This is a genomic window from Bradyrhizobium symbiodeficiens, from assembly GCF_002266465.3.
Lineage (GTDB): Bacteria > Pseudomonadota > Alphaproteobacteria > Rhizobiales > Xanthobacteraceae > Bradyrhizobium > Bradyrhizobium symbiodeficiens.
In genome coordinates this window covers 4,948,415-5,005,582 of record NZ_CP029427.2, presented here as the reverse complement: position 1 = coordinate 5,005,582, position 57,168 = coordinate 4,948,415, and the positions used below count along the sequence as shown (strand labels likewise).

50 protein-coding genes (2 of these 50 only partly in view) are annotated in these 57,168 nt (G+C 65.2%); 27 read left to right on the top strand and 23 right to left on the bottom strand.

The annotated features are described in order from the left end of the window. Window positions 1-286: the beginning of an apolipoprotein A-IV repeat region-like domain-containing protein gene (locus CIT39_RS23620; RefSeq protein ID WP_094972383.1), read on the bottom strand. The gene continues 5,489 nt to the left of window position 1, outside the view; the window shows 286 of its 5,775 coding nt (coding positions 1-286); it begins with the start codon at window positions 284-286; its stop codon lies beyond the left edge, outside the window. 397 nt (window positions 287-683) lie between these two features. On the opposite strand from CIT39_RS23620, the gene CIT39_RS23615 reads away from it, so the two are divergent. Continuing rightward, window positions 684-1,058 (top strand): Hpt domain-containing protein, encoded by a 375-nt coding sequence (locus CIT39_RS23615; protein WP_094972382.1) that lies wholly within the window; start codon window positions 684-686, stop codon window positions 1,056-1,058. Between the two features lie 164 nt (window positions 1,059-1,222). After that, entirely contained in the window at window positions 1,223-1,543 is a 321-nt protein-coding gene (locus CIT39_RS23610; RefSeq protein WP_027560383.1) for a 2Fe-2S iron-sulfur cluster-binding protein, read from the top strand. 60 nt (window positions 1,544-1,603) lie between these two features. Here the strand turns inward: CIT39_RS23610 and CIT39_RS23605 are convergent, their stop codons facing one another. Beyond that, window positions 1,604-2,071: an acyl-CoA thioesterase gene (locus CIT39_RS23605; RefSeq protein WP_094972381.1), complete on the bottom strand. Its 468-nt coding sequence runs from the start codon at window positions 2,069-2,071 to the stop codon at window positions 1,604-1,606. A 181-nt stretch (window positions 2,072-2,252) separates the two neighbouring features. Here CIT39_RS23605 and CIT39_RS23600 point away from each other — a divergent pair, with 181 nt between their 5' ends. The 3 genes from CIT39_RS23600 (at window position 2,253) to CIT39_RS23590 (ending at window position 4,659) form a co-directional block, all read left to right on the top strand. After that, window positions 2,253-3,281 carry an NAD(P)/FAD-dependent oxidoreductase gene (locus tag CIT39_RS23600; RefSeq protein ID WP_094972380.1) on the top strand — a complete coding sequence of 343 codons (1,029 nt, stop codon included), beginning with the start codon at window positions 2,253-2,255 and terminating at the stop codon, window positions 3,279-3,281. A 106-nt stretch (window positions 3,282-3,387) separates the two neighbouring features. Then, a complete protein-coding gene (locus CIT39_RS23595) occupies window positions 3,388-3,984 on the top strand; it encodes a DUF2147 domain-containing protein (RefSeq protein ID WP_094972379.1) in 597 nt (198 codons plus the stop codon). A gap of 294 nt (window positions 3,985-4,278) precedes the next feature. After that, window positions 4,279-4,659: a hypothetical protein gene (locus CIT39_RS23590; protein WP_244607440.1), complete on the top strand. Its 381-nt coding sequence runs from the start codon at window positions 4,279-4,281 to the stop codon at window positions 4,657-4,659. 49 nt (window positions 4,660-4,708) lie between these two features. Here the strand turns inward: CIT39_RS23590 and CIT39_RS23585 are convergent, their stop codons facing one another. The 6 genes from CIT39_RS23585 to CIT39_RS23560 form a co-directional block, all read right to left on the bottom strand. Next, the gene (locus CIT39_RS23585) at window positions 4,709-4,978 is read right to left on the bottom strand and encodes a hypothetical protein (protein ID WP_162308639.1); all 270 of its coding nucleotides are present in this window, start codon (window positions 4,976-4,978) and stop codon (window positions 4,709-4,711) included. Between the two features lie 186 nt (window positions 4,979-5,164). After that, window positions 5,165-6,706: a galactarate dehydratase gene (garD, locus tag CIT39_RS23580; RefSeq protein WP_094972376.1), complete on the bottom strand. Its 1,542-nt coding sequence runs from the start codon at window positions 6,704-6,706 to the stop codon at window positions 5,165-5,167. Between the two features lie 126 nt (window positions 6,707-6,832). After that, entirely contained in the window at window positions 6,833-8,281 is a 1,449-nt protein-coding gene (locus CIT39_RS23575) for an aldehyde dehydrogenase family protein (RefSeq protein WP_094972375.1), read from the bottom strand. Between the two features lie 18 nt (window positions 8,282-8,299). Then, entirely contained in the window at window positions 8,300-9,643 is a 1,344-nt protein-coding gene (gudD, locus tag CIT39_RS23570; protein ID WP_094972374.1) for a glucarate dehydratase, read from the bottom strand. A gap of 25 nt (window positions 9,644-9,668) precedes the next feature. Next, window positions 9,669-10,613 (bottom strand): 5-dehydro-4-deoxyglucarate dehydratase, encoded by a 945-nt coding sequence (gene kdgD / locus CIT39_RS23565; RefSeq protein WP_094972540.1) that lies wholly within the window; start codon window positions 10,611-10,613, stop codon window positions 9,669-9,671. 128 nt (window positions 10,614-10,741) lie between these two features. Beyond that, window positions 10,742-11,647: a LysR family transcriptional regulator gene (locus CIT39_RS23560; protein ID WP_094972373.1), complete on the bottom strand. Its 906-nt coding sequence runs from the start codon at window positions 11,645-11,647 to the stop codon at window positions 10,742-10,744. A 413-nt stretch (window positions 11,648-12,060) separates the two neighbouring features. On the opposite strand from CIT39_RS23560, the gene CIT39_RS23555 reads away from it, so the two are divergent. Beyond that, window positions 12,061-12,387, top strand: a complete 327-nt coding sequence (locus CIT39_RS23555) for a hypothetical protein (RefSeq protein ID WP_244637398.1) — start codon at window positions 12,061-12,063, stop codon at window positions 12,385-12,387. Window positions 12,388-12,423: 36 nt separating this feature from the next. Here CIT39_RS23555 and CIT39_RS23550 read toward each other — a convergent pair whose 3' ends face one another. Further along, window positions 12,424-14,376 carry an SGNH/GDSL hydrolase family protein gene (locus CIT39_RS23550; protein ID WP_094972372.1) on the bottom strand — a complete coding sequence of 651 codons (1,953 nt, stop codon included), beginning with the start codon at window positions 14,374-14,376 and terminating at the stop codon, window positions 12,424-12,426. An 86-nt stretch (window positions 14,377-14,462) separates the two neighbouring features. Next, window positions 14,463-15,545: a lysylphosphatidylglycerol synthase transmembrane domain-containing protein gene (locus CIT39_RS23545; protein ID WP_094972371.1), complete on the bottom strand. Its 1,083-nt coding sequence runs from the start codon at window positions 15,543-15,545 to the stop codon at window positions 14,463-14,465. A 426-nt stretch (window positions 15,546-15,971) separates the two neighbouring features. Here CIT39_RS23545 and CIT39_RS23540 point away from each other — a divergent pair, with 426 nt between their 5' ends. Together CIT39_RS23540 and CIT39_RS23535 are read left to right on the top strand one after the other, a co-directional pair. Beyond that, a complete protein-coding gene (locus CIT39_RS23540; protein WP_094972538.1) occupies window positions 15,972-16,478 on the top strand; it encodes a YciE/YciF ferroxidase family protein in 507 nt (168 codons plus the stop codon). 217 nt (window positions 16,479-16,695) lie between these two features. Beyond that, window positions 16,696-19,095 carry a bifunctional diguanylate cyclase/phosphodiesterase gene (locus CIT39_RS23535; RefSeq protein WP_094972370.1) on the top strand — a complete coding sequence of 800 codons (2,400 nt, stop codon included), beginning with the start codon at window positions 16,696-16,698 and terminating at the stop codon, window positions 19,093-19,095. 6 nt (window positions 19,096-19,101) lie between these two features. Here CIT39_RS23535 and CIT39_RS23530 read toward each other — a convergent pair whose 3' ends face one another. Continuing rightward, window positions 19,102-19,536: a hypothetical protein gene (locus CIT39_RS23530; protein WP_094972369.1), complete on the bottom strand. Its 435-nt coding sequence runs from the start codon at window positions 19,534-19,536 to the stop codon at window positions 19,102-19,104. A gap of 77 nt (window positions 19,537-19,613) precedes the next feature. Between CIT39_RS23530 and CIT39_RS23525 the strand changes: the two genes are divergently transcribed. Beyond that, on the top strand, window positions 19,614-20,201 hold the full coding sequence (locus CIT39_RS23525; protein ID WP_094972368.1) for a hypothetical protein: 588 nt from the start codon (window positions 19,614-19,616) through the stop codon (window positions 20,199-20,201). Window positions 20,202-20,222: 21 nt separating this feature from the next. On the opposite strand, the gene CIT39_RS23520 is transcribed toward CIT39_RS23525, so the two are convergent. Next, window positions 20,223-21,566 carry an aminotransferase-like domain-containing protein gene (locus tag CIT39_RS23520; protein WP_094972367.1) on the bottom strand — a complete coding sequence of 448 codons (1,344 nt, stop codon included), beginning with the start codon at window positions 21,564-21,566 and terminating at the stop codon, window positions 20,223-20,225. Between the two features lie 185 nt (window positions 21,567-21,751). Here CIT39_RS23520 and CIT39_RS23515 point away from each other — a divergent pair, with 185 nt between their 5' ends. Beyond that, a complete protein-coding gene (locus CIT39_RS23515; RefSeq protein WP_094972366.1) occupies window positions 21,752-21,988 on the top strand; it encodes a DUF1127 domain-containing protein in 237 nt (78 codons plus the stop codon). A gap of 908 nt (window positions 21,989-22,896) precedes the next feature. Here CIT39_RS23515 and CIT39_RS23510 read toward each other — a convergent pair. The 3 genes from CIT39_RS23510 to CIT39_RS23500 form a co-directional block, all read right to left on the bottom strand. Next, a complete protein-coding gene (locus CIT39_RS23510; protein ID WP_094972365.1) occupies window positions 22,897-23,943 on the bottom strand; it encodes an alpha/beta fold hydrolase in 1,047 nt (348 codons plus the stop codon). Between the two features lie 224 nt (window positions 23,944-24,167). Continuing rightward, window positions 24,168-25,118, bottom strand: a complete 951-nt coding sequence (locus tag CIT39_RS23505; RefSeq protein WP_094972363.1) for a DMT family transporter — start codon at window positions 25,116-25,118, stop codon at window positions 24,168-24,170. Next, entirely contained in the window at window positions 25,115-25,315 is a 201-nt protein-coding gene (locus tag CIT39_RS23500) for a hypothetical protein (protein WP_094972362.1), read from the bottom strand. Before CIT39_RS23500 ends, CIT39_RS23505 begins: the two co-directional genes overlap by 4 nt. 132 nt (window positions 25,316-25,447) lie before the next feature. Between CIT39_RS23500 and CIT39_RS23495 the strand changes: the two genes are divergently transcribed. Then, complete coding sequence (locus CIT39_RS23495) at window positions 25,448-26,362, top strand: LysR family transcriptional regulator (RefSeq protein ID WP_094972361.1); 915 nt, start codon at window positions 25,448-25,450, stop codon at window positions 26,360-26,362. 40 nt (window positions 26,363-26,402) lie between these two features. Here the strand turns inward: CIT39_RS23495 and CIT39_RS23490 are convergent, their stop codons facing one another. Both CIT39_RS23490 and CIT39_RS23485 read right to left on the bottom strand, forming a co-directional pair. Beyond that, window positions 26,403-26,828, bottom strand: coding sequence for a universal stress protein (locus tag CIT39_RS23490; protein WP_094972537.1), 426 nt, complete (start codon window positions 26,826-26,828; stop codon window positions 26,403-26,405). Window positions 26,829-26,915: 87 nt separating this feature from the next. Beyond that, window positions 26,916-27,446, bottom strand: a complete 531-nt coding sequence (locus CIT39_RS23485) for a SixA phosphatase family protein (RefSeq protein ID WP_162308638.1) — start codon at window positions 27,444-27,446, stop codon at window positions 26,916-26,918. A gap of 191 nt (window positions 27,447-27,637) precedes the next feature. On the opposite strand from CIT39_RS23485, the gene CIT39_RS23480 reads away from it, so the two are divergent. From CIT39_RS23480 to CIT39_RS23440, 9 genes are all read left to right on the top strand, one after another. Next, the gene (locus CIT39_RS23480) at window positions 27,638-29,107 is read left to right on the top strand and encodes an NAD(P)/FAD-dependent oxidoreductase (RefSeq protein WP_094972359.1); all 1,470 of its coding nucleotides are present in this window, start codon (window positions 27,638-27,640) and stop codon (window positions 29,105-29,107) included. A gap of 86 nt (window positions 29,108-29,193) precedes the next feature. Then, entirely contained in the window at window positions 29,194-29,706 is a 513-nt protein-coding gene (msrB, locus tag CIT39_RS23475) for a peptide-methionine (R)-S-oxide reductase MsrB (RefSeq protein ID WP_162308637.1), read from the top strand. A 237-nt stretch (window positions 29,707-29,943) separates the two neighbouring features. Next, window positions 29,944-32,196 carry a flagellar hook-basal body complex protein gene (locus tag CIT39_RS23470; protein WP_094972357.1) on the top strand — a complete coding sequence of 751 codons (2,253 nt, stop codon included), beginning with the start codon at window positions 29,944-29,946 and terminating at the stop codon, window positions 32,194-32,196. Between the two features lie 35 nt (window positions 32,197-32,231). Further along, window positions 32,232-34,115: a flagellar hook-associated protein FlgK gene (flgK, locus tag CIT39_RS23465; RefSeq protein ID WP_094972356.1), complete on the top strand. Its 1,884-nt coding sequence runs from the start codon at window positions 32,232-32,234 to the stop codon at window positions 34,113-34,115. 21 nt (window positions 34,116-34,136) lie between these two features. Then, complete coding sequence (locus CIT39_RS23460; protein WP_094972355.1) at window positions 34,137-36,020, top strand: flagellar protein; 1,884 nt, start codon at window positions 34,137-34,139, stop codon at window positions 36,018-36,020. A 71-nt stretch (window positions 36,021-36,091) separates the two neighbouring features. Next, the gene (locus CIT39_RS23455) at window positions 36,092-36,868 is read left to right on the top strand and encodes a hypothetical protein (RefSeq protein WP_094972354.1); all 777 of its coding nucleotides are present in this window, start codon (window positions 36,092-36,094) and stop codon (window positions 36,866-36,868) included. Beyond that, the gene (locus CIT39_RS23450) at window positions 36,858-38,507 is read left to right on the top strand and encodes a hypothetical protein (protein ID WP_162308636.1); all 1,650 of its coding nucleotides are present in this window, start codon (window positions 36,858-36,860) and stop codon (window positions 38,505-38,507) included. Before CIT39_RS23455 ends, CIT39_RS23450 begins: the two co-directional genes overlap by 11 nt. Before the next feature lies 1 nt (window position 38,508). Next, complete coding sequence (locus CIT39_RS23445; protein WP_094972352.1) at window positions 38,509-39,762, top strand: ATP-grasp domain-containing protein; 1,254 nt, start codon at window positions 38,509-38,511, stop codon at window positions 39,760-39,762. After that, the gene (locus CIT39_RS23440; RefSeq protein ID WP_094972351.1) at window positions 39,759-41,258 is read left to right on the top strand and encodes a pyridoxal phosphate-dependent decarboxylase family protein; all 1,500 of its coding nucleotides are present in this window, start codon (window positions 39,759-39,761) and stop codon (window positions 41,256-41,258) included. The genes CIT39_RS23445 and CIT39_RS23440 overlap by 4 nt, the downstream gene beginning before the upstream one ends. A gap of 83 nt (window positions 41,259-41,341) precedes the next feature. On the opposite strand, the gene flbT is transcribed toward CIT39_RS23440, so the two are convergent. Further along, window positions 41,342-41,782, bottom strand: a complete 441-nt coding sequence (gene flbT / locus CIT39_RS23435; protein ID WP_094972350.1) for a flagellar biosynthesis repressor FlbT — start codon at window positions 41,780-41,782, stop codon at window positions 41,342-41,344. Window positions 41,783-42,103: 321 nt separating this feature from the next. Here flbT and CIT39_RS23430 point away from each other — a divergent pair, with 321 nt between their 5' ends. The 5 genes from CIT39_RS23430 (at window position 42,104) to flaF (ending at window position 52,806) form a co-directional block, all read left to right on the top strand. After that, window positions 42,104-44,383, top strand: coding sequence for a DUF1522 domain-containing protein (locus tag CIT39_RS23430; RefSeq protein ID WP_094972349.1), 2,280 nt, complete (start codon window positions 42,104-42,106; stop codon window positions 44,381-44,383). 358 nt (window positions 44,384-44,741) lie between these two features. After that, window positions 44,742-47,021: a DUF1522 domain-containing protein gene (locus CIT39_RS23425; protein WP_094972348.1), complete on the top strand. Its 2,280-nt coding sequence runs from the start codon at window positions 44,742-44,744 to the stop codon at window positions 47,019-47,021. 341 nt (window positions 47,022-47,362) lie between these two features. After that, window positions 47,363-49,642, top strand: a complete 2,280-nt coding sequence (locus tag CIT39_RS23420; RefSeq protein ID WP_094972347.1) for a DUF1522 domain-containing protein — start codon at window positions 47,363-47,365, stop codon at window positions 49,640-49,642. 218 nt (window positions 49,643-49,860) lie between these two features. Then, complete coding sequence (locus tag CIT39_RS23415; RefSeq protein ID WP_094972346.1) at window positions 49,861-52,149, top strand: DUF1522 domain-containing protein; 2,289 nt, start codon at window positions 49,861-49,863, stop codon at window positions 52,147-52,149. A 288-nt stretch (window positions 52,150-52,437) separates the two neighbouring features. Continuing rightward, window positions 52,438-52,806 (top strand): flagellar biosynthesis regulator FlaF, encoded by a 369-nt coding sequence (gene flaF, locus CIT39_RS23410; protein WP_094972345.1) that lies wholly within the window; start codon window positions 52,438-52,440, stop codon window positions 52,804-52,806. A 135-nt stretch (window positions 52,807-52,941) separates the two neighbouring features. Here flaF and CIT39_RS23405 read toward each other — a convergent pair whose 3' ends face one another. The 4 genes from CIT39_RS23405 to CIT39_RS23390 form a co-directional block, all read right to left on the bottom strand. Next, window positions 52,942-53,301: a hypothetical protein gene (locus CIT39_RS23405; protein WP_094972344.1), complete on the bottom strand. Its 360-nt coding sequence runs from the start codon at window positions 53,299-53,301 to the stop codon at window positions 52,942-52,944. A gap of 164 nt (window positions 53,302-53,465) precedes the next feature. Beyond that, on the bottom strand, window positions 53,466-53,960 hold the full coding sequence (locus CIT39_RS23400; protein WP_094972343.1) for a hypothetical protein: 495 nt from the start codon (window positions 53,958-53,960) through the stop codon (window positions 53,466-53,468). 11 nt (window positions 53,961-53,971) lie between these two features. Next, complete coding sequence (flgJ, locus tag CIT39_RS23395; RefSeq protein WP_162308635.1) at window positions 53,972-54,340, bottom strand: flagellar assembly peptidoglycan hydrolase FlgJ; 369 nt, start codon at window positions 54,338-54,340, stop codon at window positions 53,972-53,974. Further along, window positions 54,340-55,464: a flagellar basal body P-ring protein FlgI gene (locus CIT39_RS23390; protein WP_094972341.1), complete on the bottom strand. Its 1,125-nt coding sequence runs from the start codon at window positions 55,462-55,464 to the stop codon at window positions 54,340-54,342. The genes flgJ and CIT39_RS23390 overlap by 1 nt, the downstream gene beginning before the upstream one ends. A 284-nt stretch (window positions 55,465-55,748) precedes the next feature. Between CIT39_RS23390 and CIT39_RS23385 the strand changes: the two genes are divergently transcribed. Then, window positions 55,749-56,162, top strand: a complete 414-nt coding sequence (locus CIT39_RS23385) for a flagellar assembly protein FliX (protein WP_094972340.1) — start codon at window positions 55,749-55,751, stop codon at window positions 56,160-56,162. A gap of 145 nt (window positions 56,163-56,307) precedes the next feature. Here the strand turns inward: CIT39_RS23385 and CIT39_RS23380 are convergent, their stop codons facing one another. Next, complete coding sequence (locus tag CIT39_RS23380; RefSeq protein ID WP_094972339.1) at window positions 56,308-56,679, bottom strand: winged helix-turn-helix transcriptional regulator; 372 nt, start codon at window positions 56,677-56,679, stop codon at window positions 56,308-56,310. A gap of 149 nt (window positions 56,680-56,828) precedes the next feature. On the opposite strand from CIT39_RS23380, the gene CIT39_RS23375 reads away from it, so the two are divergent. Continuing rightward, window positions 56,829-57,168, top strand: the 5' portion of a protein-coding gene (locus CIT39_RS23375) for an NAD(P)-dependent oxidoreductase (RefSeq protein ID WP_094972338.1). The gene runs 272 nt beyond the window's last position; only the first 340 of its 612 coding nucleotides appear in the window; the start codon lies at window positions 56,829-56,831; its stop codon lies off the right edge, out of view.

Here is a 57,168-nt window from a genome sequence, read left to right as displayed (position 1 = left end):
GGAGCAACTGGCCGATGGTCTCGCGGTCGTCATTGGCGGCGCGGCGCGAAGCGCGCGGCTCCTCGACCGGGTCGAACACATTTGCCCGTTCGTTGGCGGCAGGACGCGGCTCGAAGCTCGGCTCGTCGAAGATCGGGGGCGGCGGCGCCATCGAAGGCGCGGTTTCGTTTCGCATCGAGGCGTTGCGGCTGGTGTCGGCAGCCGTGTCGCTGATGTTCAGGGCTTCCTGGATCGCAGAAAGCGCAACTTCTGTGGGGTCTTTGACCTTTTTCGGAGTGTTCGCCATGTTCAGTCCGAGCCCTCGTTACTTGTACGCGTCCCCCCGCGAGCCCTGCGCGCTGCGCAAGCCCACAGACCGGATCATGCCGCTTGCGCGGGTCTCCGAGCCGTCCCCACCCGGACGGCTTGTCCGCCAATTTCCGAAACATCCTATTGGCAGAGCGTCGCGAATGAAATGCCCGCGATTAAGACAATCTTAATCATCGTTAACAGGATCGCGCCGTAACGCCTTAGCAATAAATGCAATTCTCCACCGGACTCGGCCGATTGCGGCAACTTTTCGTCAACAAGCCGGCGGATTTGCGTTTGAGACCCCGAACATTTCGTTAACCATTTCCATGCTTGGGTGAGGCGAACTTGCCGCCGAACCGGCGGAACCGTCGCGCGATGCCGGGGCCTGCGCCATGATGCCTGAACTGCAACGGATGGACTGGATGCCCTCGCCCCCGCTTGCACCCATCGACAGCCCGCTCGACCTCGTCCATCTCTCCCGGATGACGCTCGGCGACGCCGAGCTGGAACAGGAAGTGCTGGCCATGTTTGCCGAGCAGGCAGTCCGCCTGGTCGCGGCGATGGCGGCGCTGCCGGCCGAGGCGGGCGCACTGGCCCACAAGCTCAAGGGCTCGGCCCGCGGGATCGGCGCTTTCGCGGTGGCGGATGCCGCCGCAAGCCTGGAGATCGCGATCCAGTCCGGCCATGACCAGCGCCACGCCTTCGCCGCGTTGAAAGAGGCGGTGACCGAGGCCCGCGCCGCCATCGAGGCGATCCTGAAGGCTTGAGGCCACGCGGCCGAGCCGGACTGTAGTCTCTTGTTTTGACGCGTTTTCTTCCCGCAAAGCGGGATTCACTTCGCCTTAAAACCCTATGGCGCCGGCATGATCGACCCGTTATAGGACAGCCCGGACCCTCCTTCATTCCCAGCACCGCGGCAGCACGAGCACACATGGCCAAGATTCACTTTGTCGACCACAAGGGCGAAACCCGCACGGTAGAAGTCGAGAACGGCGCAACCGTGATGGAAGCCGCGATCCGCAACAGCATTCCCGGCATCGAGGCCGAATGTGGCGGCGCCTGCGCCTGCGCGACCTGCCACGTCTATGTCGACGAAGCCTGGCGCGAGAAGGTCGGCAGCCCGACGCCGATGGAAGAGGACATGCTCGACTTCGGCTTCGACGTACGCCCGAACTCGCGCCTGTCCTGCCAGATCAAGGTCTCCGACGAGCTCGACGGTCTCGTCGTGGCGACGCCGGAACGCCAAGCCTGATCCTTGCAAGCCTGATCCTTGCAAGCCTGATCCTCGCAGGCCTGCCTCTTCTAGACTGAATTAGATGTTCGGCGTCGCGACCTCGATGCCGCGCTTGTGCCAGGGTCTGAGCTTCTCGACGATCTCCGCGCTGAGCGGCGCTGGCCGCCGCGTCGCCTCGTCGAGCATGACGCCGACCGACATCGCCGAGGCGATGCACTTTCCTTGCGAGAATACGACCTGCTCGAAGGTCACCGACGTCCGTCCGAGCTTCACCACGCCGAGGCCGAGCTCGATCGTGTTCGGCCAGTGCAGCTCGGCGCGGAAATGGATGTCGAGCCGCACCATGATCCAGGCGAGCCCTGGCGGCGTCAGCCCGTACTCGGGCAGCTTCATCAGCGTGACGCGGCCGGTCTCGAAATAGGTGGCGTAGACCGCGTTGTTGACGTGCTGGTTGGGATCGAGATCGCCGAAGCGGACGTTGTCGCTGAGGCGGAAGGGATAGTCCTCCAGGCGCGGCGTCGTATCGAGGCGGCTTGGTGCGTTCACCGATTGATCTCCGTCATATCCTGCTCGTTACAGCCCAGTTATCCTGCTCCGGCAAGTGGGTGCGGCAGCGGGGCGCTCCCGCTTTTATGCCTTCCCTGATCCATCCCCGTTGGCTAGACAGGCAGGGTCACTTCTGCCCGCCGGGCGCCGTCCAACAGATAACGACAGCCAAAGAGACGACATGAGCGACGCGATCAAAACAGATGTGCTGATTATTGGCGCCGGCCCCTGCGGTCTGTTCGCCGCTTTCGAGCTCGGCCTTCTCGACATGAAGACGCATTTCGTCGACATCCTCGACAAGGTCGGCGGCCAGTGCGCCGAGCTCTATCCGGAAAAACCGATCTACGACATTCCCGGCATTCCGCAGGTTTCGGGGCAGGGCCTCACCGACGCGCTGATGGAGCAGATCAAGCCGTTCCATCCGACCTTCCATCTCGGCGAGATGGTCGAGACTGTCGAGAAGATCGGCGATCCCCTGTTTCGCTGCACGACTGATGCGGGCAAGGTGTTCGAATGCAAGGTGCTGGTGATCGCGGCCGGCGGCGGCTCGTTCCAGCCCAAGCGTCCGCCGGTGCCGGGCATCGAGGCCTATGAAGGCACCTCGGTCCATTACGCCGTGCGCAAGATGGAGACGTTCCGCGACAAGAACGTGCTGGTCGTCGGCGGCGGCGATTCCGCGCTCGACTGGACGCTCAACCTGCATCCGATTGCGAAGCGCATCACGCTGTTGCACCGGCGCGACGAGTTTCGCGCCGCGCCCCACAGCGTCGAGCAGATGCGCGCGCTGGTTGCCGGCGGCAAGATGGATCTCCGTCTCGGCCAGGTCACCGCGCTCTCCGGCGCCGAAGGCAAGCTCACCGGTGCCACCATCAAGGGCAACGACAACAGCGTGACGGACATGGCCTGCGATACCATGCTGCCGTTCTTCGGGCTGACCATGAAGCTAGGCCCGGTCGCCAACTGGGGCATTGCGCTGGAGAACAATCTGGTGCCGGTCGAGACGTCCGCGTTCGAGACCAATGTTCCCGGCATCTTCGCGATCGGTGACATCAACACCTATCCCGGCAAGATCAAGCTGATCCTGTGCGGCTTCCACGAGGGCGCGCTGATGTCGCAAAAAGCCCATCGCTACGTCTATCCGGAGAAGCGGCTCGTGTTCCAGTACACGACCTCGTCCTCCAGCCTGCAAAAGAAGCTCGGTGTCAACTGACGGCGGCCGGCCGAGAGGGCAACGCCCCATGTTTCTGGTGCTGGAACCGTTCGCGAAATCGCCGTAGTCTGCGGCCATTCCGGTCGTGGAATAACAAGGTGATCTAATGCGGAATTTTTCCAGCTCTCGACTGCTTCCCTTTCTCGCGCTGGCATTGTCGCTCGCGATGGTGACGCCGTCTGCAGCGCAAACCGCCGAGCCCACGGCGGCGGGCCTCTGGCAGAAGGTCGAAGACGGCAAGACGGTCGGATGGTTTCTCTTCGTCGACCACAACGGCATCTTCGAAGGCGTGATCGCAAAGACCTTCCCGCGGCCCGGCGACGATCCGAACGAGATCTGCGCCAAGTGCACCGACGATCGCAAGAACGCGCCGGTGCTCGGCATCTCCTTCGTCCGCAACATGAAGCGCGAGGGATTGAAGTACGAAGGCGGCAACGTTCTCAATCCGCGCGACGGCCAGATCTGGAAGGCCAACATGAAGGTCAGTCCTGATGGCCAGACCCTGACCCTGCGCGGCTATCTCGGCATTGCGCTGCTCGGCAAGGACGAGACCTGGACGCGCCTGCCTGACACCAATATCGCCCAGGTCGATCCCGCCATCGTCGCGAAATATTTGCCCGCGCAGGCTGCGGCCACCAAACCGCCGGCACCCGCGGCCAAGAAGGGCGGCGGCATGATGATGGCGCCGGCGCCGAAGCAGTAAGAGTGTCCGTCGAACGCTTGGCCGCCTGATCGGCGATAGCTCCACACATCGTCGTCATTCCGCGTGCCGGCGGGGAGGGCTGAAATTCAGCGACGGCCATCTCCGCCGAAAGGCGAATGCGCCAGGGCCCCATTCCAGTAGTCGCCCGGAATGCGTACTGGCGCCGGATTTGCATAACTTTCCGCAAAGCTGCTGGGGGAGTGAGTCGCTACCCTTTGCGCCTTTCGCCGAACTGCGAAAGGCGGGCGGCCTCTCTTGTCCCACGCGGCGATCATGTCGACCCGCGGAGACAACATGCCACTTCCGAGATCGCGACTTACTGGATTGCGCGCAGCGCCCTTCCTGACTGCGTTGAGCCTGGTAGCGCTCCTGCCGACGTCAGCGCCGGCACGAGACGACGGGCGCTTCGCCAACTCGCCCTTGAAGCCCTGGTTCGAGAGCCTGCACAGCGAATTCGGCCAATGCTGCAGTGATGCCGACGGTTACGTCATCGCCGACGTCGATTGGGAGTCCGATCATGGCCGCTTTCGCGTCCACATCGACGACGAATGGGTTGTCGTTCCCGACGGTGCCGTCATCACCGAGCCGAACAAGATCGGCCGCACCATGGTGTGGAAGCACTATATCGACGGCCATCCGCGGGTGCGTTGCTTTATGCCGGGCAGTATGACCTGAAAACGCTGACGGCGCCCGCATCAGATGCCGGCGCCGCAAGCTATGAGGCTTAACGCGCTTCGCTTCCCGACCCCGCGCTCGCAAGCCGCTTCACGCGCGGCGACAGCACCGAAACCTGCGCGGGCGAGGCGGGCATTCCGGCGACGATCATCGCGGGCGCGGTCGACTGCTCCTCGACGCCGGCGCCACCGAGCACCTGCACCTGCGTCGCCGAGATCGGCAACGACTGCACTTCGTAAGACGGAAGCTCACTCGCGAAAGCACCGGTCGGGCTCGCAATCACGGCGCTGGCGATGGCAATCATCGTGAGAACACGCATTGGAAAATCTCCGTTGAAGATGTCAATCGGAGGTTTGGTCGTGGCGATGCCGGAACAGGTTCGCGGGTGTGCGAACATTCGTGTGTCCGCCGGCGAACCTATTGATTGCGTGATGCGACAGGGCGAAACGGCGACGAAATTTTCCGCCTCAATGTTTCCGGACGGTTTCGCGAAGGCCGCTGCGCGTTAGGTCACGGGCGCCGGATTGAACAGCGTGAGATCGTTGTGGATGCCCCAGCGGTCCGACCATGGCTTGGTGCGGCCGGAGGCGACATCGAGGATGAGGCGGAACAGATCCCAGCCGGTCTCCTCGATGGTCTTTTCGCCGGTGGCGATGCCGCCCGCGTCGAAGTCGATCAGGTCCTTCCAGCGGCGGGCGAGCTCGGTGCGGGTCGCGACCTTGATCACGGGCGCCGCCGCGAGGCCGTAGGGCGTGCCGCGGCCGGTGGTGAACACCTGCAGCGTCATGCCGGAGGCGAGCTGGAGCGTGCCGCAAATGAAGTCCGAGGCTGGCGTTGCCGCGAACAGCATGCCCTTCTGCGTCGCCTTCTCGCCGGGCGAGAGCACGCCGGTGATGGCGGAGGAGCCGGACTTGACGATCGAGCCCAGCGACTTCTCGACGATGTTGGCGAGGCCGCCCTTCTTGTTGCCGGGCGTGGTGTTGGCGCTGCGGTCGGCACCGCCGCGCGCGAGGTAGGAATCATACCAGGCCATCTCGCGCACCAGCGCGCGGCCGACATCCTGATTGATCGCGCGTCGCGTGAGCAGCTGGATGGCGTCGCGCACCTCGGTCACTTCCGAGAACATCACGGTGGCGCCGGCGCGCACCAGGAGGTCGGCGGCAAAGCCGACGGCGGGATTGGCGGTGACGCCGGAGAAGGCGTCGCTGCCGCCGCATTGCAGGCCGATGACGAGATCGGAAGCCGGGCAGGTCTCGCGGGTGCGCTTGTTGAGGATTTTCAGGCGGGCTTCCGCCTGCGTCATGATCGCATCGACGATGGCGCCAAAGCCGTCGAAGGCTTCGTCCTGCATGCGCACGATGGCGTCGCTGACGCCTTCCGGCACCAGGCGCTCGGGTGCGAGCTTTTCGCATCCGAGGCTGATGACCAGAATCTCGCCGCCGAAATTCGGATTGATCGCGATGTTCTGCAGCGTGCGGATCGGCACGACCGCGTCGGGGGCATTGATGGCGACGCCGCAGCCGTAGGCATGGGTGAGCGGCACCACGTCGTCGACGTTGGGATATTTGGGCAACAGCTCGGCGCGGATGCGCTTCACCGCATATTCCATCGTGCCCTTGACACATTGCACCGAGGAGGAGATGCCCAGAATGTTTTTCGTGCCGACCGATCCGTCAGGATTGCGATAGCCTTCGAAAGTAAAGCCGTCGAGCGGCGGCAGCGGCGCGGGGACCGCGGTCGAGATCTCGAGCTTGTCGAGGTCAGGGGCCTCCGGCATGCGGATGCGGGCCTCGTCGACCCATTCGCCGGCCAGGATCGGGGAGAGCGCGTAGCCGATGATCTCGCCGTAGCGGATGATCGGCTGATCCTGCGCGATGTCGACCAGCGCCGTCTTGTGCCCCTGCGGCACGAAGGCGCGCAGCGTCAGTCCGCTGGCAAAGCGCGAGCCGGCGGGAAGCCCGAAATCATTGACCACGATCGCGACATTGTCGCGCTCGTTGAGCTTGATGTAGCGGGGCTGCTCTTTCGCTGCGACGTCCTGGTCCATCTGCTCTTGCCTCAGAAGCTGAAGTCGTAGGGTGGGCAAAGGCGCAACGCGCCGTGCCCACCATGCTTCACACCGAACGTAAGCGGTGGGCACGCTTCGCTTTGCCCACCCTACGATATCAACCTATCAGCCGGGAAACGTATAGGCCGTCTTCACCGTGGTGTAGAACTCGCGCGCGTAGGAGCCCTGCTCGCGGGCGCCGTAGCTCGAGCCCTTCCGGCCGCCGAACGGCACGTGATAGTCGACGCCGGCGGTCGGCAGATTGACCATCACCATGCCGGACTCGCTGTTGCGCTTGTAGTGCGAGGCGTATTTCAGGCTGGTGGTGCAAATGCCTGAGGCGAGGCCGAACTCGGTGTCGTTGGAGATCGCCAGCGCTTCCTCGTAGTTCTTGGCGCGGATGACGGCGGCGACGGGCCCGAAGATCTCCTCACGCGCGATGCGCATGTTGTTGTTGGCTTCGGTGAACAGCGCCGGCTGCAGGTAATGGCCGGGCGTCTCGCGCTTGAGCAGCTCGCCACCGAAGGCGAGCTTGGCGCCCTCGTCCTGGCCGATCTTGATGTAGCGCAGGTCCTGGTCGAGCTGGCTCTGGTCCACGACAGGGCCGATATGCACGCCGGCCTTGAGCGCGTCGTCGACCGACAGGCCGTTCAGGCGCTCGGCCATGGCCGCGACGAAGCGGTCGTGGATGCCTTCGGTGACGATCAGGCGGGACGAAGCCGTGCAACGCTGGCCGGTCGAGAAATAGGAGCCGTTGACGGCGACCTCGACGGCGGTCTTGAGGTCGGCGTCGTCGAGTACGACCAGCGGATTCTTGCCGCCCATCTCCAGTTGGAACTTCTTCATCGGGTTCGACAGCACGCAGGCCTGCGCGATCTTGCGGCCGGTTTGCACCGAGCCGGTGAAGGAGATCGCGGCCACGTCCGGATGGTCGAGCAGCGTCTGGCCGACCACCGAGCCGGAGCCGACCACGAGGTTGAAGACGCCGGCAGGGATGCCGGACTTGGCGATGATCTCGGAGAGCGCATGCGCGCAGCCCGGCACCAGCTCGGCCGGCTTGAACACGACGGTGTTGCCGTAGCAGAGCGCGGGCGCGATCTTCCAGGCCGGGATCGCGATCGGGAAATTCCAGGGCGTGATCATGCCGACGACGCCCATCGGCTCACGCGTGAGCTCGACGTCAATCCCGGGACGCACGGACGCGCCTTTTTCGCCGATCAGACGCAGCGCCTCGCCGGCGAAGAACGCAAAGATCTGGCCGGCGCGTGCGACCTCGCCGACTCCCTCGGGGAGTGTCTTGCCTTCCTCGCGCGCGAGCAGGCGGCCGAGCTCTTCCTTGCGGGCGAGGATCTCGAGGGAAATCTTGTTCAGCGCGTCATAGCGCGCCTGCGGCGTCGACTGCGCCCAGGCGGGGAAGGCGGCTTTGGCGGCTGCGATCGCTTTTTCGGTCTGCGCTTTGTCGGCCTTGGCGTATTCGCCGACGACGTCGTTGGTGTTGGAGGGGTTGATGTTCCTGGTGACGCCGGAGCCGTCGACCCATTCGCCGCCGATGAAGTTCTTCAGGATCGCAGTCATGTATTCCTCCAGAGTTTCTTAGCGAACGAGGCAGGGACGCTTGTCGTCGAAGGTCCAGCCGGGGATCAGGTCCTGCATGGCAATAGCGTCATCGCGGGCACCGAGTCCATGCTGCTTGTAGAGGTCATGCGCCGCATCGATGGCGGCCCTGTCGATCTCGATACCCAGGCCCGGGCTATCAGGGACGGCAATCTTGCCGCCCTTGATCTGGAGCGGCTCTTTGGTGAGGGCCTGGCCGTCCTGCCAGATCCAGTGGGTGTCGATCGCGGTGACCTTGCCGGGTGCGGCGGCGCCGACATGGGTGAACATGGCCAGCGAAATGTCGAAATGGTTGTTGGAGTGCGAGCCCCAGGTCAGGCCGTTGTCACGGCAGGTCTGGGCCACCCGCACCGAGCCCTGCATGGTCCAGAAATGGGGATCGGCCAGCGGAATGTCCACCGCGCCGAGCCGCAGCGCATGGGAAAGCTGGCGCCAGTCGGTGGCGATCATGTTGGTTGCCGTGGGCAGCCCCGTGGCGCGGCGGAACTCGGCCATGATCTCACGGCCGGAGAAGCCGCCTTCGGCGCCGCAGGGGTCCTCGGCATAGGCGAGGATGCCGTGCATGTCCTTGCAGAGGCTGATCGCCTCGTCGAGCGACCAGGCGCCGTTGGGGTCAAGCGTCACGCGGGCGTCCGGAAAACGCTTTGCGATCGCGGTGACGGCCTCGATCTCCTGCTCGCCGCGAAGCACGCCGCCTTTCAGCTTGAAGTCGGCGAAGCCGTAATGGTCGTGGGTGGCTTCGGCGAGCCGCACCACGGTCTCCGGCGTCATCGCCTCCTGATGGCGAAGGTTGAACCATTCAGGTTTGCCGGTCTCGCCGCTGACGTAGTTGAGCTTGCTCTTGCGCCGGTCGCCGACGAAGAAGAGATAGCCGAGCGTCTCGACGCTGTTGCGCTGCTGGCCCTCGCCGAGCAGCGCGGCAACGGGCAGGTCGAGATGCTGGCCGAGCAAATCGAGCAGAGCGGATTCGATCGCCGTGACCGCGTGGATCATGACGCGAAGATCAAACGTCTGCTTGCCGCGGCCGCCGGCATCGCGGTCGGCGAAGGCGGTGCGGACGTCGGCGAGGATGTTGTTCATCGCGCCGACGGTCTTGCCGATCACGAGATCGCGGGCGTCCTGCAGCGTCTGCCAGATTTTCTGTCCGCCCGGCACCTCGCCGACGCCGGTGTGACCGGCATTGTCGGTGAGAATGACGATGTTGCGGGTGAAGAACGGCGCGTGCGCGCCGCTGAGGTTGAGGAGCATGCTGTCGCGGCCCGCGACCGGGATCACCTGCATCGCCGTGACGACAGGTGCGCCGGAACTCTCGGTCAGGGCCATCGCTTGCTCCTCGCTGTTGTCGTTCTTATTCTGCCGCTTGTTGTGTCGATCGGATGGCGGGCAGATTGTTCACCAGCGCGGTCACTTCGGCGCTCTCCTGCTCGGTGAGCTCGGTGAGGGGCGGGCGGACCGGGCCGGAATCGCGGCCGATCACCTTCATGCCGGCCTTGATGATCGAGACGGCATAGCCCTTCTTGCGATTGCGGATCGCGATCAGCGGCAGGATGAAGTCCTTCAGCCCGGCCTGGATCGTGGCATGGTCGCGCTTGCGCACCGCGGCGTAGAAATTGGTGGCGAATTCCGGAACGAAGTTGAACACGGCCGAGGAATAGGTCGTCACGCCCATGTCGAGATAGGGCAGCGCGAAGGTCTCCGCGGTCGGCAGGCCGCCGATATAGGTCAGGCGATCGCCGAGCTTGGTACGGACGCGGGTCATCAGTTCGATGTCGCCGATGCCGTCCTTGTAGCCGACCAGGTTCGGGCAGCGCTCGGCGAGGCGGGCGAGCGTGTCGGGCTGCAGGATGGCGTTGTCGCGGTTGTAGACGATGACGCCGATCTTCACGGCGGCGCAGACCGCCTCGACATGGGCGGCAAGGCCGTCCTGCTCGGCATGGGTGAGATAGGGCGGCAGCAGCAGCAGGCCGTCGGCGCCGGCCTTCTCGGCACCAACAGCGATCTCGCGGGCGATCGCGGTGCCGTAGCCGGTACCGGCGAGCACGGGCACGCGGCCCTTGGTCTCGTCGACCGCGATCCTGACGACTTCAGGGACCTCGGTCGGCGTCAGCGAGAAGAACTCGCCGGTGCCGCCGGCGGCGAACAGGCCGGCGACATCATAGCCGCACAGCCAGTCCATGTTGGCGCGATAGGTCGCCTCGTCGAAGGAGTAGTCAGCCTTGAAGGGCGTGACGGGGAAGGAGAGGAGGCCCGATCCGATCTTCTGGGCCATTTCCTGCGGGGTCATCTTGCTCACGGGCGCTGCTCCGTCATCGCGTGTTGTGGAGGACGCCACCGACATCTGCGCGTCCATGCGCCGTGGTTTAGGAGACCGTTCGATGCGGGTCCAAGCCAAACCCTATATCGACCGATGCGAAATCAGCATCAATCTTCCGTTGGCTCCGCCGAGGCCAGCTCGCCGGCGATTTTGACGAGCGCCGACAGCAGCGGATTCTCGTCGTCGCGGCGCCAGACCATGAACAGCTCGACGGGGACGCGCGTGCGCAGTTTCAGCGGGCGCAGGCGCACGTCGGAAATCTTCAGGCTCGCCGCCGCCGCCGGCACGATGGCAAGGCCGAGGCCGGCGCGCACCATGGCGAGGATCGAGTGGATCTGGCTGAGATGCTGGACATAGCGCGGCAGCACGTCGGCGCGGGTGAACAGCGCCACCAGGAGATCGTGGAAGTAGCGGCTCTCATAGGGCGAATACATCACGAAGGGCTGGTCGTCGAAATCCTTGATGGTGATGCTGTCGGCATTCGCAAGTGGATGCTTCTTCGGAATCGCGGCGAGCAGGGGCTCGGCGACGACGCGGCGGCTGGTGAGTTCGGGCCGCGCGATCGGCGGCCTGAGCAGGCCGGCGTCGATCTGGCCCGAGGTCAGCGCCTCGAACTGGTCGCCCGACACCATCTCCTTCAGGGAAAAATCCACCTCCGGCAGCCTGGCGCGGCAGGCCGCGACGAGCTCGGGCAGGAAGCCATAAGCCGCGGCCGCGGTGAAGCCGATCTTCAGCGACCCGGTCTTGCCGAGCGCGATGCGGCGGGCGACCTGCGAGGCGCTTTCGGCGAGCTTGAGGATGCGCCGCGCCTCAGGCAGGAAGCTGCGCCCGGCAGGGGTCAGGCGCACCGAGCGGCTGGTGCGCTCCAGCAGCGGCGCATCGATGATGTGCTCGAGCACCTGGATCTGCCGGGACAGTGGCGGCTGGGTCATGTTCAGCCGCGTCGCGGCGCGGCCGAAATGCAATTCCTCCGCTACCGTGACGAAGCAGCGGAGTTGGTTGAGGTCGAACATCGATACATGCCTTAGATGGATAAGGCGTTTCCCCGGCACTTCTAGCATCGATCACCCCTAAAACAAAGACGGCGGCTTTTTGGGCCGCCGTTGAGTTGCCTGTCCTGCTCCGATCACTCCGGAACGCTCAGGAGGAACGTTTGAGCACCACCCGCTCGATCTTGCCGACCACCACGAGATAAGCGAATGCGGCCACCAGCGCGTTGGCCCCGGGTGCTGATCGAGGAGAGGTTGCCGAACTCGAATGTCTTCTCCCGACGACTCCTAGAGTCGCGCGCGGCAAAGTGTCCAAGTTCAAGAGAGTATCGATTGATGCCGTTTTTGGATCGATCGGGCAGAGCGCTAGGTGCTTTGTGGTGCGGCGGTGCCACCGCTGTCTGGGCCGCATTTCGTCGCGTCGCGGCGGTCGCTGGATGGTGACGGCGGCCAGCTTTGCCGCGCTTGGGAACATCTCTGCGCCCGGCGGATTACCTCAAGTCGAAACAGCTACGGTGATTGAAATGCCCGCTCGTCTTCAAATCTCGGCCATGGTGTTCATGATGGCGCAGGCTGTGCTGTTCGGTGCAGGCATGCTGGGGATCCTGCTCAGTCCCCTTCGTGATGAGGCCTCGTTTTACATCCCGGTCATGATCGTCCTGAGCGCAATTGCCTCAGTTGCGATCGCTTGGGAAATCGCGCCGCGGCTGCAGATGCGTTACTGGCACGGCCGGGGCGTCGACCACGATTTCATTTCTGGCTGAACTCCCCAGCCGTCGCGCCGAAGCAAAGGCGCCCGACTACTGTTGCGCGCCCGGCAACAGCTGCGGCAGAAACCCGCGCGTCACATTTGGCGGCGCAGCGTCCAGCCCGAGCACGGTGCTCGCGGCCGGCAGCGCCGCATCCGCCATCGCCGCATGCCCTTCCGCGCTCGGATGTACCGCGCCGCCATAGACGGCCGAGAGCACGCCCCAGGTGGCGTCGTGGATGTCGGTTGGCTGGCTCGCCGCCGGCAATCCTTGCGGATAAGTCATCGCGGCGAAATAGCTGTCATTGGCGTCGCGGATCCAGCGCGCGCGGGGCAAATAGGCGCGATATTCCGAGGCGCCGCGGCCGCACAGCATCGGCTGACTCGCCGCGCTCACGATGTCAGGATTGAAGCTCTGGCCGTTCTCGGCAAAGCAGCTGCGGTCGAATTCGGGGTCGTTGCCCGAATGGGCGCAGAAGCCGTGATCGGCGAATGCTGCCTGGTGCGCGTCGACGAAGGTCATGCGGTCGGCTTCGGGATCGCGGCACAGCGCGCCGCGGGTGCAGGTGGCGAGCCCCTTCAGCTGCGGAAGGAACTCGGTGTCGACGAAGGTCGATACGCGCGCCAGGCGCTGCGGATCGGCATTGAAGGCCGGATGGATGTCGAAGCCGGCCTTGCCGCCGCGGCATGGCACGCCGCCCTCGGCGAGCGCCGGGTTGGCGTAGGAGACATAGACGACGTGCGAGAGATCGCCGCCGACCAGCGGCTTCAGCGCCTCGCGCAGCTTGACGAAATTCTGCGGCAGTTCGCGCGCTAGCGCGTCGCGGGAATCGTCGACGGTCGCCATCACGCCGGAGCGGCGGAACAGCGCCCGCTCGGTCGCGGTCTCGACGATCACGTCGGCGACGAGACCGGAGAAATAGATGTCGTTGGCGCCGACCGACAGCAGCACGAGATCGAGCGTGCGGTCGGGCTGGCGCTTCTTCGCCGCGGTGAGCGCCTCGCGCAACTCGGCGACTTGGGCGTTCACGCTGGTGTTGCAGACACCGGTCTTGCCGGGCGGGCATTCGCGGGCACGCTGCGAGCCGAGCAGCCCGTCGCTGATGCTGGCGCCGGTGCAGGCGAGCGGAAGATAAGTCACGGCGATGTGGGTGTAGCGCACCGCGAGCGCCAGCGCGGTGCGGGTCTGGTAGCTGTAGAGCGAGCGGTGGCACGGCGAGTTGAACCAGAGCGCGCTGTAGCGCTGCCAGTTGGCGAGCGTATCCGGCGCCTCGCAGGCCCGGCCGCCCTTGAAGCCGTGGCGGCTCGGCCGGTAGTACTGCGCGCCGGCGGTGCCCAGATAGGAGCGGAAGCAAAAGCCTTCGTCCGACAGCGCCAGCGGCCGGTCCGGATTGCCTTCGCCGGAGGCGATGCTGTCCCCGAGGCCGGCGATGAAGATGTCGCGGACCTGGATCTCGGTCTGGACGCGCTGGGTCGGATCGGAGCCGGAGGAGACGTCGACGGTCGCGACCGTTTGCTTGCCGTAGCGGACGCGCAGATTGATCGGCTCGGCGCAGTCGAAGGTCGATTGCTGAGGCCCGTCGCCGTCGTCGAACGACCAGGCGCAGGTGGCGCCGACCGGCACCGCGCCGACGAGGCGCACGGTGACGGGATGGTCGATCGGGGTCAGGTAGTTTTCCTTGGTATTGTCGCGAGTGCAGGGCTGGTTGACCCGGCCCTGCAGGTCGATGCAGAGCCGATTGACCATGTTGCGGGCCCAGCCGCGGCCCTCGCTCTGGAGCTCCAGCGATTGCTCGGCGGCGAGGATGCTGCGGTTGCGGGCGTTCTCGACATGGAGCAGGAAGTCGCGCTCCTCGCGGAACAGCCGGAAGCGGTTGCGCACCTCCCAATTGATCTGCAGGGCGCCGGAATCCTGAGCGCTGGCGCGCTCCGGTGGCATGGCAATCAGAATCCCGGCAAGCAACAGGGCGCCTGCGGAGAGGGTGCGAAGGAATGAAGGGATCATGGCCCGCGTCTTCAACGGCAAAGTTGAGGCGGAAATAAGAGAGCATTGCTCTGCCGCCTGCAACCCCTCCGGGGCGAGATCGTGGCCTACCGCTTGCTGGCCTGCCGCAGCGTCCGCTCGCGCTCCATTGCTGCCACCTGCTTTGGCAGATTGGCCTGCGCGCAGGCCTCCGCCAACCGCCGCCGCTCCTGCCAGGGCTCGACCACGTTCATCCAGAGCTCGCGCGCGCCCATGATGGAGATGGCGAGGCCGAACGGGATCACGAAATAGAGGATGCGGAACACCAGCAGCGTCGCCAGCAGCTGCTCGCGGCCGAATTCGGGCAGCGCCAGCAGCATGGCGGCATCGAACACGCCGATCGAGCCGGGGGCGTGGCTGGCGAAGCCGAGCAGCGTCGCCAGGATGAACACCACGGCCAGCGACATGAAGTCGATTGGCGGGTTGGCCGGCATCAGCAGGTACATCGCCGTGGCGCAGAAGCCGAGATCGACCACCCCGATCAGGATCTGGACCAGCGTCAGCGGTGCCGACGGCAGCACCACCTTCCAGCCCTTCTGGCCAAGCTCGCGCCGCTTCTCGCCCATCACGAGCCAGACCAGGTAGGCGCCGATCGAGGCAAGCCCGCCAAGCGCGATCAGCCGGTTGATCGAGGAGGGGAGCTGATCCATCGAGGACGCCGCATCGGGATGGATCGCCATGCCGATCGACAGCACGAAGATGTTACCGAGCCAGAAGGTCAGGCCCGACAGGAAACAGATCTTGGCGACGTCGATCGCGTTCAGCCCATAGTCCGAATAGATCCGGAAGCGGATCGCGCCCCCGGTGAAGACCGTGGCGCCGATGTTGTGGCCGATCGAATAGGACGTGAAGCTGGAGAGCGCCGCAATGCGGTACGGCACGTGCTTCTTGCCGATCGTTCGCAGTGCAAAAAAGTCGTAGAAGGTCAGCGTACAGAACGCGAAGAACACGCAGATCGCCGCCAGCCCGATGCTCCCGCGGGGAATCTCGGTTAACGCGGTCAGGATGACCCCGGTATCGATGCCCTTGAGGGTCCGCACCAGCGAGGTGATCGCGAAGGCGATGATGAAGATGCTCGCGGCAACTCCAAGGCGTCGCCAGCCGATCCATCTCTTGAACCCGCGCTTCAGCGCTGGCAGCAGTCCGTGCATTCATCCTCCCGGCGGGGGCAAAGACCGTCCGGGCCAGACATTGGCCGGTCGGGTGCGATCATGGCCAAAGGCAGGCATCGATCGCTAGGCATGATCCAGATCATTTAAGGCATAATCAGCGGCTTGTGCAGCCCTTGACAACAATAGGTTCTGCGCCGGACCGGCCCCTTTGTCATACGCGGTTCACATCGCTGGCGCGTTAAGCATATGAGTCGTGAGCCCGGTCCGGCTCACGCATGTCGTATGTCGACACGATCTTCGATCCCGACGCCGGCCGCATTGTTCCAGCGCAAGCCATATGGGTCTTTTTGGAACGCCGATGCCGCGCGCTCGTTGGGCCCCATCAGCAACCGGACACGGCGGAACAAGCGGCTTTCTGGCAAAGCCGCTGACTTCGTGTTCCAGAAATCGGAAGAGGACGGAACGATGGGACTGTTCACAAAAGACATCAAGACCATGAACGACCTGTTCGTGCACCAGCTCCAGGACATCTATTACGCCGAGCAGCAGCTGACCAAGGCGCTGCCGAAGATGGCCAGCAAGGCCACCGATCCGCAGTTGAAACAGGGCTTTTTGACGCATCTCGAGGAAACGAAACAGCACGTCGCGCGGCTGGAGGAGGTCTTCAAGATGCACGGCGTCGCCGCAAAGGCAGTCGACTGTCCGGCGATCGACGGCATCATCGAGGAAGCCGAGGAGACCGCCGGCGAAGTCGCCGACAAGGCGGTGCTCGACGCCGCCCTGATCAACGCGGCGCAGGCCGCCGAACATTACGAGATCGTGCGCTATGGGAGCCTGATCGCCTGGGCCAAGCAACTCGGCCGCAACGACTGCGCCAGTGTGCTCGCCAAGACGCTTGAGGAGGAGAAGGCAACCGACCAGAAGCTGACAGCACTGGCCGAGAGCAAGGTGAACCTGCGCGCGGCAAGCTAATGTAAGGTGTCGTGATCGAAGCGCCGCGCGGTCATCCGCGCGGCGCTTCCCTGACCACGGGAGCCGTCCATCATGATCGGTCCCGGTGTTCGCGGGCGGGATGAACAATCCGAGTGAATGGACACAGCTTCCGTTCACCATTGCCGAAGCTGGCGCGTAGCCAGTTACCACCTGTCCATTATTGTCAGGCCATGTGCGGGTCCATCAGAGGCCCGCAATGCATCAAGTTCTCTACTGTCTCACCGACGAGCACGATTGGCGGCTCGTTGTGCTCGCCGGCGCGGTGTGTCTGCTTGCCAGCGCGGCCGCGATCAGCCTGTTCCACCGGGCGCGGGCGACTCAGGGCGTCGGACGCCTGACCTGGCTCGGCCTCGACGCGGCCGTCAGCGGCTGCGGCATCTGGGCGACGCATTTCATCGCGATGCTCGCCTACGGACCGGGCGGCGCCGGTGCCTACAACATTCCAGTGACGATCCTGTCGTTGATCTTTGCGATCTCCGTGACCTTCGTGGGGCTGAGCATCGCCGTGGCGTCCTCGCGCGCGGTGTGGATCGTCCTCGGCGGCGCCATCGTCGGCGGCGGTGTCGCGGCGATGCATTACACCGGCATGGCGGCGCTGGAGATGCCGGCGCGGGTGCACTGGATCGGAAGCACGGTCGCCGTCTCGGTGCTGTCGGGTATCGTCTTTGCGGCGCTTGCATTGCTCGTGGCCGTGCGGCGCGACGACCTCTTCCATGCACTGACGGCGATGGTCCTGCTGACGGTCGCCATCGTCGCGCATCATTTCACCGCCATGGGCGCGGTGGTGCTGACGCCGGATCCGACGCTCGCGATCGGTGGCCTCTCGATTCCGCCGGCCTCGCTGTCCTTCCTCACCGCCAGCGCCGCGGTTGCGATCATCGCGATCGCGCTCGTGGCCGCGCTGCTCGACCGCCGCGCGAGGGGCGAACTGGGCGCCCAGCAGATGGTGCTGGATACGGCGCTCGAGAACATGTCGCAGGGTCTTTGCATGTTCGATGCCGACGGCAAGATCATGCTGTTCAACGAGCGCTACGCAGCCATGCTTCGTCGCACCGACGTCGCGCTGACCGGCCGCCTGCTGGTCGACGTGCTCAGGGAGGAGCAGGCCAAGGGCGAGTGGCAGGGCGACGCCGATGAATTCTTCGCCCGCCTCGTCGCCGACGCGCGCGAGGGCCGCACCACGACGGACGTCGTCAACCGGTTCGGCCGTTCCATTCGGGTGGTCAACCAGCCGATGCAGAGCGGCGGCTGGGTCGCGACCTTCGAGGACATCACCGAATGGCTGGAGGCGCAGGCCAAGATCTCGCACATGGCGCGCCATGACGCGCTGACAAGCCTGCCGAACCGCGTGCTGTTCCACGAGCAGCTCGAGCAGGGACTGCGCCGGACCAGGTCGGGCGATCAGCTCGCGGTGCTTTGTCTCGATCTCGATCACTTCAAGGACATCAACGATTCGCTCGGCCATCCCATCGGCGATGCGCTGCTGAAGGAGGTCGGCCGCAGGCTGACGGCCGCCGTCGGCGAGAACGACACCGTGGCCCGACTGGGTGGCGACGAGTTCGCCGTGGTCCAGATCGGTCGTTCCGAGGAGACCGCTGCGAGATCGCTTGCCGGCCGGCTCGTCGAGGCGATCTCGGCGCCCTACGAGATCGACGACCATCAGATCGTGATCGGCGTCTCGATCGGCATCTCACTGTCGCCGCAGGACGGCAGCAATCCGGACGAGCTGTTGAAAAACGCCGACCTCGCGCTCTACCGCGCCAAGGCGGACGGCCGCGGCACCTATCGCTTCTTCGAGACCGGCATGGATGCGCGCGCGCAGGCGCGGCGCCTCCTGGAAATGGACCTGCGCGCGGCGCTGCAGCGCGACGAGTTCGAGGCCTATTATCAGCCGATCCGCGATGTCGCCAGCGGCCGCGTCGTCGCCTTCGAGGCGCTGCTGCGCTGGAACCATCCGCAGCGCGGCCTGATCGCACCCATCGATTTCATTCCGCTGGCCGAGGAGACCGGACTGATCCTCCAGCTCGGCGAATTCGTGCTGCGCTCGGCCTGCACGGATGCCGCCACCTGGCCGGACGATGTCGATCTCGCCGTCAATTTGTCGCCGGTGCAGTTCAAGAATCCGAACCTGATCGCCTCCGTGATCGCAGCGCTCGCCGCCTCGGGACTGGACGCGCGCCGTCTCGAGCTCGAGATCACCGAATCCGTGCTGCTGCAGAACAGCGAGGCGACGCTGGCCACGCTGCATGAGCTGCGCGCCATGGGCGTGCGCATCTCGCTGGACGATTTCGGCACCGGCTATTCGTCGCTGAGCTATCTGCGCAGCTTCCCGTTCGACAAGATCAAGATCGACCGCTCCTTCGTGTCGGAGTTGGCGACGCGCGAGGATTCCATGGCGATCATCCGCGCCGTGACCGGTCTCGGCCGCAGCCTCGGCATCGTCACCACCGCGGAAGGCGTCGAGAACGACGCGCAGCTCGAGCTGCTCAGGCGCGAGGGCTGCACCCAGGCGCAGGGCTATCTGTTCAGCAAGCCGCGGCCCGCCTCCGACGTGGCAGTGATGTTGAACCGCCCGCGGCTGCTGGCCTCAGCCTAAGGTTTTTTACCCGCGGCGCAGGGCGAAATGGGCGCCGCAGAATGCCATGACCGCGCCGAGGCACAGCGCGGCGAGCCCGGCCAGCACGCCCGAGACGGTCGGGACCGGGCTCGGCGCCGAGGCCACCTGGCCCGCACCCGCAAGCAGCAGCACGCCGACCGCGATCAGGAACTGCCGCATCCGTTGCGGGATCTGGCCGGAGACCGCGCTCTGCATCAGCGTCGCCGTGAAATAGCCGCCGGAGAAGCCGACCGTCGCGATCAGCCACCACGCGATCGCAGCGCCCGCGGGGATGAACTCGGCCGTGTCGGAGCGCCAGAGACCGCCGAGGTCGAGCCCATAGCGCGCGCCCAGCATGTGCACCGCAAGCGCGAGCAGCACGCCTGATATCATTGCGGCGCCGAGAATCAGGCGGCGCGGAAAAAAGGTCGTCTCAGCCATGGCCCGCTTGTAGGATGGGCGAGGGCGATCGCGCAAGCGGATCGCAGGCGGGATGGCGGACGGGGTCGATTGTCGGGATGCAGGGTTCGGAAGCTGAGACCGGGTCGGTCACGAGCTACGCCTACAGGGCGTCGCTGATCGGCTCGGCACATCGCTTCGAGCTGACCGAGCAGGGGCTGTCCTGGCACATCGGCGGCCGATCCGGCCTGTGGCCTTACGACGAGATCAGCGCGATCCGGCTGTCGTTCCGCCCGGTGTCGATGCAGCAGCACCGCTTTCGCGCCGATGTCACACACGCCAGCGGCCGCCGCATCGCGATCCTGTCGACGAGCTGGCAGACCGCAGCGCTGATGGCGCCGCAGGACAACGGTTTTCGCGCGTTCATCGTCGCGCTGCACGCACGGATGGCGAAAGCGGGTAGCCACGCAACGCTGACCGCCGGGCTCGGCCGCACAGCCTATGCGGCGGTGCTGGCATCGCTGGCGGTGCTGACGGTGGCGATGGCGGGCCTCTTGATCCGGGCGCTTGTCATCGGCGAGTTCGCCGGCGCGCTGTTCATCATCGGCTTTGCCGCATTGTTCGCCTGGCAGGTCGGCGGCTTCGTCCGGCGCAACCAACCGCAGAGCTACAGCTTTGATCAGGTGCCGAAGGCGTTGCTGCCCTAGACCGATCGCTACGGCCAATCGCTACTCGGTCGAGTCGAAATCCTCTTCCTTGGTGCCGAGCAGCGAGACGATCGTGCGCAGGCCCGAGTCGAGCTGCTCGAAGGTGGGCGGGGCGAGGGCGAGGCGCACCGCGTTCGGTGCATGGCCGTGGGCGATCGCGAAGGTGGAGGACGGCGTCAGCGCGATGCCGCGCCGCGCGGCGGCGGCGACGAAGGTTTGCGAGCGCCAGTGTGGCGGCAGGGTCAGCCAGAGATGATACGAGCGGGTGTCGGCGGCGATCTGGTAGCCGGCGAGCAGCCTTGCCGCGGTCTGCTGCCGCCGCGAGGCGTCGATGCGTTTCAGCCGCGTCAGCTCGGCGACGGTGCCGTCGGCCATCAGCCGTTGTCCGGAGGCGAGCGCGTGGCCCGAGGCGATCCAGCCGCCGGTGCGGACCGCGCTCATCACGCTCTCGCGCAAGCGAGGCGGCGCCACGAGGATGCCGAGCGCGAGGCCCGGCGCGACCTTCTTGGACAGGCTGTCGATCACGATGCAGCGGTCCGGCCCGAGCGCAGCCAGCGGCGTGTCGTCGGCGAGGAAGCCGTAGACGGCGTCTTCGATGATGGTGAGGTCGAGCTTCTCGGCGACCCGCATGATGTCGGCGCGCCGCGTCGCGTTCATGGTGACGCCGAGCGGGTTCTGGATGATGGGCTGCAGATACAGCGCCGACAGATGCGCCTCGCGATGCGCTTTCTGGATCGCATCGGGACGTGCGCCGAATTCGTCCATGGGAATCGGGACGAGCGTGATGCCGAGCCGCGCCGCGATGCTCTTGACGTAAGGGTAGGTCAGCGCCTCGACGCCGCAACGGCCGCCGGTGGGGACGAGTGCCGCGAGCGCGGCGGCGAGCGATTGCTTGCCGTTGGCGGTGAAGACGATCTGCTCGGCCTGCGGCACGAAATCCTTGCGCGCGAGATAGGCGGCAGCCGCGTTGCGCGCGCTCTTGGTGCCGGTGCTGGTCGAAACGCGCAGCGCGGATTCCAGCGCGTCGACGCGCTCCAGCCCCGCGAGGCTCTTGGCGATCATCGCCCATTGCTGCGGCAATAGCGGATAATTGACCTCGAAATCGATCCGCGCATCGCGCGGCTCGCTCAATGCTTCGACCTCGCGCCTGATGTCGCCGGAGATGAAGGTGCCGCGGCCGACCTCGCCGACGACGAGCCCGCGGCGGAGCAATTCCGTATAAACCCGGCTCGCGGTCGAGACCGCGATGCCGCGGTCATAGGCAAAATTGCGCTGCGGCGGCAGCCGATCGCCAGGTCTTAACGTGCCATTAGAGATATCCGAGGCAATGGCATCGGCAAGCTTCACGTACTCGAACTTGGACATTATTGCACCGAGAGCAATGTTTCACTTGCTCCGAGTAGTGTACTGGAGCATTTAAGTTCCATCAAGGTCCGCGATTGAGCCGAGGAGAGCGAGAGCAATCCGACGGCAAATGAGGTGCAAGCGCTTACGCGTCTGCGCCAACGGCATTCGCTTCGCCGCGCGGACCACCAGGCCGGAGAAGAAACATGACCACGATCTCACAAACTGCCGGGCGGAATTTACGCCCTTCCTCGACGGGCGGATTTTTCAGCATCCTCGCCCAGGGCGCCTATGCGCTCTTCAACAGCCTCGAGCGCCGCTCGGCCGTCAAGACATTGAGCGACCTCGACGACCGCGCCCTGCGCGACATCGGGATCACGCGCAGCCAGATCGAGGACGCCGTCTACGGGCAGGTCAAGGCCGAGCTGACGCGGTATCTGTGAGGCGCTTCTGACGCGCTCGCTCCCTCCGTGTCCCGGACGCGCCGCAACGTTCTTACGCTGCTGCGCAGAGCCGGGACCCGGGAAGCCGCGCACTCGCTGATGCATGGGCCCCGGCTTTGCAGCGCACCGTCGAAGAGAGGCTGCGCAGCGTCCGGGGCACGAGAGCTTTGTCGAATGACTGACATGGGATCGCATCCTCGCGGCGCATTTCGCCCGAGCTTTGTTGATCGCTTCACCCTCGAATGAAAGAGGGCGCAGGGAAGGCCGGGCGCCTGCTGGCACCCGCGGTCCACTGTGCGAATTCTGCGTAACAAAAAGCTGCACAGCGGCATACAGGTGTAGCCAGGACAGCCCGGCCTTCCCTGCGCAGTGGCTTTACGGCTTATGTCGCGCTCTCCCCGGGGAGCGTTGCACTATTGCCCCCGTCGCCTTGCGGATGACTGATGCGCTTGCCCGGTTGAGCAATACACATCACCACAAGACTTGGCGCACAGACCCCGGGCGCCAGGACCACACGATTTTGCCGTACGCCGATCACACCGGTCGTGTGCGCGAGGCGCCTTGCTCACGGTTGCCCGCCCTGCAAAACCCTTCGCGCCGATGCCATCAGCGTCCACCGCCGCCCGGCCCGCGTTCGTGACGATCGCGATACGCCCCTCTTCCTTGGGCCGGGTTGAGGCGACACATACGTCATTTCCGAATTTCGGTAAAGTGGAATGTTTTCGCTGCCGCGCGTTGACCCACTGGTCGCGTGTTTTGCCCGCCGGCAGTGCAAGGTCTTGTGTCAGGACCATACTATAATTGGCTCACGGGGATACGGTTGGTCGACCTCAAAACAGCGAGGAGAGCGGCTGATCCAGCGTGGGCGACCGCCCCGCAGGAAGGATTCCACTTCTCTCGTGGTGCCATCAGAGCTTTTTGTTCCGGAGCCAGGTGCGGATCGCCTCGATGTGTTCTGCCTTGCGTTCCAGCGGCAGCCAATGCCCGGCGGGTATACTCGTCACGGTAAGGTCCGGGCAGGCCGCGCTCATCGGATCGCCTTGGCGATTTCCAATGATGGTGCAGATCTGATCAAAGTCGCCGTTGACGAACAGCACCGGCTGCGCGATGCGGCCGCCGTTGGGCGCCTTGCGCGCGTAGGCGATGTTGGCGTCGTCGTTCAGGTACCACGCGCAGGATGGACGGAAGCCGTGAGTCTTGAATGCCTGCACCAGCACGTCGAAGTCGGCTGGCGGCCAGAGAGCCGGATCAGGCTCAGTCGGCGGGGCACGGTGCGCGGCGCCAAAGCGCCCTCCGTTGCGTGTGACCATCGCATTCGGCGAAACCTTGTTGATGCCGGCGGCGCTGCCTGGCCGAAAGATCGACGCCAACGATGCTGCCAGGTCAGCATCGAGGTCGGCAACTGCGGCCTCGAAGTGCGTCGTGTAGTAGCGGTAGTAGTCCCATTGGCCATCCGGATATTGGTCAGCCGGATAGATCGTTCGGTCGACCAGCGGGACGACTGTGTGCAGGGCGTGCCCGGCGGGTTGATACGCGAGCGAGGTCAGCACGACACCACGGCTGCGCTTGGGCTGATGCGCGACCAATTCACCGACCACAACACAGCCCCAGTCGTGACCGACCCAGATCGCAGGCCGGCCGCCAAGGTGGTCATGGAGTTCCGCCATGTCCGCCACGACTTCCTCGATGGTGTAGGCCTCGTTGGCCGCGGGCGCGGAAGAACTGCCGAAGCCGCGCAGATCAGGAGCGACGCAGTGCCAACCATCGGCGGCGAACGCGTCCATCTGAGCGCGCCACATCAAACTGATGCTCGGCCAGCCATGGAGGAAGATCATCAACGGTGCGTCGGCTTGCCCGCACTCGATGTAGTGCGTGGTCTGACGAGGCGAACTGAAAGTGCGTTGGTGGAGCGTTGGTCCGGCCCCAGAACTGATCGGTTGCAGTGGATCTGTCATGGTCGAATACTTCGGTTGAGTTCAGACGTTCCGGAACGTGAAGCGCTCACCGAGCGCTGACGCTGTTTGGGTGCTGGGGAATGCCCGGACATCGGCGAGCGGCGCGCCTGCGACCAGTCCCGGACCGTATCGGCCTTGGGTGAACGCGTCCGCGTCACATGCTCGCAGATCGTCCAGTTCGCGCTCGAGCAAGGCGATCGGCGCCGGTGTGATTAGGCCGTCCTTCATGTGTTTGCTGGACGGCCGGGTTGGCGCGCGCCGGGCGCCTTGCGATCGATCATCAAGGCGACGCCCCCCAATGCGATCCCGCCTGCCAAAAGCTTCTCGACCGTGAGGGGCTCGTGCAACAGCAGCGCGGAGAGACACAGGGCGATGACTGGCGCGGCGTAATTGAAAGTGTTGGCGAGCGTCGGTGAGACCTTGGCGTTGAGCGTCAGGAAGACGGCATACCCGACCAGCGTGCTTGCCACGACCAGGAAAGCCAGCGCACCCCAAGCTGCCGGGGGCATGCGCGATAGGTCAGTCCTGATGGTTATCCCCGATACCGTGACGATCGCTCCGAGCACCAGGCCGGCGGCCGCCAGCTGCGTCGTGAGGCCGATCACGGGATCGCGCGGCAGCGTCAGCCGCGGCGCGAGTAAGGACCCTGCCGCCCAGGCCGCGGCCGCTGTGAGCGTGAGCACCGCGCCGAGCGGTCGGAACTCGGCTCCGGTGGCGGACGTCCAGCCCATCAGCACAAGGCCGAGGAAACCAATGGCGACGCCGGCGACCTGACGGCGCGTCAGCGGCTGATGGAACAGGCCCCAGGCGAACAGCGCCAGGAAGAGCGGTGCCGCGGACCCAAACACCGCGGCCACTCCGGCTGGCAGAAAGTGCGTCCCCCAGATCGCCAGCGCCTGACTGGCGACGAGCATGATGACGCCGATGAGCGCGGCGCCGCCCAACTCGCGCGCCGAGGGCGGCGATCTTTGCCAACGGACCAACGCGAATGGGAGCAGAAGCAGCGCCGCAATCGAAAAGCGCAGCGTTGCCACCATCAGCGGATGCAGGACGTTCCCGGCGACCTTGAAAGCCAGGAAGTTGGCTCCGTTATAGAACCACTGGTAACCGACTGCGAGGGCGACCAGCCCGCGATACCTGCTCCAGCCGGTGTCCGTCATGGTTGTCGCGGTCATGTGCTGACCGCCAGCCGGTGGACGAAGCTCTCGATTTCGGTCGCCACCCGACCAGGCTGTTCGTGACGGGGGAGATCGCCGGCGTCCGGCAATGGCGAGCAATCGCGATCGGTGAGTGGAGGTCCCTTGACCACGCAGACAACGCGAAACGACGCGTCGCTTGCTTTCATCGCCATGTGTTTGATTTTGAGGCCCATGCGGCCAGTCGCTCCGGTCAGTTCAAGAGATAATGGTGCAGATAACAATTCGGTCGCGTGCCGACTGATGATTCGGTAGCATCATCGACCTCGGCAATCGCATCACCGATGTGTCAGCCCGGAGAGGCGTAAATGGAACTCAAGGATCTCCGCTGCTTCGTCGCCATTGCGGAAACCGGCGGTTTCCGGAGTGCGTCTCGGCGGCTCGGGATGGAGCAGTCGATCGTCAGCCGGCGGCTCGCGAGCCTGGAGGACGGCCTTGGCGTCTCTCTGGTCGAGCGCGGTCGCAATGGCGTTCGGCTGACCGCGGCGGGCGGACGCTTTCTCGAACAGGTTCGCACCTCGCTGTCGCAACTGGACGTGGCGGTCTCGCATGCGCAGGCCGCGGGTGAAGCGGTGGCCGGACGCGTCAGGATCGGCATCACCTCATCCATCGCCTCCGGCTTCGTGCGCGAACTGCTAGCGGCATGGCGCACGGACCACCCACGCGTGGCGATCGATCTCGTCGAGGGCGGGCCGAACGAGCACGTGGCCGCGGTCCTCGCCCATAAACTGGATCTGACGTTTCAACTGAGTTCAGTCCCCCACCAGGGGCTCGATGCCGAGCAGCTCTGGATCGACCGCGTATTCGCCGCGACCGCGAGCGGTAGCCCTTATGCGGCGCACGGCCGTTGCAGGATGGCTCAGCTCGCAGACGCTGAATTCATCGTCAGCACGCGAAACTCTGGACCCGACATCCGGGACTTCCTGACCACCCGACTCTATCAGCTCGGCAATAGCCCCTCGATCCGGATGATCGATATCGGACGCGAAGCCCTGATGCATTGCGTCGGGCTGGGCATGGGCGTGACGGTCACCACCAGCGCCGACGCTACAATCGGCTACCCCGACGTCACGTTCGTCGAGATTCTCGACGAGCGACTGCCCTTCAGCGCAATCTGGTCGCCTCACAACGACAACCCGGCATTGCGACGCTTCCTCAGTGGGGCACGGATCAGGGCACGCAAAAGCGCGCGTCCGCACAGAGAAGCGCCTGCCAATGACTGAAGGACGCGCGTATGCTGGGTGATACGAGAGCGCTCCGAACTCAGTGCCTCACCACCAGCACCGAGCACTTCGCGTAGCGCACCACGTGGCCGGCGTTGGAGCCGAGGAAGTAGGTGCGCATCGCCGGCCGGTGCGAGGTCATCACGATCAGATCGGCCTTCATGTGCACGGCTTCCTCCAGGATCTCGTGGTAGATGCCGCCCTGGCGGACCACGCTGGAGATGCGGCTCGGATCGATGCCGGATTCGCGCGCGACGATGGCAAGTGCTTCTTCCGACGTTTGGCGCTGCTGTTCGTCGAAATCGGCCGGCACATATTCGGCCAGCATCACCGGCGTCATCGGCAGCACGTTGAGTAGCCGCACCGTGCCGCTCCAGGTCTGCGACAGCGTGGCCGCGGTCGCGATCGCCGGCTTGGCGAGGTCGGTGTCGGCGAGGTCGATGGGCACGAGGATGGACTTGAACATCTGCGCCTCCAAATCTTCATTCCCCCGGATCGAACTGGATCAACCGGTCGAGACGGCGCCCGCTCGTCTCATCCCGATCGTAGCAGCTTATCGTAGCAGCTTGGGGCTGGTGAACAGCACCAGTCTGCCGCGGCGGTAGGCCACGTCAGCCCAATCCTTGACGTCAAAGTCGAAGATCGCAAGCCCCGCGGTGGGCAGATTGTCGGCGAGCGCCCTGGCGCCGTCCGGATCGCCGCCGCCCATCAGCATCAGGGCCGCTTCGTGCATGCCGGGATTATGGGCCACCAGCAGCAATTGCTTCGGGTCGGCCGGCGCGGTTGCGGTGCGAATGGAGTCCAGGATCTGCGCGGGATCGGCGCCGTAGAGTTCCGGCAGGATCTCGACCTGCGGTGTCGGGACGCGGTCCTTCATCGCCTCCCAGGCGGTGTCCCAGGTCTGCCGGGCCCGCACGGCGTGCGACACCAGCACGGTATCGGGGAAGGGAGGATGGGTGGCGATCCAATCGCCGATCCGGGCGGCATCCTTATGGCCGCGGTCGTCGAGGCGGCGATCCTGGTCACGGCCGCTCGGCGCGTCGGTCTCGGTCTTGGCGTGACGCAGCAACATCAAACGGCGCATGGCATTCTCGAATCGTTCCACGTCCAGAATAATCTACAGGCGCCGGTCGAGGACAAGGTGACGGGCGCCCGGTTGGCATTAAGCGCGATCAGACTAGAACGAATCGTCATCGCGCTTAAGGTTGTTATTTCGAGCATGATCTTTTCGGAAAACCGCTGCACACTTTTCCGGATCATGCTCTAAGAAACGACATGAGCGAGACTTTCACAAGCGTGTCCCAGGAAGAAGCCGGCCTTCGCGACCGTGTCCGGCTGTCGTTCGATCTCGACGTGGACATCTGCGTCATCGGGGCCGGGCTTGCCGGGCTCTCCATCGCGCTGGAGGCGGCCCGGCTCGGGGCCAGTGTCGCGGTGCTCGAGGGCCGTCATATCGGCTGGAACGCCTCCGGCAACCAGCTCGGCACAGTGATGCCGGGCTTTGCGCTGCCGCTCACCGACCTGATCGAGCGCATCGGCTTCGAGGACGCGCGTGAATTGTGGACACTGTCGAAGGAGGGCGCCGAGCTCGTCCGGGCCAACGCCACGGAAGCGAACATGCCGGGGATCGCTCCTGATAACGGCGTGCTGGAGGTCTCCAACGTCGATGCCGGCGACCGCCTGATCAGCCGGTTGCAGATGCTGAACGAGGATTTCGACACCGAGGTCGAGGGCTGGCAGGTCGATCGCGTCCGCGAGGTGCTCAGGACCGATCGCTATTTCCACGGCGTGTATTATCCTAGGGCGTTCCAGGTCGACGGCCGCAAATACGTGCACGGCCTTGCCGCGCTGGCGCGGCGGGCCGGCGCCCGCATCTTCGAGGACACGCCGGTCGTCAGCATCGATCATTCCGGCATCCGCAAGCGCATCGTCACGCCCTCGGCACGGCTGCGTGCCAGCCACATCGTGCTCGCGGGCAACATCCATCTCGGCGCGCCGTTGCGGCGGCTGTCGGAGACGCTGCTGCCAGTCTGGCGCTATGCCGGCATCACCGCGCCGCTCGGCGAACGCGTGCACGAGATCATCGCCTTCAAGGGATCGGTGATGGATTCCGACGGTGTCGACCATTTCCGCATCGTCGACGGCGACCGGCTGATGTGGGAGAGCCCGGAGACCACCTGGGCCGCGCGTCCGCAGCGCTTTGCGGGCAGCGTCAGGCGCCGGATCCGCACGATCTTTCCCGACCTCGGCAATGTCGAGGTCACCGAGACGTTCGGCGGCGCCACCGGCCAGACAGTGCACGGCATGCCGCAGATCGGCCAGTTGCGCAAAGGCCTGTGGGTGGCGAGCGGGTTCGGCCGTCAGGGCATGAACACCTCGGCCATGGCCGGGCAGATGATCGCGCGCAGCATCCTGTGGGGCGACGAACGCTGGAAGCTGTTCTCGCCGTTCGAACTGGTCTGGGCCGGCGGCGCCACCGGGCGGGTCGCGGGCCAATTGGTCGGGATCTGGGGCAGGGCGAGCTCCGCCGCCGCCGGCTCGCTCGCCCGCTACCGGGAACGCGCCAAGGTCAAGGACCGCCAGCGCGAGGCGCGCCTCGCCGAAGCCAATCGGGCCGCCGGCACCGGTCCGCGCCGCCCACTGGCCGGCGTCAGGCCGCGACCGGCCGCGCCCCCGAAGCCCGCAGCCCAAGGGGGACAACATCGCGCGGAACCGGCGCCGCATGATGGCGCCGCCTCCCAATAAGTTGATAGAAATTCCGCCTGATCATGTAACGTCAGTCGTTAAAGCCCGTATCTCAGGGCGTGGATTGCCCGCGCACGGAGAATGAGATGTTTGACCGCCGCATTCTGTTGACGACTGCCGCCGGCCTGTTCGGCCTTGGAGCCTTCCGCTGGCTGAGAGGGACGCCTGCCGAGGCTGGCGAGAAAGCCGCGGAAAAGTTCGAGATCACGAAGACCGAGGCCGAATGGCGCGCCCAGCTCACGCCGCAGCAATATGAGATCCTGCGCAACCACGGCACCGAGCGGCCGGGCTCCAGCCCGCTGCTGAAAGAGCACCGCAAGGGCACCTTCGCCTGCGCCGGCTGCGACCTGCCGCTGTTCGCCTCCGAGACCAAATTCGAGAGCGGCACCGGCTGGCCGAGCTTCTACCAGCCGATCGAGGGCAATGTCGGCAAGACCGAGGACCGTGCCTACGGCATGCTCCGCACCGAGGTGCATTGCCGGCGTTGCGGAGGCCATCTCGGCCACGTCTTCGACGACGGTCCGAAGCCGACGGGATTGCGCTATTGCATCGACGGTTTCGGGCTGGTGTTCCGCCCGGCGGCGGCGTCCGCGACGTAGGTTCTTCGGTTGACGCGTTTTCTTCACGCGAACCGGCGGCCACTTCGCTCGAAAACGCTATGGGATCCCGGCAATTGTTGCCGGCCCCGGCAATTGTGCCCCGGTCATCGGACCGGGGCTTTTCCATTAAGTGATTGATTTTCCGAGAATACCCGCATTGGCATAGCCTTTGCGACTGTCTCCTCCGACTGCGGCCCTGGTCGACCGGCCGCCGAGATCGGATTTGGAGACAAAGTTATGGGTATCTTCGATGCAATGAACACCTCGGTGGGTGGCCTGCAGGCGCAGTCCTACGCGCTGCAGAACATTTCCGGCAACATCGCGAACTCATCCACCACCGGCTACAAGGGCATCGGCACCAGCTTCGTCGACCTCATCCCCGACTCCTCGGTTCCGAGCAAGCAGGTCGCGGGCGGCGTGACGGCCAACGCCAAGGCCACCATCACCACACAGGGCACGATCTCGGGCTCCACCGTCGCCACCAACATGGCGATCACCGGCGACGGCTTCTTCTCGATCCAGAAGGCGAGCGGCGTCGTCGACAACGTGCCTGTCTTCACCGGGGTCACCTATTACACGCGGCGCGGCGACTTCCAGCTCAATGCCAACGGCAATTTGGTCAACGGCGCCGGCTACTATTTGATGGGCGTCACGGTCGACCCGAAGACCGGCAATCCGACCGGCAGCGTGGCGAACGTCCTGCAATTCCAGAACAACTTCATTCCGGCGCAGGCGACCACCTCGATCCAGTACGCAGCGAACCTGCCGACCCAGCCGAACACGGTGGCGAAAACGACCGCGTCGACCGGCACGCTGCTGGCGGCCGGCGGGCTGAACCCGTCCGATTTCTCCGCCAACCCGTTGCCGGTCGGTACCCCGCCGGCGCCCTATGCCAACGCACTGGTCTCGGGCGCGGCTGCAACCGGCAACATCCGCTCGCCCTATTCATCGACGACGGCCTCGGGCACGGTCGCACTGCAGAACAATTCGTCGGCGGTGGCCTCGACCACCACGTCGCTCGACAACGCGGTCGGCACGCATCTCGCCTCCAGCATCCTCACCGCGCTGAGCGGGCAGACGCTGACCATCAACGGCAACACGATCACGTTCAACGGCGGCACGACGGTCTCGACCGTCGGCAACAACACCACGATCGGGCTCGGCGCGGGCACGACGGCGACTGTGGCGGACATCCTGAACGGAATCCAGACCGCCGGCGGCGCCGGCGTCACGGCCTCGCTCTCCGCCAGCGGCAACATCGTGATCTCCAGCGGCACCGGCACCGACGTAGCTGTCGGCAGCGGCACGGCCGCCACCGCGCTCGGCATCAGCAGCGTGACCCGCGGCGGCAACGTGCTGTCCTCACCTGCGATCTCGGGTGCAACGGTGCTGAGCGGCAGCGCGACGGCCGGCGGCGCCCAGGTGCTCTCGTCCGGCTTCGCCGCCGGCGATACCATCACGGTCGACGGTCAGACGCTGACCTTCATGGCCTCGGGTGCCTCGGGTGCCAACCAGATCAACATCACCGACAACATCACGACCCTGCTCGGCAAGATCGACGCTCTCGCAGGCGCCTCGGGGTCGTCAGTCAGCAGCGGCGGCGTCATCACGCTGAACACCGGCACCGTCTCCAATCTGTCGGTGTCCAGCTCCAACAGTGCGGCCTTCGCCGCGCTCGGCTTCACCTCGACCATCACCAAGAACCGCGACGGCGGCGGCACCGCCGGCACCGGCGGCGTGGTCGGCAACGACATCTCGACCTTCACCAAGGAATCGATCAGCGGCGGTGCGGTGACTGCCTACAACGCCGCGGGCACGCCGGTGAACCTGCAATTGCGCTGGGCCAAGACCGACAGCGCCTCGCTCGGCGCGGGCCACTCCGATAGCTGGAACCTGTTCTACCAGACCGATCCGAACGCGACCGGCACGACCGTCGGCTGGGTCAATACCGGCCAGACCTTCACCTTTGCCGCCGACGGCTCGCTGACCTCGCCGAGCGGCTCGGGCATCACCATCAACAATGTCAGCGTCAGCGGTCAGTCGCTCGGCTCGGTCGCCTTCAACATCTCCACGGGCGGACTGACGCAATATGCCAGCACCAGCGGCGCGGTGACCATCAACACGATCACCCAGAACGGCTATGCCGCCGGTCAGCTCCGCTCGGTCGCCGTCAACAACAGCGGCATCGTGGTCGGCACCTTCTCGAACGGCCAGAACCTCAATCTCGCTCAGGTTCAGCTGTCGCATTTCAACGGCACCAACTATCTGAAGGCGCTCGATGGCGGTGCCTATGCCGCAACCGAACAGTCGGGACCTGCCATCGATGGCGCTTCGGGCACCATCAGCGGCTCGTCGCTGGAAGGCTCGAACACCGACATCGCCGACGAATTCACCAAGCTGATCGTGACCCAGCAGGCCTACTCGGCCAACACCAAGGTGATCACGACCGCGAATTCGATGGTGCAGGACCTCTTGAACGTGTTGCGCTGATCGGCGCGTAACGTAACCAAAGGCGGCTAGTCAACATGGGTTTGAGTTCAGCCCTCGCCAGTGCGATGAGCGGTCTGCGTGCCAACCAGGCCGCGCTCTCGATCGTCTCCTCGAACGTCGCGAATTCGCAGACGCCGGGTTACGTCGTCCAGACCCCGAACCAGATCGAGGTCACCACCGGCGATTTCGGCGCGACGGCGATGACGACCGGCGTCAGCCGGGAGCTCGACACCTATGTATTGAACCAGCTGCGCACCGAGACCGGCGGCAGTGGCTACGCCGACCAGATGGCCAGCATCCTGAAGCAGCTTCAGAATGTCTATGGCACGCCCGGCAACAGCGGCACGCTCGAAACCGCGCTGAACAAGTTCACCACGGCGCTGCAGGCGCTGTCGACCAGCTCGGGCGCCTCGTCGGCGCAAACCGTTGCGCTCGGCGCGGCGCAGGCGCTGGCGACCCAGCTCAACGTCACCACCAAGGGCATCCAGTCGCTGCGCTCCAACGTCGAGCAGGATCTCGGCAATTCGGCGCAAGCGGCCAACGTCGCCATGCAGCAGGTCGCCGACATCAACACCAGGCTGCAGGGCCTGTCGGCCAACGACCCCTCGGCCGCGACGCTGATGGACCAGCGCGACCAGGCCATCAACACGCTGTCGAAATATGTCGACGTCCGCGTCACCACCGACGGTTCGAACCAGGCCAACATCTACACCACGACGGGCATCCAGCTCGTCGGCGCCGGGCTCGCCTCGCAATTCACCTTTGCCTCGGCCGGCGCGCTGTCGGCGACCTCGCTCTACAACATCGATCCGGCCAAGTCCGGCGTCGGCGCGTTCAACATCGTGCTGCCGAACGGCTCGAAGGTCGACGTCGTCGCCAACAGCGTGGTCTCCTCGGGCCAGATCGCGGCCGATCTGAAGTTGCGCGACCAGACGCTGGTGCAGGCGCAGGAGCAGATCGATCAGCTCGCCGCCACGATGTCGAGCGCGCTGTCGGACAAGACGACCGCCGGCACCACGGTGACGGGTCCGCCGGCCGGATTCGACATCGACCTTGCCGGTGCGCAGCCGGGCAACACCGCCACGTTCACCTACACCGACACGGCAACCAATACCCAGCGCCAGGTCACGCTGGTCAACGTCACCGATCCGGCGGCGCTTCCGCTGCAGAATGCGACCAACGCCAACCCGATGCAGATCGGCGTGAACTTCTCCGGCGGCATGGGCGCGATCGCCTCGGCCCTCAACACGGCGCTCTCCACGTCGCACCTGACATTCTCCGCCGCCCCGTCGCCGGCGACCGCCACGACGCTGCGGATCACCGACGACAACAGCGGCCTCGCCAAGGTCAATTCGGCCTCGACCAGCAAGACGATCTCGTCGCTGACCTCGGGCAATCCGCAGCTGCCGCTGTTCACCGACGGCGGACAGGCGCTCTACACCGGCGCGATCACCGCCTCGGGCTCGCAGATGACGGGCCTGGCCGGACGCATCGCCGTGAACACGCAGCTGGTCTCCGATCCGACCCGGATGTCGGTGTACAACACCTCGCCGGTGACGCCCGCAGGTGACACCGCGCGTTCGGACTATCTCTATTCGCAGCTCACCTCGGCGGTGTTCTCCTATTCGCCATCGAGCGGCCTCGGCTCGCCGAGCCAACCCTTCACCGGCAGCGTCTCGAACTATCTGCAGCAATTCCTCAGCGTCCAGGCCAATTCCGCGACCCAGGCCACCCAGCTCCAGCAGGGCCAGAGCGTCGTGGTCTCGACGCTGCAGGCCAAGTTCAACTCGACCTCCAGCGTCAACCTGGACTCGGAGATGTCGAACCTTATCCAGCTCCAGAATGCCTATGCCGCCAACGCCCACGTCATGTCGGTGGTGCAGAGCATGATGAATACGTTGCTCCAGGCTCAAGTGTAACAAGTAACAGGGCTCTGAAACATGTCGATCAGCAGCATCAACTACTCTTCGTCGATTCTCGGCTCGCAGATCCGCAATATCAATCAGCAGCTCACGGACCTGTCGACGCAGCTCTCGACCGGCAAGCTGTCGCAGAACTATTCCGGGATGGGCACCAACGAGGGCTTTGCGATCGCCGGGCGCGCGCAGCTCTCCAACATCGCCGCCTATACCGACACGATCACCAACGTCAACGTCAGCATCAACCTCGCCAACACCGCGCTGCAGTCGCTGACCAAGATCCGCAGCACGGTGCAGACGGGTGCGGCCAACACCGCGCAGGATCTCAACGTCAACGGCCAGACCATCGCGCAGAACACCGCCGCCGCCCAGTTCGGCTCGATGATCGGCGTGCTCAACACGCAGACCGGCAACCGTTATCTGTTCTCCGGAACGGCCATCGGCACGCAGTCGGTTGCGAATGCCGGCGACATCATCAACGGCACCACGACGCAGGCGGGGTTCAAGACCGTGATGGCGGAGCGCCAGGCCGCCGATCTCGGCGCCAACGGCATGGGTCGCCTAGTGCAGACGCAGCCGACGCCGAGCTCGGTCCAGGTGTCGGAAGACGCCGCCGGATCGCCGTTCGGACTCAAGCTCAAGGCGGTGTCCTCGACCCTGACGGGGGCGACCATCACCGGCCCGAGTGGCTCGCCGGTGTCGTTTTCGGTCGATCTCAACGGCGTCAATCCGAACAATGGCGACAAGCTGAGCGTGCAGTTCACGCTGCCGGACGGCTCGATCGAGCAGATCGACCTGACCGCGTCGACGGCCACGCCGACGCCGCTCGGCAGCTTCGCCATCGACGCCAGCACCCCCGTCAATCCGACCAACACCGCCAACAACCTCAACACCGCGCTGAACACCGCGATCACGAAACTCGCAAACACCTCGCTGGTCGCGGCATCCGCCATCGTCGCCGGCGACAATTTCTTCAACACCGCCAGCTCTGCGATCGGCACGGCCGTCAACAACCAGGCGGCGCCGCCCGCACCGATCAGCGGTGCAACGGCGCTGTCGGGCGCGAGCCCCTCGGACTCGATCTCGCCGGGCTTCGTTGCGGGCGACACCATCACGGTCAACGGCACCACGCTGACATTCGTGGCGTCGGGCGCGACCGGCAACCAGCTCAACGTCACCGACAGCATCCAGGATCTGCTCGGCAAGATCGACCAGATCACGGGGACGTCGAAGCCCTCGACGGTCCACGGCGGCTCGATCACGATCAACACAGACGATGCGGCGAGTTTGAACATCACGAGCTCGAATACCGGGGCGCTCGGTTCGCTCGGCTTCAGCGCGACGCCCGTGACCGCCACCCAGCCGCCGCTGCGCGTCGGCTCCTCGCCCGCGAGCTCGGCGACGACGCTGGTCAACGGCTCGGCCACCACGGTGAAATGGTACCTTGGCAATGACGGGCCCGGCTCGCCGCGTTCGACTGCGATGGCGCGGGTCGACGATTCCGTCTCGGTCCAATACGGCGCCCAGGCGAACGAGGACGCGATCCGCCAGCTGTTGCAGGCGACCGCGGTGTTCGGGACCTTCTCGACTTCGCCGACCGGGCAGTATTCGGGCGGGCAGGTCGCCGCGCTGAGCCTGCGCACCACCCAGGCGCTGACCCAGCAGCCCGGCCAGCAGCGCATCGAGGACATCCAGACCGACATCGCGATGGCCCAGAATACGATGAAGGATGCGAGCACGCGCCAGACCCAGGCCAAGGCGCAGCTCCAGACCATCATCGACCAGGCGGAATCGGCCTCGCCCGACCAGGTCGCGAGCCAGCTGCTGGCGCTCCAGAACGCGCTCCAGGCGTCCTACCAGGTGACCTCGAACCTCGCGCAGCTCTCGCTCGTCAAGTTCCTGTAAGGACGCGTTAAGGCGCCGTTAACCATGCCTCTTTACCTCTTGGTGAGGATTGGAGCGGGGCGGAGCTGTCGATGTCGGACAAGATGCATTTGGTGGTGGCAACGCCGTGCTTCGGCGGGCAGGTGTCGAGCATCTATGCGAGCTCGATCTTCGCGCTGCAGCGGGCCGTGCACGGAATGTCCAACCTCGAGCTCAAGGTGCTGCTGCGCGACGGCGACGCGCTGATCACCCGCGCGCGGGCCAATTTGGTCGCGATGTTTCTGGACGATCCCAGGGCGACGCATTTCCTGTTCATCGACGCCGATATCGGCTTCAAGCCGGAGCAGGTGTTCCGGCTGATCGAATGCGGGGCGGACGTCGTCGCCGGCTGCTATCCGATCAAGCGGATCAACTGGGACAAGGCCGCGCGGGCGATCCAGTCCGGCCGCGCCGATGTGCCGGCCGCGTCGCTCGACTACGTGCTTGAGATCGAGGATCCCGACCGCATCGTCGTGGTCAACGGCTTCACCCGCGTGCGCTATGCCGGCACCGGCTTCCTGATGATCCGGCGCCAGGCGCTGGAGGCGATGTGCCGCCATCCGGACCATGCGGCCCTTCAGTTCTTCCGCGAGCATTCGCACGACACCCTTGCCGCGAGCCAGAACCGGTTCGCGCTGTTCGAATGCATGATCGACCCGGCAACCGGCACCTATCTTTCCGAGGACTTCGCCTTCTGCAAGCGCTGGACCGGTATCGGCGGCGAGATCTGGGCCGACATCCAGAGCTCGCTCGATCACGTCGGGCCGTCGGTGTTCCACGGCGACATCGCATCGCAATTCGCAGCCGCGCCTGCGGCCGATGCGGCGTGAGCCTTCCGGGATGAGCGCCGGCGCATCCCGTCTGTCTGGTCAGGAGCCCGTCCCCGACGGCGGCTCGCGTTATCGCCTGCGCGATCTCTTCACACCATTGGACACGCTGCTCGTCTCCGGCGGCGATCCGCGGCTGGCGCTCGACGCCAGGGATCGCGTCAACGGCTATGGCTGTGCGGCTTCGCCGGAGCCGGAGATGTGGAATTTCGCCTCCTCGACCGCATCGACGATCTCGCAAGCGGCTTACGACCGCGCCGCGCTGGCGCGCGAAGAGCTGATGCACAAATGCCTGTTCGACGAGGTCGAGATCGCCTTCGACGCGCGCTGCGAGGACATGCGGGACGAGCTGCGCGGTCATCTCCAGCTCTCTGCGCTCGTCGACATCGTGTTCTCGCCCTCCGGCACGGACTCCCAGCTCCACGCCTTATTCCTGGCGCGTGTGTTGCTCGGGGCGCCGCCGGTGACGATCGTGGTCGGCGCCGACCAGACCGGAAGCGGTACGATCCATACCGCCCGCGGGCACCATTTCAGCTCGATGACAGCGAGCGGCCTTGCGGTTCGCAAGGACGGTGCGGTCGCAGGGCTTGCCGGCGCCAGTGTTACGTTGCCGCTGCTCGGGACCGCGCCCGGGATTGCGATGCGCGCGGACATCGATGCCGCGGTGCTGGATGCGATCGAGGCCACGATCGCGCAAGGCGCGCCCGTGCTGCTCCAGATCATGGATGCATCGAAGCTAGGCTGGCGCGCACCGAGCGAGGCCTGTCTCGACGAGATCGCGCGGCGCTGGCCGCGCAAGGTCCAGATCGTCGTCGACGCCTGCCAGGCCCGGCTCGGCCGCCGCCGGCTGCGCTCCTATCTCGACCGCGGCTATATGGTGCTGATGTCAGGCTCGAAATTCTTCGGTGGACCTGCCTTCAGCGGTGCGGTGCTGGTGCCGAAGGGCCTTTCGCGGTCGCTCGACCGGGCCGAGGGGATTGCGCCTGGTATCTTCGATTATGCCGGCCGTTGCGATTGGCCGGTGGCCTGGACGGCGCTGCGTTCGCGCTTCGAACGCCGTCCGAACTTCGGTCAATGGCTGCGCTGGGAAGCGGCGCTGGCCGAGATCGGCCGCTACTACGCCGTACCCGGGGCTTTCCGTGCCGACGTGCTCGCCGGGCTTGCGGCCGGCATCGACAGCATGATCGCGCTGTCGCCATCGTTTCGCGTCGTCCGATCCGCGATCGGGACCGCCGGCGCGGATGATGAGGAATTTGCACAAGCCACCATCTTTCCGTTCATCCTGCTGCGCGACGGCAAGCCGGTCTCCATCGCCGAGACCGGGGCCGTGCATCGGGCGCTGGCGCGCGACATGAACGAGGCGATCGGCGGCAGCGCTGCGGACCGGCAGGTTGCCGTGCAGCGCTGCCTGGTCGGCCAGCCGGTCCGGCTGGAGCGGCAGGACGAGGCGCCGCAGGCCGTGCTGCGCCTCTGCGTCGGCGCACGGCTCGTGACCGAGGCATGGTCGCCCGACAGCGCGCAGGCGCAACGCAACGTGCAGGACATTCTCGATCGCATCGCCCATGTGCTGGTAAAGATCGAGCTGCTGCTCGACCGTGGCACGGTCGCGGCCGTGCCGGTAAACTCCGCTTTCGAGGTGTGAGATGCAGCATCCGGTTTCCGCGCAGCTTCGCATGACCGCGGCGAACTATGCCGATCGCATCGGCTTCGCGCAGTTGACGCGCCAGGCCTTCGAAGGTGGCGACCTGCATCCGTTGCGCGACCAGCTGGTGGCGCGGATCGCGGCGGGGACGGCGCTGGCGGGCGAAGGGCTGGATCTGTCGTTGATCACGCAGCTGCTCGGCGACAAGGATCAGGGGCTTGCGATCCAGTCGGAGGTGCTGGCCTTCCACCAATTGTTTCGCACGCCGAGCGCTGCTCCGAAGCCGGGCTTGCGCGTGCTCGCGCTTGCAGCCGACATCGACATGGGCGGCAACACGCCTATCGATTTCCTGCTCGAAGGCTCCGACATCGAGCTGTTGACGCTCTACGTGGTCAAGGGCGTCGGTCTGCCAAAGGATTTGCCCGAGCACGACGTCGCCATCGTGGTCGCATCCGATTCCGAGGAATGCCGCGAGGCGCTTGCTTCGATCGAGAGGGTCGCGCCGCGTTGGCCGCGGCCACTGCTCAATCGTCCCGATCGCATCGGCAACCTCGATCGCGACAAGCTGCACCGGCTGCTGGCCGGCGTGCCGGGTCTCGACATTCCCGCGACGATTCACGCAACGCGCGCGCAATTGTCCGATCTTTCACGAGGGCAGATCGCCTGCCGGGACATCGCGGGCGAATTGCGCTTTCCGATGATCGCGCGGCCGCGCGGCTCGCATGCCGGCGTCGGACTCGCGAAGCTCGACGATGCCGCGGCGATCGCAGCCTATCTTGCCGAGCGTGACGAGCAGGATTTCTTCGTCGCGCGCTTCGTCGACTATTCGAGCGCCGACGGGCTCTACCGCAAATATCGTCTCGCGATGGTCGACGGCAAACCCTACGCCTGCCACATGGCGATCGCCGACCGCTGGGACATCTGGTATCTCAACGCCTACATGGCCTTCAGCGAGGAGAAGCGTGCGGAAGAGGCGATCTTCATGCGCGACTTCGATCGCGCCTTCGCGGCGCGCCACGGAAACGCGCTCGACGAGATGAGCCGGCGCGTCGGCCTCGATTATTTCATCGTCGATTGCGCCGAGAACCAGAGCAACGAGCTGCTGGTTTTCGAAGCCGACAACACCGCCGTCGTGCACAACATGGATTCGCCGGACGTGTTTCCGTACAAGCCGCCGCAGATGCGCAAGATCTTCGCAGCGTTCTCGGCGATGCTGTCGCGGCATGCAGGAGCAGGCGAGGGGAGTGCAACATGAACGAGATCATCCGCAACGCGCAGAGCTCCGTTGTCCGCACCTCGCTCGATCCGCAGGAATGGAGCGAATTTCGCGCGCTCGCCCATCGCATGCTCGACGATGCGATCGACGGCATCGCCAACGTTCGGGCGCGCCCGGTCTGGCAGCCGATTCCCGATGCGACCCGCACGGCCTTCAAGGCGGACGTGCCGCACGAGGCGAGCGAGCTCGCCGAGGTCTATCGCGAGTTCGTCGAGCATGTCGCGCCCTATGCCACCGGCAACGTCCATCCGGGCTTCATGGGCTGGGTGCATGGTGGCGGCACCGCGGTCGGCATGATCGCGGAGATGCTCGCTGCCGGTCTCAACGCCAATCTCGGCGGACGCGACCACATGCCGATCGAGGTCGAGCGTCAGATCGTCGACTGGATGCGCCGCCTGTTCGCGTTTCCGGACAGCGCGAGCGGCATCTTCGTCACGGGCACGTCGATGGCCAATCTGATGGCGGTGCTGGTGGCGCGCAACGCTGCGCTCGGAACGCTGGCGCGGCAGCACGGCATCGGCAATGACGGCGCGGTGCTGACGGCCTATACGTCGCAGGCCGCGCATGGCTGCGTCTCCAGGGCGATGGACATTGCCGGGCTGGGCACCGACGCGCTGCGCAAGATCGGCGTCGATGCCGATCATCGCATCGACGTAGCCGCGCTGCGTGCGCAGATCACTGTCGATCGCGAGGTCGGTTTCAAGCCGTTCCTGGTCGTCGCGTCCGCCGGTACGGTGGACATTGGTGCGATCGACGACCTCGAGGCGATCGCGGAGCTGTGCCGCGAGGAGGGCATCTGGTTTCACGTCGACGGTGCTTTCGGCGCGCTCGCGATCTTCTCGCCTGAGCTCGCGCCGCTGCTCGGCGGCATCGAGCTCGCGGATTCCATTGCGCTCGACTTCCACAAATGGGGACAGGTGCCCTACGACGCCGGCTTCCTGCTTGTGCGCGACGGCGAGCAGCATCGGCACGCCTTTGCGCAGCCCGCGGCCTATCTGCGCCGCGAGGCGAGGGGGCTCGCGGCGGGCGCGGTCTGGCCCTGCGATCTCGGCCCCGATCTGTCGCGCGGCTTTCGTGCGCTGAAGACATGGTTCACGCTGAAGACATTCGGCATCGACCGGCTCGGTGCGACGATCACGCGAAGCTGCGCGCTGGCGAAATATCTGGAGGCCCGCGTCCTGGCCGAACCACGGCTGGAATTGCTGGCGCCGGTCAACCTCAACATCGTCTGCTTCCGCTACCGGGCCGATGATGCGGTCAATCGCGAGATCGTCGCCGACATCCAGGAGTCCGGAATGGCGGCGCCCTCGAGCACGACGCTGGGCGGCAGGTTTGCGATCCGCGCCGCGATCGTCAATCACCGCACCGAGGAGGCGGACGTCGAGGCGCTGGTCGGAGCCGTGCTGGAGTTCGGCGGCCGGCGGTGCGGCGACGGAATGATCGAGGTCGAGGCACCGCCGCTCGCAGCGCAATAGCCGGGTGCATGGCTGAGACGACAACGGCCCCGGAGGCGATCCGGGGCCGTTGTCGTTTCGCGGGGCGCGCGCGAATGCGCGCGTCAGGCGGCGGAGCTCACGTCGTCCTTGGCCGCTTCCGTCAGGGGATGGGTGGCCTCGAATTGGCTGCGCAGCTTCTCTTCATAGGCGATCAGCTTGCGGGCGTCCTTCAGCGCCCGGTAGAGGTCGCCGTTCAGGATGTTGTTGTTGATGCCCTCGATGATCGGCCAGGCGCTCGGCACCGCGGTGACGATATCGCGCACCAGGTTGAAATAGGTGCCGTGCTGGCTCTGCGGATCCGGCGAGATGTACATGAGCTGGACCGCCAGATAGACGAGCTTCGCAGGCGAATCCGCGGTCTCCGGCGTGAGGATGTCGCGCTCGCGCAGGATCGGCACGTTGTCGCCGTCGATCAGGAGGCGAGCGCGCTGGTCCGTATTGGTAATCACGCAGTTACCGACGATGATGCGTTCGTGCGGTCTGAGCTCGACCTTGAGAGCCATTGCCTGTTCTCCATCAACGCTTTCGTAACCGAGCGTTCGTTGCGGCCTTTGAAGTGGTGATTCTCGCTCGCAACTAGTTAACGAGCTGTAAATTCCTGATCTTCGTTCGGAAAAGCTCAATGCTTTCAAGGGGTCGTCGCTGCGGCGGCGCAGCGATATGCGCGCCGTCGGGGGCCGAATCACGCGCACGGCGGCGAAAGCGCGAGTTTCATTTCATGTTTCGTTAGAGGTCTCGGCGCCACGGTCCGCCGGTCGCTGGGTCACTCTCGATCCAAGCAGACGAGTAAAAGTAGCGTCGTTTACCAGAAAGGTAACAGAGTTATGTCAGGCATCGTCCTCTCCGCATCGGTTCGTCAGAACCTGCTCTCCCTCCAGTCCACCGCTGATCTTCTCGCCACCACGCAGAACCGTCTGTCGACCGGCAAGAGCGTCAACTCGGCCCTGGACAATCCCACCAACTTCTTCACCGCGCAGTCGCTCGACAACCGCGCCAGCGACATCAACAATCTGCTCGATGGTATCGCCAACGGCGTGCAGGTGCTGCAGGCCGCCAACACCGGCATCACCTCGCTGCAGAAGCTGATCGACAGCGCCAAGTCGATCGCCAACCAGGCGCTGCAGACCACGGTCGGCTACTCCACCAAGTCCAACGTCTCCGCGACCATCTCGGGTGCGACGGCGGCCGACCTGCGCGGCACGACCTCGTACGCCAGTGCGACTGCGAACAGCAACGTCGTTTATAGCGGCGCGGCCGGCGGCACCACTGCTGCGAGCGGCACCACGACCCTCGGCGCGACCATCGGCTCCTTCACGGGCACCGCGGGAACGGCCGGCGACGGCACCACGGCCCTGACCGGCACCATCACCCTGATCGCCACCAACGGCACGACGGCAACTGGCCTCGCCAGCAACGCCCAGCCCGCCGACGGCGACACGTTGACGGTGAACGGCAAGACCATCACCTTCCGCTCGGGCGCAGCTCCGGCGTCGACTGCGGTTCCGTCCGGTTCGGGCGTCAGCGGCAATCTCGTCACCGACGGCAGCGGCAACACCACGGTCTATCTCGGCACTGCCGGTACCCCGACTGCGACCGTCGCCGATCTCTTGACCGCGGTCGATCTGGCCAGCGGCGTGAAGACGGTATCCATCAGCGCGGGTGCTGCGACGATCGCGACGAGCGTCAACCAGACCGCTTCGAGCGTTGGTGGCGGCGCCATCACGCTGAAGAGCTCGACGGGTGCGGATCTGAGCGTCACCGGCAAGGCCGACCTGCTCAAGTCTCTCGGCCTGACCACGTCGGTGGGCGGCGGCAACGCCACCGTGAGCGTCAACCGGACCACGAGCTCTGCCTCGCTCGGTGCGACGATTGCGGACGGCTCGACGCTGAACGTCGACGGTCACGTCATCACCTTCAAGAACGCGCCGATCCCGGGTTCGACCGGTGCTCCCAGCGTTCCGAGCGGGTTCGGTGCGAGCGGCAACGTCCTCACCGACGGCGCCGGTAACTCGACGGTCTATCTGCAGGGTGGCACGGTCAACGACGTGCTGAAGGCGATCGACCTTGCCACCGGCGTGCAGACCGCGACGGTCAACGCCAACGGCACCGCGACGCTTGCGACCGCCACCGGCCAGACCAACTCGTCGATCAACGCCTCGGGCCAGCTCAAGCTCTCGACCGGCGTCAACGCCGATCTGTCGGTCACCGGCACCGGCAATGCGCTGAATGCGCTTGGCCTCGCCGGCAACACTGGGACCTCGACCGCCTTCACCGCGGCGCGCACCTCGGGCGTCGGCGGCATCAGCGGCAAGACCTTGACCTTCTCCTCCTTCAATGGCGGCACGGCGGTCAATGTCACCTTCGGTGACGGCACCAACGGCACGGTCAAGACGCTCGACCAGCTCAACTCGGCGCTTCAGGCCAACAACCTGTCCGCGACGATCGACGCCAACGGGCTGCTGACGGTCTCGACCACCAACGACTACGCGTCCTCGACGATCGGGTCGACCGCCGCGGGTGGTGCGATCGGCGGCACGCTGACCACGTCGCTGACGTTCTCGACGGCTTCCAGCCCCGTCCAGGATACGGTTGCCCAGACCTCGCGTGCCAATCTGGTGTCTCAGTACAACAACATCCTGAACCAGATCGACACGACCTCGCAGGACTCCTCGTTCAACGGCGTCAACCTGCTGAACGGCGACCAGCTCAAGCTGGTGTTCGACGAGACCGGCAAGTCGAACCTGAGCATCACCGGCGTGACCTACAACTCCAAGGGTCTCGGCCTTGCCTCGCTGACCAGCGGTGTCGACTTCATCGACAACTCCGCGACCAACAAGGTGCTGTCGAACCTGAACGCCGCGTCGAGCACGCTGCGCTCGGAAGCTTCGAGCCTCGGCTCGAACCTCTCGGTGGTGCAGGTTCGTCAGGATTTCAACAAGAGCCTGATCAACGTGCTGCAGACCGGTTCGTCCAACCTGACCTTGGCCGACACCAACACCGAAGCGGCGAACAGCCAGGCGCTGTCGACCCGCCAGTCCATCGCGGTCTCCGCGCTGTCGCTGGCCAACCAGTCGCAGCAGAGCGTGCTGCAGCTGCTCCGCTAATAAGCGGACCACATCGCAAGCAAGATCCGGCGGCGGGGCTTCGGCCCCGCCGCTTTCTTTTTGCGGCGGCATCAGAGTGCCGCTCGGCGAGTGGAGGCCAGGCCTCCAGATGCAGCCAATTGCTCACTCTGAGTTATGGTTGACAAGTCGCAAACGCCTCGCCGGTGCACCAAAAAGCATCATTCTATCATGACGATATAAGCGAGCACGACTCGACTACGAACGCGCGTATGGTGAATCCGAGCAAGGACTGGCGCGACACGCTTCATGCTTTGTTAGCCCACAACGTTCACCGTCCCGGCCATCGATTAATCCTAATCGAAGTTTGTTGCGTTGCGTACCAGAAGGGTAACACTCAATGTCCGGTATTGTTCTCTCCTCGTCGGTTCGTCAGAACCTGCTCTCCCTCCAGTCCACCGCCGATCTTCTCGCCACCACCCAAAGCCGTCTGTCGACCGGCAAGAGCGTCAACTCGGCCCTGGACAATCCCACCAACTTCTTCACCGCACAGTCGCTCGACAACCGCGCCAGCGACATCAACAACCTGCTCGACGGCATCGCCAACGGCGTGCAGGTGCTGCAGGCCGCCAACACCGGCATCACCTCGCTGCAGAAGCTGATCGACTCTGCGAAGTCGATCGCGAACCAGGCGCTGCAGACCACGGTCGGCTACTCCACCAAGTCCAACGTCTCGACCACGATCTCCGGTGCGACGGCGGCCGACCTGCGCGGCACGACGAGCTTCGCCAGCGCGACCGCGAGCAGCAACGTGCTGTATAGTGGCGCCGCCGGCGGCACCACTGCGGCGAACGGCACCACGACCCTCGGCGCCACCATCGGCACCTTCACGGGCACTGCGGGAACGGCCGGCGACGGCACCACGGCCCTGACCGGCACCATCACCCTGATCGCCACCAACGGCACGACCGCGACTGGCCTGGCCAGCAACGCCCAGCCGGCCGACGGCGACACGTTGACGGTGAACGGCAAGACCATCACCTTCCGCTCGGGTTCTGCTCCGGCGTCGACTGCGGTTGCGTCCGGTTCGGGCGTCAGCGGCAACCTCGTCACCGACGGCAGCGGTAACACCACGGTCTATCTCGGCACTGCCGGTACCCCGGCTGCGACCGTCAGCGATCTGTTGACCGCGGTCGATCTGGCCAGCGGCGTCAAGACGGCCTCCATCACCGCGGGTGCTGCGACGCTCGCCACCAGCGTCAACCAAACCGCTTCGAGCGTTGGTGCGGGCGCCGTCACGCTGAAGAGCTCGACGGGTGCGGATCTGAGCGTCACCGGCAAGGCCGACCTGCTCAAATCTCTCGGCCTGACCACGTCGGTGGGCGGCGGCAACGCCACCGTGAGCGTCAACCGGACCACGAGCTCGGGCTCGCTCGGTGCGACGATCGCGGATGGTTCGACGCTGAACGTCGACGGTCACGTCATCACCTTCAAGAACGCGCCGATCCCGGGTTCGACCGGTGCTCCCAGCGTTCCGAGCGGCTTCGGTGCGAACGGTAACGTTCTCACCGACGGCGCCGGCAACTCGACGGTCTATCTGCAGGGCGGCTCGATCAACGACGTGCTGAAGGCGATCGACCTTGCCACCGGCGTGCAGACCGCGACGGTCAATGCCAACGGCACCGCGACGCTTGCGACCGCCACCGGCCAGACCAACTCGTCGATCAACGCCTCCGGCCAGCTCAAGCTGTCGACCGGCGTCAATGCCGATCTGTCGGTCACCGGCACCGGCAACGCCCTGAATGCGCTCGGCCTTGCCGGCAACACCGGGACGGCGACCGCGTTCACCGCAGCCCGCACCTCGGGCGTCGGCGGCATCAGCGGCAAGACCTTGACCTTCTCGTCCTTCAACGGCGGCACGGCGGTCACCGCCACCTTCGGCGACGGCACCAACGGCACGGTCAAGACGCTCGATCAGCTCAACACCAAGCTTCAGGCCAACAACCTGACGGCGACGATCGACGCCAACGGCCTGCTGACGGTCTCGACCACCAACGACTACGCGTCCTCGACCATCGGTTCGAGCGCCGCGGGTGGTGCGATCGGCGGTACGCTGACCTCGTCCCTGACGTTCTCGACGGCTTCCAGCCCCGTCCAGGATACGGTTGCCCAGACCTCGCGTGCCAACCTGGTCAACCAGTACAACAACATCCTCCAGCAGATCGACTCGACGGCTCAGGACTCTTCGTTCAACGGTGTCAACCTCTTGAACGGCGACCAGCTCAAGCTGGTGTTCGACGAGACAGCCAAGTCGAGCCTGAGCATCACGGGCGTGACCTACAACTCCAAGGGTCTGGGCCTTGCTGCGCTGACCAGCGGTGTCGACTTCATCGACAACGCTGCCACCAACAAGGTGCTGACCAACCTGAATTCGGCCTCGAGCACGCTGCGCTCGGAAGCTTCGGCTCTCGGCTCGAACCTGACCATCGTGCAGGTCCGTCAGGACTTCAACAAGAACCTGATCAACGTGCTGCAGACCGGTTCGGCCAACCTGACCCTGGCCGACACCAACGTCGAGGCGGCCAACAGCCAGGCGCTGTCGACCCGCCAGTCGATCGCGGTCTCCGCGCTGTCGCTGGCCAACCAGTCGCAGCAGAGCGTGCTGCAGCTGCTCCGTTAAGTCACGGACCACATCGCAAGCAAGATCCGGCGGCGGGGCTTCGGTCCCGCCGCTTTCTTTTTGGCTGCGCGAGATTGCGCGACGGGCAGGGGGCGCTCGGAAAAAGTAACCATCAAAAGTAACCAGCGGTTATGGTTAATGGAGCGTAAGCGCCGGGAATTTCCAATGATTTCAGAGGCATTGTGAATCGTGCCGGCGCCTTCTGCTCCGTTATGGTGAACCGGCGCTTATGCGAGCCCCACGCGCTTCACCCTTTGTTAGCCATGTCGCGGCACGCTGGCCCCGTCACTCGATCCAGAAGCGATCGAACGAAGACGCGTAAGCCAGAAGGGTAAAGAGTCATGTCCGGTATTGTTCTCTCTGCGTCGGTTCGCCAGAACCTGCTCTCTCTCCAGTCCACCGCCGATCTTCTCGCCACCACACAGAACCGTTTGTCGACCGGCAGAAGCGTCAACTCGGCCCTGGACAATCCCACCAACTTCTTCACCGCCCAGTCGCTCGACAACCGCGCCAGCGACATCAACAACCTGCTCGACGGTATCGCCAACGGCGTGCAGGTGCTGCAGGCCGCCAACACGGGCCTGACCTCGCTGCAGAAGCTGATCGACAGCGCCAAGTCGATCGCCAACCAGGCGCTGCAGACCACGGTCGGTTACTCCACCAAGTCCAACGTCTCCACCACGATCGCAGGCGCAACCGCGGCCGATCTGCGCGGCACGACGAGCTTCGCCAGCGCGACCGCGAGCAGCAACGTGCTGTATAACGGCACGGCCGGCGGCACCACGGCGGCGAACGGCACCACGACCCTCGGCGCCACCATCGGCACCTTCACGGGCACCGCGGGAACGGCCGGCGACGGCACCACCGCTCTGACCGGCACCATCACCCTGATCGCCACCAACGGCACGACCGCGACTGGCCTGGCCAGCAACGCCCAGCCGGCCGACGGCGACACGCTGACCGTGAACGGCAAGACCATCACGTTCCGCAGCGGCACTGCGCCGGCGTCGACGGCGGTTGCGTCCGGTTCGGGCGTCAGCGGCAATCTCGTCACCGACGGCAACGGCAACACCACCGTCTATCTCGGCACCGCCGGTACCCCGGCTGCGACCGTCGCCGATCTCTTGACCGCGGTCGATCTGGCCAGCGGCGTGAAGACGGTATCCATCAGCGCGGGTGCTGCGACGATCGCGACGAGCGTCAACCAGACCGCTTCAAGCGTTGGTGCGGGCGCCGTCACGCTGAAGAGCTCGACGGGTGCGGATCTGGACCTCACCGGCAAGGCCGACCTGCTCAAGGCTCTCGGCTTGACGACGTCTACGGGTGCAGGCAATGCCGCCATCAACGTCGAACGGACCACGAGCGCGGGCTCGCTGGGTGCGACGATCACGGACGGTTCGACGCTGAACGTCGACGGTCACGTCATCACCTTCAAGAACGCGCCGACCCCGGGCACGACCGGTGCTCCGAGCGTTCCGAGCGGTTATGGTGCGAGCGGTGCGGTCGTCACCGACGGCAACGGCAACTCGACGGTCTATCTGCAGGGCGGCACGGTCAACGACGTGCTGAAGGCGATCGACCTTGCCACCGGCGTGCAGACCGCGACGGTCAACGCCAACGGCACCGCGACGCTTGCGACCGCGACCGGCCAGTCGAACTCGACGATCAATACGTCCGGTCAGCTCAAACTCTCGACCGGCGTCAATGCCGACCTGTCGATCACCGGCACCGGCAATGCGTTGAATGTGTTCGGCCTCGCCGGCAACACCGGCAACGCGACCGCGTTCACCGCGGCCCGCACTTCGGGCATCGGCGGCATCGCCGGCAAGACCTTGACCTTCTCCTCCTTCAACGGCGGCACGGCGGTCAACGTCACCTTCGGCGACGGCACCAATGGCACGGTCAAGACGCTCGATCAGCTCAACACCAAGCTTCAGGCCAATAACCTGGCAGCCACGATCGACGCCAACGGCCTGCTGACCATTACGGCCTCCAACGACTACGCGTCCTCGACTCTCGGCTCGACGACCGCCGGTGGTGCGATCGGCGGCACGCTCACTTCGGCGCTGACCTTCTCGACGGCTTCCAACCCCGTCCAGGATGGCGTTGCGCAGACGGCCCGTGCCAATCTGGTGGCTCAGTACAACAACATCCTGAACCAGATCGACACGACCTCGCAGGACTCCTCGTTCAACGGTGTCAACCTCTTGAACGGCGATCAGCTCAAGCTGGTGTTCGACGAGACCGGCAAGTCGAGCCTGAACATCACCGGCGTGACCTACAACTCCAAGGGTCTGGGCCTCGCTGCGCTGACCGTCGGTGTCGACTTCATTGACAACGCCGCCGCCAACAGGGTGCTCACCAACCTGAACGCCGCGTCGAGCACGCTGCGCTCGGAAGCCTCCAGCCTCGGCTCGAACCTCTCGGTGGTGCAGATCCGCCAGGACTTCAACAAGAACCTGATCAACGTGCTGCAGACCGGCTCGTCCAACCTGACGCTGGCCGACACCAATGTCGAGGCGGCCAACAGCCAGGCGCTGTCGACCCGCCAGTCGATCGCGGTCTCCGCGCTGTCGCTGGCCAACACCTCGCAGCAGAGCGTGCTCCAGCTGCTCCGTTAATAAGCGGCTGAAATCACTAAATAAAACCGGGCGGCGGGGCCATTTCCCTGCCGCTCTTTTTTGCGTCCCGAGCTGGGCGAAGGCGTTCACCGGCCATTAACCGTGTCTCTTAAACCGGCGTTAACCATACTTTAAAGGACACCCCCTAAAACTGGACAAAAGCCCGCTTTCGAGACCGCGCGGCCGATTCGTATCCGGTTCAAGAGGAAGACTCGCCAATGTCCAACATCGTTCTCTCGGCGTCCGTTCGCCAGAACCTGTTGTCGCTGCAGTCGACGGCCGACTTGCTGGCCACGACGCAGGAGCGGCTGTCGACCGGCAAGAAGGTCAATACCGCGCTCGACAATCCCACCAACTTCTTCACGGCGCAGGGGCTGGACAATAGGGCGAGCGACATCAGCAACCTGCTCGACGGCATCAATAACGGCGTCCAGGTGCTGCAGGCCGCCAACACCGGCATCACCTCGCTGCAAAAATTGATCGACAGCGCGAAGTCGATTGCCAACCAGGCGCTGCAGACCACGGTCGGCTACTCCACCAAATCCAACGTTTCGACCACGATTCCCGGCGCGACCCCGGCCGATTTGCGCGGCACGACCTCCTATGCGAGCGCGACCGCCAAGAGCAACGTGCTCTATACCGGTGCAGCCGGGGGCGTGACCCCGGTCACCGGGACTGCCGCGCTCGGCGCCTCGCTGGGTTCGACCGCCGGCACCTTTACCGGCACGGCAGCGCTCGCGGCCGACGGCACCACCGCGCTGTCCGGCACCGCCACGCTGGTCGGCACCACCGCGTCCACCACATTCGGTAGTGCACCCGCCGATGGCGACACCATCACGGTGAACGGCAAGACCATCACCTTCCGCACCGGCGTCGCGCCGAGCACGCAGCCGACCGGCTGGGGCCTCGACGCCAGCGGGCACATCGCTACAGACGGCAACGGCAATTCGATCGTCTATGAAGGAACGGCGGCTGCTCCCGGGGCAACCATCAATGATGTCCTCAGTGCGATCGACCTCGCCAGCGGCGTCAAGACCGCGACGATCAGTGCGGGGGCGGCGACCATCGCGGTCAGCGGTGCGGCCGGTCCCGTCGGCACGCTGCAGGTGGCATCCTCCATCACGGCGGGCGCGACTACGCTGAAGAGCTCGACCGGCGCCGATCTGAGCGTGACCGGAAAGGCCGATTTCCTCAAGGCGCTTGGTCTGACCGCCGCGACCGGCGCCGGCAATGCCAATGTCACCGCGGCCCGCTCGACGACCGCGGGTTCGCTCGGCTCTCTCGTTCAGGACGGCTCCACGCTGAACATCGATGGCCACACCATCACGTTCAAGAACGCGCAGACGCCGCAATCGGCGCTGAGCGTGACCTCCGGCGGCGTCAACGGCAATGTCGTCACCGACGGCAACGGCAACTCGACTGTCTATATCCAGAGCGCGACCCTGACCGACCTGCTCAACGCGGTCGACCTCGCCACCGGCGTCAAGACGGCGAGTATCTTCAACGGCGCGGCGACACTGTCGACCACCGCGGGCCAGATCCCGTCCTCGGTCAACAGCAGCGGCCAGCTTGCGCTCTCCACCGGCATCAATGCCGACCTGTCGATCACCGGCACCGGCAATGCCCTCAGCGCCTTCGGCCTCAGCGGCAACACGGGAACGGCGACCGCCTTCACCGCGGCACGCACCTCGGGCGTCGGCGGCGTCAGCGGCAAGACGCTGACTTTCTCGTCCTTCAACGGCGGTACGCCGGTGAGCGTCACCTTCGGCGACGGCACCAACGGCACCGTCAAGACGCTTGATCAGCTCAACGTGCAGCTGCAGGCGAACCATCTGACGGCGACGATCGATGCCAACGGCGTGCTGACGGTCACCACCGTCAACGAGTACGCGTCCTCGACCCTCGGTTCGACGGCCGCGGGCGGCGCGGTCGGCGGTACGCTCACCGGCGTGCTCGCCTTCACCACCGCGCAGCCTCCGATTCAGGATCCCGTCGCGCAGACCGCGCGATCGAGCCTGGTCAGCCAGTTCAACAACATCCTGGCGCAGATCGACACGACCTCGCAGGATTCGTCCTTCAACGGCATCAACCTGCTCAACGGCGACACGCTGAAGCTGGTCTTCAACGAGACCGGCAGCTCCACGCTCGGCATCAACGGCGTCGTGTTCAACGCGGCCGGCCTCGGCCTCAGCAATCTCGTTCCCGGCACGGACTTCATCGACAACGGCGCCACCAACAAGGTGCTGGCCAGCCTGAATGCCGCCTCGAGCAGGCTGCGCTCGGAAGGATCATCGCTCGGTTCGAACCTCTCGATCGTGCAGGTGCGTCAGGACTTCTCCAAGAACCTGATCAACGTGCTGCAGACCGGCTCGTCCAACCTGACGCTGGCCGATACCAACGAGGAAGCAGCCAACAGCCAGGCACTGTCGACCCGCCAGTCGATCGCGGTCTCCGCGCTGTCGCTCGCCAACCAGTCGCAGCAGAGCGTGCTGCAGCTGCTGCGCTAATTTCGCAGCGCAAGATCGCTAAGACGTCACGGCGGGGCTAATGCTCCGCCGTTGTTTTGAGGGAGATCGCTAAGGCAGGATTAGCTGAGATCGACATGCATCACGCGAAGCAAGTTTACAGCGTGCGTGTGTGCATCTAGCGTTGCGCTGAGAAGAGCTCCGTGCCCCGTAATTATCCGGAGTACCTTCCAAGCACACACGTAAGCAAATCTTAAGCGGTGCTGCCTAGGGTTGGGAAAGAAATCCTTAGCGCGTTCAACGGGCTAGGTAACCTCCAGGGTGTGATTGATGTCGAATTCCGCTGCCTCGGCTTATGCGCGTGTTGCAACGACCACCGCATCTCCTCGCGACATCGAGGCGCAGACCCTGCTCAAGGCCGCGAACAAGCTCCAGGATGCGGTGAACAACGCCGATCCGCTCAGCGAGCAGACCATGCAGGCCCTGATGTTCAACCGCAAGCTCTGGACCATCTTCCTGAGCGAGGCGATGCGCGAGAACAATCCGCAGCCGATCGACGTCCGGCAGAAGATCGCCAACATCAGCGTGTTCGTGCTGAGCCAGACCGCCGCGCTGCAGATGAGCCCGCAGTTCGATCACTTCCGTCCGCTGATCGAGATCAACCGCAACATCGCTGCGGGCCTGTCCGGGCGGCCGTGACGGCTGCTCGTGATGCTTGGCATCACCAGCAGCTTGGATCTCCGTCTTTCTGCAACACGAATTTCGCGCTGACCGGTGCCGGTCAGACGCAGCAGAACATCGCTACAGATCGCGCCACGCTGAAATAGCTGATCGTCAGGCGCTGACGTCGGTGCTGAGAGGACGCGAGGGTTCGGACTTCATATCCATTGCATGGAAATAGGCTCGCCGGCGCAGCATCGCCTCGTCGGGGAACTGGTTGACCACCGCGTCGGTCCTGTCGTTGACGACCTGAAAGACGAAGGATGCGGCCGCCTGATCGAACACGACCTGGCGCGAGACGTTCTCGTGGTTCGGCAGATCGTTGCGCACGGGCGCGCCCGTATCCGCCGCGGCGACCGTCTGGTTCACCGGAAGATCGGTTTGCACAGCCTCGTTCGCCGCCGCATTGGACGTCGTTACGATCTGCACGGGGGCCGGGATCCCCACCGGCCTGATGCTGAAATCTGTACTCATGGCAGCCTCCTGGTTGCCTAACGTGAGTCAAATCCCAACCCCTCTCGTAACGCAACCATGGAACGCCAGGACTGAAGACCCGGTAAGGAAACGTGCCTAACCGCGCGACGATTTCGCCGCGCGGTTTTTCATAAAATTGTCGCTTGTTCTCGTGCGCGCTCGACTCAGAGCGAGCGGCTGACCGCGAGCGGCGTGATGTGACGCGGACCGGGAGCTGCGCGGCGACCTGCGGCCGTGTAGGTGTTCGGCACGTTGCGCTTCTGGATCTCGGCGTTGACGCCGCGCACGACGCTTTCGGAGACCGCGTGCGCGGTCGCGAGTACGGTGAGATTGACCTGGAGCATCGCGCGAAACGCATCGTGGTGGCGGTGCAGCGTCGAGAGCAGCTCCGGTGCGGATTTCGCGAGCTGCGCCTGGTTCGCCTTCAACTGGCCGACGGCGCCGACATAGTTTCGCGACAGCTCCTGCTTCTTGCTCTCGAGCATCATCGCCTCCCGAACCTGGCCGGCGCGAACGAGCTCGGTCTCGCGCTCGATCAGTCCGAGCAGGGCGCTCATCGCGTCCATCAGGCCCTCGGCGAGCTTGCGCGCCTCGGCACTGCCGGGCGCGGTGTTCGGGCGCTGTTGCATCGGCTGACGTGAGGCGTTGAAATGGTTCATCTCGTTTGACCTTATGCCGTGCGGATCGTTTTCGCCTGCTGCGTGATGAGGGTGCGATAGACGTCGCGGGCAATGCCGACGCCGCCGGCATTGGCGAAGTTCTTGGAATATTGCTCGGTCAGCATCGAGCGCCACACGCCGGTGCCGGGCGTGTCGCCGAACGGGCCTTCGCCCTTCAGGCCCGAGGTCATCTGCGAGAACATGCTGTTGAGGAACATCGCCTCGAAGTCGGTGGCGGTCTTCTGCGCTTTGGCCTGCTGCTTCGGCGAAACCTTTTGCAGGGCGCTCGCGAGTTCGAAATCGGGCCGGCCGTTGCGGCTCTCGACCGAGAAGGCCGAGGAGGTGGCGGCACGCGGGGTGTTGATCGTGCCGGCCTGCATCACATCACCTCGATGTCGGCTTCGATCGCACCGGCGGCCTTGATCGCCTGAAGGATGCTGATCATGTCGCGCGGACCGATGCCGAGGCCGTTGAGGCCGTCGACGAGTTGCTGGAGCGAGACGCCGTCCTTGACGAGGGCCAGTTTCTTGCCGTCCTCGGTGACGGTGACGCTGCTGCGCGGCGCGACCACGGTGCGGCCGCGCGACAGCGGGTTGGGCTGGCTGACTTGCGGACTCTCGGAGATGGTGACGGTGAGGTTGCCCTGCGCCACCGCGACGGTGGCGACGCGGACGTCGCGGCCCATCACGATGATGCCGCTGCGTTCGTCGATGATGATCTTGGCGGCGAGATCAGGGTCGACCTGCAGCTGCTCGATCTCGGTGAGAAAGGCGACGACGTTGCCCTTGAACTCGGGCGGGACCGAGAGCTGCACCGTCGAGGGATCGATCGGCTCGGCGGTCTTGACGCCGAGATAATCGTTGATCGCAGCCGCGATCCGTTTGGCCGTGGTGAAGTCGGCGTTGCGCAGCGCCAGGCGCACGTTCGGCAGCCGGTTGAGCGCGAACTCGATCTCGCGCTCGATGATGGCACCGTTGGCGATGCGTCCCACGGTCGGCACGCCGCGCACGATCTTGGCCGCCTCGCCCTCGGCCTGGAAGCCGGAGATCGCGAGCGAGCCCTGCGCCACCGCGTAGACATTGCCGTCGGCGCCGAGCAGGGGAGTGACGAGCAGGGTGCCGCCCTGGAGGTTCTTGGCATCGCCGAGCGCGGAGACGGTGACGTCCATGCGCGTGCCCTGGGTGGCGAAGGCCGGCAGATTGCCGGTCACCATCACGGCTGCGACGTTGCCCGTGCGGATGGTGGCGCCGCGAATGTTGACGCCCATGCGCTCGAGCATCGCCTGCAGCGACTGCTTGGTGAAGGGGATGTTGTTGAGCGTGTCGCCGGTGCCGTTGAGGCCGACGACGAGGCCATAGCCGATGAGCTGGTTCTGCCGCACGCCTTCGATGTTGGCGAGGTCCTTGATGCGCGATGTCGCAGCTGCGGGCGCGAGCGAAAGCGTCAGCGCCGACAGCGTGGCACAGGCCACCCCGATAATCCTCACCCAACGAACGCCTGGCATCCTCTGCTCCCCAAGGATCCTCAAAAGGCTCCTCAAATCGTAAGGACCTGCACGACACTCCCATGACGAGCTGGTCCGGCGCTGTCCTTGCGAGTGCCGTGCCAAGCCGGCGCGGCAGGGATAGGTGGCTGAATAGGTTGACTAAATCTGTTTCGACCGGTGTCAGCCGGTGTTGTCCCTGAGGACCGAAACTGCCGCCTGTCGGCAGATTTTGCCGGGCCGTTTACGCCCCGTTAACCATAAGACGGCGAAGGTGACGGCATCGACCACCCGGATTCCCTCCGATGCGCATCTACGGACCGAACGGCACCACACTTGGATCGCCGGCCAGCCAGGCCCGGCGGACCGGCTCCGGCACCTTCGTGCTGCCCGACACCTCGTCGGCGCAGGAGACCCGGAGCGCCGCCGCACCGAAGGCAGCCACCAACATCGACGGGCTGCTGGCGCTGCAAGGCGTCGAGGAGGACCCGGTCGAGCGCCGCAAGCGTTCGGTCTCCCGCGGCAGGACGGCGCTCGACGTGCTCGACGATCTCAAGATGGGGCTGCTGTCCGGCAATCTCGACGCCTCGACCGTGATGCGGCTGCGCGATGCTGCGGCGAACCTGAAATCATCCTCAGGCGATCCGGGCCTGGACTCGCTGCTTTCCGAGATCGAGCTGCGCGTCGAGGTCGAGCTGGCCAAGGCCGGACAGGCGTAGTCAGGCATAGTCAGCTGTCGTCGTCCGGCTTGACCGGGCGACCCAGTATTCCAGAGACAGTCGTTTTTGAATCGAGGGGCCGCGGCGTAGCCGGGGCATGACAGCGGGATTGGGCGAGACCGCGCGTCGTTCCGCAACGCGCCCCTTACGCCGCTTCCTTCTTCTGCTGCGCGTCATAGCTGCGCTGGGCGGCGAGAACGTCTTTCAGATTCTGTTCGGCCCAATCGCGCAGCGGATCGACCGCACCGGCGAGCGTCAGCCCGAGCTGCGTGATCGAATACTCCACCGTGACGGGCACGGTCGCGATGGCGTGGCGCCTGAGCAGGCCGTCGCGTTCGAGCGATTTGAGAACCTGGCTCAGCATCTTCTGCGAAATGCCTTCGATCGTGCGGCGCAGCTGATTGAAGCGCATCGGCTCCTCGCGCAGCAGCAGCAGGATCAGCACCGCCCATTTGTCGCCGATGCGATCGAGGATCTGGCGCGTAGGGCAGTTCGCTGCATAGACGTCGGGTTTCATCGTCGGGCCTCGGAATCCGGTTTCATCGCTTGCGATACGCGTGGCGGTCACCCCTGCGTTATCAGGTAAGCACAAAGTGCTCTCTTAACACCAGCATTCTTTGCGATATCTAGTCACTGTTAGTTACTATCGAAGCAAAGGAGCCTTCCATGAAAATCGCAGTTGCCGGCGCATCGGGCCGGGCCGGGTCGGAGATCACCAAGGAACTGTCCCGCCGCGGCCATGCGGTCACCGCCATCGCCCGGAACCCCGAGAAGATCGCGGCCCTGCCGAACGCCACGCCGACCAAGGGGGACGTGCTCGACCAGGCAGGCCTTGCCAAGCTTTGGGCCGGGCAGGACGTCGCCGTGAGTTCCGTGCACTTCCTGGCCAGCGATGCGCGGAAGCTGATCGGCGCGGCGAAAGACGCCAAAGTTGGTCGTTACCTCGTCGTCGGCGGCGCCGGCAGCCTCGAGGTCGCACCGGGCGTGAAACTGGTCACGACTCCCA

Coding starts and splice junctions, on each gene's coding strand:
- CIT39_RS23415 (WP_094972346.1), top strand. CDS start 49,861: ATGTCCAACATCGTTCTCTCGGCGTCCGTTCGCCAGAACCTGTTGTCG.
- CIT39_RS23510 (WP_094972365.1), bottom strand. CDS start 23,943: ATGACAGATCCACTGCAACCGATCAGTTCTGGGGCCGGACCAACGCTC.
- CIT39_RS23420 (WP_094972347.1), top strand. CDS start 47,363: ATGTCCGGTATTGTTCTCTCTGCGTCGGTTCGCCAGAACCTGCTCTCT.
- CIT39_RS23495 (WP_094972361.1), top strand. CDS start 25,448: ATGGAACTCAAGGATCTCCGCTGCTTCGTCGCCATTGCGGAAACCGGC.
- CIT39_RS23390 (WP_094972341.1), bottom strand. CDS start 55,464: ATGCCAGGCGTTCGTTGGGTGAGGATTATCGGGGTGGCCTGTGCCACG.
- CIT39_RS23525 (WP_094972368.1), top strand. CDS start 19,614: ATGCAGGGTTCGGAAGCTGAGACCGGGTCGGTCACGAGCTACGCCTAC.
- CIT39_RS23555 (WP_244637398.1), top strand. CDS start 12,061: ATGGTGACGGCGGCCAGCTTTGCCGCGCTTGGGAACATCTCTGCGCCC.
- CIT39_RS23405 (WP_094972344.1), bottom strand. CDS start 53,301: ATGAGTACAGATTTCAGCATCAGGCCGGTGGGGATCCCGGCCCCCGTG.
- CIT39_RS23540 (WP_094972538.1), top strand. CDS start 15,972: ATGGGACTGTTCACAAAAGACATCAAGACCATGAACGACCTGTTCGTG.
- CIT39_RS23505 (WP_094972363.1), bottom strand. CDS start 25,118: ATGACCGCGACAACCATGACGGACACCGGCTGGAGCAGGTATCGCGGG.
- CIT39_RS23610 (WP_027560383.1), top strand. CDS start 1,223: ATGGCCAAGATTCACTTTGTCGACCACAAGGGCGAAACCCGCACGGTA.
- CIT39_RS23470 (WP_094972357.1), top strand. CDS start 29,944: ATGGGTATCTTCGATGCAATGAACACCTCGGTGGGTGGCCTGCAGGCG.
- CIT39_RS23590 (WP_244607440.1), top strand. CDS start 4,279: ATGCCACTTCCGAGATCGCGACTTACTGGATTGCGCGCAGCGCCCTTC.
- CIT39_RS23585 (WP_162308639.1), bottom strand. CDS start 4,978: ATGCGTGTTCTCACGATGATTGCCATCGCCAGCGCCGTGATTGCGAGC.
- CIT39_RS23515 (WP_094972366.1), top strand. CDS start 21,752: ATGACCACGATCTCACAAACTGCCGGGCGGAATTTACGCCCTTCCTCG.
- CIT39_RS23575 (WP_094972375.1), bottom strand. CDS start 8,281: ATGACTGCGATCCTGAAGAACTTCATCGGCGGCGAATGGGTCGACGGC.
- CIT39_RS23535 (WP_094972370.1), top strand. CDS start 16,696: ATGCATCAAGTTCTCTACTGTCTCACCGACGAGCACGATTGGCGGCTC.
- CIT39_RS23500 (WP_094972362.1), bottom strand. CDS start 25,315: ATGGGCCTCAAAATCAAACACATGGCGATGAAAGCAAGCGACGCGTCG.
- CIT39_RS23550 (WP_094972372.1), bottom strand. CDS start 14,376: ATGATCCCTTCATTCCTTCGCACCCTCTCCGCAGGCGCCCTGTTGCTT.
- CIT39_RS23595 (WP_094972379.1), top strand. CDS start 3,388: ATGCGGAATTTTTCCAGCTCTCGACTGCTTCCCTTTCTCGCGCTGGCA.
- CIT39_RS23425 (WP_094972348.1), top strand. CDS start 44,742: ATGTCCGGTATTGTTCTCTCCTCGTCGGTTCGTCAGAACCTGCTCTCC.
- CIT39_RS23430 (WP_094972349.1), top strand. CDS start 42,104: ATGTCAGGCATCGTCCTCTCCGCATCGGTTCGTCAGAACCTGCTCTCC.
- flgK (WP_094972356.1), top strand. CDS start 32,232: ATGGGTTTGAGTTCAGCCCTCGCCAGTGCGATGAGCGGTCTGCGTGCC.
- CIT39_RS23560 (WP_094972373.1), bottom strand. CDS start 11,647: ATGTTCGACCTCAACCAACTCCGCTGCTTCGTCACGGTAGCGGAGGAA.
- garD (WP_094972376.1), bottom strand. CDS start 6,706: ATGGACCAGGACGTCGCAGCGAAAGAGCAGCCCCGCTACATCAAGCTC.
- CIT39_RS23385 (WP_094972340.1), top strand. CDS start 55,749: ATGCGCATCTACGGACCGAACGGCACCACACTTGGATCGCCGGCCAGC.
- CIT39_RS23380 (WP_094972339.1), bottom strand. CDS start 56,679: ATGAAACCCGACGTCTATGCAGCGAACTGCCCTACGCGCCAGATCCTC.
- CIT39_RS23455 (WP_094972354.1), top strand. CDS start 36,092: ATGTCGGACAAGATGCATTTGGTGGTGGCAACGCCGTGCTTCGGCGGG.
- msrB (WP_162308637.1), top strand. CDS start 29,194: ATGTTTGACCGCCGCATTCTGTTGACGACTGCCGCCGGCCTGTTCGGC.
- CIT39_RS23520 (WP_094972367.1), bottom strand. CDS start 21,566: ATGTCCAAGTTCGAGTACGTGAAGCTTGCCGATGCCATTGCCTCGGAT.
- CIT39_RS23445 (WP_094972352.1), top strand. CDS start 38,509: ATGCAGCATCCGGTTTCCGCGCAGCTTCGCATGACCGCGGCGAACTAT.
- flgJ (WP_162308635.1), bottom strand. CDS start 54,340: ATGCAGGCCGGCACGATCAACACCCCGCGTGCCGCCACCTCCTCGGCC.
- CIT39_RS23530 (WP_094972369.1), bottom strand. CDS start 19,536: ATGGCTGAGACGACCTTTTTTCCGCGCCGCCTGATTCTCGGCGCCGCA.
- CIT39_RS23485 (WP_162308638.1), bottom strand. CDS start 27,446: ATGCGCCGTTTGATGTTGCTGCGTCACGCCAAGACCGAGACCGACGCG.
- CIT39_RS23490 (WP_094972537.1), bottom strand. CDS start 26,828: ATGTTCAAGTCCATCCTCGTGCCCATCGACCTCGCCGACACCGACCTC.
- CIT39_RS23440 (WP_094972351.1), top strand. CDS start 39,759: ATGAACGAGATCATCCGCAACGCGCAGAGCTCCGTTGTCCGCACCTCG.
- CIT39_RS23600 (WP_094972380.1), top strand. CDS start 2,253: ATGAGCGACGCGATCAAAACAGATGTGCTGATTATTGGCGCCGGCCCC.
- CIT39_RS23450 (WP_162308636.1), top strand. CDS start 36,858: ATGCGGCGTGAGCCTTCCGGGATGAGCGCCGGCGCATCCCGTCTGTCT.
- flaF (WP_094972345.1), top strand. CDS start 52,438: ATGTCGAATTCCGCTGCCTCGGCTTATGCGCGTGTTGCAACGACCACC.
- CIT39_RS23615 (WP_094972382.1), top strand. CDS start 684: ATGATGCCTGAACTGCAACGGATGGACTGGATGCCCTCGCCCCCGCTT.
- CIT39_RS23545 (WP_094972371.1), bottom strand. CDS start 15,545: ATGCACGGACTGCTGCCAGCGCTGAAGCGCGGGTTCAAGAGATGGATC.
- CIT39_RS23460 (WP_094972355.1), top strand. CDS start 34,137: ATGTCGATCAGCAGCATCAACTACTCTTCGTCGATTCTCGGCTCGCAG.
- flbT (WP_094972350.1), bottom strand. CDS start 41,782: ATGGCTCTCAAGGTCGAGCTCAGACCGCACGAACGCATCATCGTCGGT.
- gudD (WP_094972374.1), bottom strand. CDS start 9,643: ATGGCCCTGACCGAGAGTTCCGGCGCACCTGTCGTCACGGCGATGCAG.
- CIT39_RS23480 (WP_094972359.1), top strand. CDS start 27,638: ATGAGCGAGACTTTCACAAGCGTGTCCCAGGAAGAAGCCGGCCTTCGC.
- CIT39_RS23400 (WP_094972343.1), bottom strand. CDS start 53,960: ATGAACCATTTCAACGCCTCACGTCAGCCGATGCAACAGCGCCCGAAC.